Origin of the sequence: Paenibacillus fonticola DSM 21315, from assembly GCF_000381905.1 — a bacterium.
Lineage (GTDB): Bacteria > Bacillota > Bacilli > Paenibacillales > Paenibacillaceae > Fontibacillus > Fontibacillus fonticola.
In genome coordinates, this window is the sequence record NZ_KB907264.1 from 1 (window position 1) to 57671 (window position 57671).

General features: G+C 44.9%; 54 protein-coding genes and 1 other RNA gene (1 of these 55 running past the window's edge). 46 read left to right on the top strand and 9 right to left on the bottom strand.

All coding sequences use genetic code 11. The annotated features are described in order from the left end of the window. Window positions 1–294, top strand: a transfer-messenger RNA (tmRNA) gene (ssrA, locus tag G358_RS32490); the annotation flags it as partial. A 226-nt stretch (window positions 295–520) separates the two neighbouring features. Beyond that, window positions 521–1129, top strand: a complete 609-nt coding sequence (locus G358_RS0118980) for a DUF4352 domain-containing protein (RefSeq protein ID WP_019638834.1) — start codon at window positions 521–523, stop codon at window positions 1127–1129. 542 nt (window positions 1130–1671) lie between these two features. On the opposite strand, the gene G358_RS0118990 is transcribed toward G358_RS0118980, so the two are convergent. After that, entirely contained in the window at window positions 1672–2415 is a 744-nt protein-coding gene (locus G358_RS0118990; protein WP_019638836.1) for a TrmH family RNA methyltransferase, read from the bottom strand. Between the two features lie 598 nt (window positions 2416–3013). On the opposite strand from G358_RS0118990, the gene G358_RS0118995 reads away from it, so the two are divergent. From G358_RS0118995 to G358_RS0119005, 3 genes are all read left to right on the top strand, one after another. Beyond that, window positions 3014–3355 (top strand): hypothetical protein, encoded by a 342-nt coding sequence (locus G358_RS0118995; protein WP_019638837.1) that lies wholly within the window; start codon window positions 3014–3016, stop codon window positions 3353–3355. Between the two features lie 28 nt (window positions 3356–3383). After that, window positions 3384–4034 carry a DUF3885 domain-containing protein gene (locus G358_RS0119000; protein WP_019638838.1) on the top strand — a complete coding sequence of 217 codons (651 nt, stop codon included), beginning with the start codon at window positions 3384–3386 and terminating at the stop codon, window positions 4032–4034. Between the two features lie 304 nt (window positions 4035–4338). Then, complete coding sequence (locus G358_RS0119005; RefSeq protein WP_019638839.1) at window positions 4339–5592, top strand: mechanosensitive ion channel family protein; 1254 nt, start codon at window positions 4339–4341, stop codon at window positions 5590–5592. Between the two features lie 32 nt (window positions 5593–5624). On the opposite strand, the gene G358_RS33175 is transcribed toward G358_RS0119005, so the two are convergent. Then, window positions 5625–5867: a hypothetical protein gene (locus tag G358_RS33175; protein WP_157274425.1), complete on the bottom strand. Its 243-nt coding sequence runs from the start codon at window positions 5865–5867 to the stop codon at window positions 5625–5627. A 243-nt stretch (window positions 5868–6110) separates the two neighbouring features. Between G358_RS33175 and G358_RS0119010 the strand changes: the two genes are divergently transcribed. The 24 genes from G358_RS0119010 (at window position 6111) to G358_RS30490 (ending at window position 36518) form a co-directional block, all read left to right on the top strand. Further along, a complete protein-coding gene (locus tag G358_RS0119010) occupies window positions 6111–7037 on the top strand; it encodes a serine hydrolase domain-containing protein (RefSeq protein ID WP_019638840.1) in 927 nt (308 codons plus the stop codon). Window positions 7038–7172: 135 nt separating this feature from the next. Beyond that, window positions 7173–7574 carry an HNH endonuclease gene (locus G358_RS32495; protein ID WP_240480070.1) on the top strand — a complete coding sequence of 134 codons (402 nt, stop codon included), beginning with the start codon at window positions 7173–7175 and terminating at the stop codon, window positions 7572–7574. A gap of 348 nt (window positions 7575–7922) precedes the next feature. Beyond that, window positions 7923–9236, top strand: a complete 1314-nt coding sequence (locus G358_RS0119020; protein ID WP_019638841.1) for a BaiN/RdsA family NAD(P)/FAD-dependent oxidoreductase — start codon at window positions 7923–7925, stop codon at window positions 9234–9236. A 32-nt stretch (window positions 9237–9268) separates the two neighbouring features. Beyond that, window positions 9269–10600, top strand: coding sequence for a BaiN/RdsA family NAD(P)/FAD-dependent oxidoreductase (locus tag G358_RS0119025; RefSeq protein WP_019638842.1), 1332 nt, complete (start codon window positions 9269–9271; stop codon window positions 10598–10600). A 75-nt stretch (window positions 10601–10675) separates the two neighbouring features. Then, window positions 10676–10984 carry a hypothetical protein gene (locus tag G358_RS0119030; protein WP_019638843.1) on the top strand — a complete coding sequence of 103 codons (309 nt, stop codon included), beginning with the start codon at window positions 10676–10678 and terminating at the stop codon, window positions 10982–10984. 188 nt (window positions 10985–11172) lie between these two features. Beyond that, complete coding sequence (locus G358_RS0119035) at window positions 11173–12021, top strand: ATP-binding cassette domain-containing protein (protein ID WP_019638844.1); 849 nt, start codon at window positions 11173–11175, stop codon at window positions 12019–12021. A 41-nt stretch (window positions 12022–12062) separates the two neighbouring features. After that, entirely contained in the window at window positions 12063–12866 is an 804-nt protein-coding gene (locus tag G358_RS0119040; RefSeq protein WP_169447446.1) for an ATP-binding cassette domain-containing protein, read from the top strand. Next, window positions 12859–13608: an energy-coupling factor transporter transmembrane component T family protein gene (locus G358_RS0119045; RefSeq protein WP_019638846.1), complete on the top strand. Its 750-nt coding sequence runs from the start codon at window positions 12859–12861 to the stop codon at window positions 13606–13608. Before G358_RS0119040 ends, G358_RS0119045 begins: the two co-directional genes overlap by 8 nt. Window positions 13609–13632: 24 nt before the next feature. Then, window positions 13633–14214, top strand: coding sequence for a hypothetical protein (locus G358_RS0119050; RefSeq protein WP_019638847.1), 582 nt, complete (start codon window positions 13633–13635; stop codon window positions 14212–14214). Window positions 14215–14242: 28 nt separating this feature from the next. Beyond that, window positions 14243–15673, top strand: a complete 1431-nt coding sequence (locus G358_RS0119055; RefSeq protein ID WP_019638848.1) for a PQQ-dependent sugar dehydrogenase — start codon at window positions 14243–14245, stop codon at window positions 15671–15673. A 123-nt stretch (window positions 15674–15796) separates the two neighbouring features. Further along, window positions 15797–16957, top strand: a complete 1161-nt coding sequence (locus G358_RS0119060) for a cobalamin-independent methionine synthase II family protein (RefSeq protein ID WP_019638849.1) — start codon at window positions 15797–15799, stop codon at window positions 16955–16957. 213 nt (window positions 16958–17170) lie between these two features. Then, a complete protein-coding gene (locus tag G358_RS0119065; protein WP_019638850.1) occupies window positions 17171–18763 on the top strand; it encodes a restriction endonuclease subunit S in 1593 nt (530 codons plus the stop codon). 27 nt (window positions 18764–18790) lie between these two features. Beyond that, the gene (locus G358_RS0119070; RefSeq protein WP_019638851.1) at window positions 18791–20314 is read left to right on the top strand and encodes a class I SAM-dependent DNA methyltransferase; all 1524 of its coding nucleotides are present in this window, start codon (window positions 18791–18793) and stop codon (window positions 20312–20314) included. Further along, window positions 20304–21584, top strand: coding sequence for a restriction endonuclease subunit S (locus G358_RS0119075; protein WP_019638852.1), 1281 nt, complete (start codon window positions 20304–20306; stop codon window positions 21582–21584). Before G358_RS0119070 ends, G358_RS0119075 begins: the two co-directional genes overlap by 11 nt. Window positions 21585–21632: 48 nt before the next feature. Beyond that, window positions 21633–24761, top strand: coding sequence for a type I restriction endonuclease subunit R (locus G358_RS0119080; RefSeq protein WP_205621553.1), 3129 nt, complete (start codon window positions 21633–21635; stop codon window positions 24759–24761). An 11-nt stretch (window positions 24762–24772) separates the two neighbouring features. Beyond that, a complete protein-coding gene (locus G358_RS0119085) occupies window positions 24773–29068 on the top strand; it encodes a sigma factor-like helix-turn-helix DNA-binding protein (RefSeq protein WP_019638854.1) in 4296 nt (1431 codons plus the stop codon). 288 nt (window positions 29069–29356) lie between these two features. Next, window positions 29357–30019: a hypothetical protein gene (locus G358_RS0119090; protein WP_019638855.1), complete on the top strand. Its 663-nt coding sequence runs from the start codon at window positions 29357–29359 to the stop codon at window positions 30017–30019. Between the two features lie 94 nt (window positions 30020–30113). Then, window positions 30114–30311 (top strand): hypothetical protein, encoded by a 198-nt coding sequence (locus G358_RS0119095; RefSeq protein ID WP_019638856.1) that lies wholly within the window; start codon window positions 30114–30116, stop codon window positions 30309–30311. Continuing rightward, window positions 30304–30879: an ATPase gene (locus tag G358_RS0119100; protein WP_019638857.1), complete on the top strand. Its 576-nt coding sequence runs from the start codon at window positions 30304–30306 to the stop codon at window positions 30877–30879. Before G358_RS0119095 ends, G358_RS0119100 begins: the two co-directional genes overlap by 8 nt. 358 nt (window positions 30880–31237) lie before the next feature. Further along, window positions 31238–33109 (top strand): beta-glucoside-specific PTS transporter subunit IIABC, encoded by a 1872-nt coding sequence (locus tag G358_RS0119105; RefSeq protein ID WP_026342364.1) that lies wholly within the window; start codon window positions 31238–31240, stop codon window positions 33107–33109. A gap of 19 nt (window positions 33110–33128) precedes the next feature. After that, window positions 33129–34589 (top strand): glycoside hydrolase family 1 protein, encoded by a 1461-nt coding sequence (locus G358_RS0119110; protein ID WP_019638859.1) that lies wholly within the window; start codon window positions 33129–33131, stop codon window positions 34587–34589. A gap of 35 nt (window positions 34590–34624) precedes the next feature. Then, the gene (locus G358_RS0119115; RefSeq protein WP_019638860.1) at window positions 34625–35473 is read left to right on the top strand and encodes a PRD domain-containing protein; all 849 of its coding nucleotides are present in this window, start codon (window positions 34625–34627) and stop codon (window positions 35471–35473) included. A gap of 28 nt (window positions 35474–35501) precedes the next feature. Continuing rightward, window positions 35502–36095 (top strand): YitT family protein, encoded by a 594-nt coding sequence (locus G358_RS0119120; RefSeq protein ID WP_240480071.1) that lies wholly within the window; start codon window positions 35502–35504, stop codon window positions 36093–36095. A 36-nt stretch (window positions 36096–36131) separates the two neighbouring features. Next, window positions 36132–36518, top strand: a complete 387-nt coding sequence (locus G358_RS30490; protein WP_169447448.1) for a serine hydrolase — start codon at window positions 36132–36134, stop codon at window positions 36516–36518. A 208-nt stretch (window positions 36519–36726) separates the two neighbouring features. Here G358_RS30490 and G358_RS0119130 read toward each other — a convergent pair whose 3' ends face one another. Together G358_RS0119130 and G358_RS0119135 are read right to left on the bottom strand one after the other, a co-directional pair. After that, window positions 36727–37044, bottom strand: a complete 318-nt coding sequence (locus G358_RS0119130; RefSeq protein ID WP_019638863.1) for a hypothetical protein — start codon at window positions 37042–37044, stop codon at window positions 36727–36729. Between the two features lie 63 nt (window positions 37045–37107). Next, window positions 37108–38298, bottom strand: coding sequence for a hypothetical protein (locus tag G358_RS0119135; RefSeq protein ID WP_019638864.1), 1191 nt, complete (start codon window positions 38296–38298; stop codon window positions 37108–37110). Window positions 38299–38446: 148 nt separating this feature from the next. Between G358_RS0119135 and G358_RS0119140 the strand changes: the two genes are divergently transcribed. Continuing rightward, on the top strand, window positions 38447–39370 hold the full coding sequence (locus G358_RS0119140; protein WP_019638865.1) for a VOC family protein: 924 nt from the start codon (window positions 38447–38449) through the stop codon (window positions 39368–39370). A gap of 435 nt (window positions 39371–39805) precedes the next feature. Next, the gene (locus G358_RS32500) at window positions 39806–39943 is read left to right on the top strand and encodes an SDR family oxidoreductase (RefSeq protein WP_019638866.1); all 138 of its coding nucleotides are present in this window, start codon (window positions 39806–39808) and stop codon (window positions 39941–39943) included. A 165-nt stretch (window positions 39944–40108) separates the two neighbouring features. On the opposite strand, the gene G358_RS0119150 is transcribed toward G358_RS32500, so the two are convergent. The 3 genes from G358_RS0119150 to G358_RS0119160 form a co-directional block, all read right to left on the bottom strand. After that, complete coding sequence (locus G358_RS0119150; RefSeq protein ID WP_019638867.1) at window positions 40109–40804, bottom strand: CPBP family intramembrane glutamic endopeptidase; 696 nt, start codon at window positions 40802–40804, stop codon at window positions 40109–40111. After that, a complete protein-coding gene (locus tag G358_RS0119155; RefSeq protein ID WP_019638868.1) occupies window positions 40791–41246 on the bottom strand; it encodes a MarR family winged helix-turn-helix transcriptional regulator in 456 nt (151 codons plus the stop codon). The genes G358_RS0119150 and G358_RS0119155 overlap by 14 nt, the downstream gene beginning before the upstream one ends. Window positions 41247–41376: 130 nt before the next feature. Then, entirely contained in the window at window positions 41377–41718 is a 342-nt protein-coding gene (locus G358_RS0119160; protein WP_019638869.1) for a hypothetical protein, read from the bottom strand. A 189-nt stretch (window positions 41719–41907) separates the two neighbouring features. On the opposite strand from G358_RS0119160, the gene G358_RS0119165 reads away from it, so the two are divergent. Further along, on the top strand, window positions 41908–42582 hold the full coding sequence (locus G358_RS0119165) for a uracil-DNA glycosylase (RefSeq protein WP_019638870.1): 675 nt from the start codon (window positions 41908–41910) through the stop codon (window positions 42580–42582). Between the two features lie 88 nt (window positions 42583–42670). Here G358_RS0119165 and G358_RS0119170 read toward each other — a convergent pair whose 3' ends face one another. After that, window positions 42671–43345, bottom strand: a complete 675-nt coding sequence (locus G358_RS0119170; RefSeq protein WP_019638871.1) for a stalk domain-containing protein — start codon at window positions 43343–43345, stop codon at window positions 42671–42673. Between the two features lie 680 nt (window positions 43346–44025). Here G358_RS0119170 and G358_RS33180 point away from each other — a divergent pair. Continuing rightward, entirely contained in the window at window positions 44026–44277 is a 252-nt protein-coding gene (locus G358_RS33180) for an Ntn hydrolase family protein (RefSeq protein WP_157274427.1), read from the top strand. On the opposite strand, the gene G358_RS0119175 is transcribed toward G358_RS33180, so the two are convergent. Beyond that, window positions 44274–44618, bottom strand: a complete 345-nt coding sequence (locus tag G358_RS0119175) for a winged helix-turn-helix transcriptional regulator (RefSeq protein ID WP_019638872.1) — start codon at window positions 44616–44618, stop codon at window positions 44274–44276. The genes G358_RS33180 and G358_RS0119175 overlap by 4 nt on opposite strands. 162 nt (window positions 44619–44780) lie before the next feature. Here G358_RS0119175 and G358_RS0119180 point away from each other — a divergent pair, with 162 nt between their 5' ends. From G358_RS0119180 to G358_RS0119245, 13 genes are all read left to right on the top strand, one after another. Then, window positions 44781–45719, top strand: coding sequence for an aldo/keto reductase family protein (locus G358_RS0119180; RefSeq protein ID WP_019638873.1), 939 nt, complete (start codon window positions 44781–44783; stop codon window positions 45717–45719). A 366-nt stretch (window positions 45720–46085) separates the two neighbouring features. Continuing rightward, window positions 46086–46307 (top strand): hypothetical protein, encoded by a 222-nt coding sequence (locus G358_RS0119190; protein ID WP_019638875.1) that lies wholly within the window; start codon window positions 46086–46088, stop codon window positions 46305–46307. After that, window positions 46300–46893 (top strand): Fic/DOC family protein, encoded by a 594-nt coding sequence (locus G358_RS0119195; protein WP_019638876.1) that lies wholly within the window; start codon window positions 46300–46302, stop codon window positions 46891–46893. Before G358_RS0119190 ends, G358_RS0119195 begins: the two co-directional genes overlap by 8 nt. 261 nt (window positions 46894–47154) lie before the next feature. Further along, on the top strand, window positions 47155–47670 hold the full coding sequence (locus G358_RS0119200) for a helix-turn-helix domain-containing protein (RefSeq protein WP_019638877.1): 516 nt from the start codon (window positions 47155–47157) through the stop codon (window positions 47668–47670). Beyond that, a complete protein-coding gene (locus G358_RS0119205) occupies window positions 47667–48686 on the top strand; it encodes a linear amide C-N hydrolase (protein ID WP_019638878.1) in 1020 nt (339 codons plus the stop codon). The genes G358_RS0119200 and G358_RS0119205 overlap by 4 nt, the downstream gene beginning before the upstream one ends. Before the next feature lie 324 nt (window positions 48687–49010). Further along, window positions 49011–49430 (top strand): DUF1259 domain-containing protein, encoded by a 420-nt coding sequence (locus tag G358_RS0119210; RefSeq protein ID WP_019638879.1) that lies wholly within the window; start codon window positions 49011–49013, stop codon window positions 49428–49430. A gap of 52 nt (window positions 49431–49482) precedes the next feature. Beyond that, window positions 49483–49905: a DUF1259 domain-containing protein gene (locus tag G358_RS0119215; protein ID WP_026342365.1), complete on the top strand. Its 423-nt coding sequence runs from the start codon at window positions 49483–49485 to the stop codon at window positions 49903–49905. Window positions 49906–50189: 284 nt separating this feature from the next. Beyond that, on the top strand, window positions 50190–50828 hold the full coding sequence (locus tag G358_RS0119220; RefSeq protein WP_019638881.1) for a TetR/AcrR family transcriptional regulator: 639 nt from the start codon (window positions 50190–50192) through the stop codon (window positions 50826–50828). Between the two features lie 79 nt (window positions 50829–50907). Then, window positions 50908–53226, top strand: a complete 2319-nt coding sequence (locus G358_RS0119225; protein WP_019638882.1) for an ABC transporter permease — start codon at window positions 50908–50910, stop codon at window positions 53224–53226. 4 nt (window positions 53227–53230) lie between these two features. After that, window positions 53231–53989: an ABC transporter ATP-binding protein gene (locus tag G358_RS0119230; protein ID WP_019638883.1), complete on the top strand. Its 759-nt coding sequence runs from the start codon at window positions 53231–53233 to the stop codon at window positions 53987–53989. Window positions 53990–54432: 443 nt separating this feature from the next. Continuing rightward, the gene (locus G358_RS0119235; protein ID WP_019638884.1) at window positions 54433–55353 is read left to right on the top strand and encodes a sugar phosphate isomerase/epimerase family protein; all 921 of its coding nucleotides are present in this window, start codon (window positions 54433–54435) and stop codon (window positions 55351–55353) included. Between the two features lie 179 nt (window positions 55354–55532). Further along, window positions 55533–56633: a sugar ABC transporter substrate-binding protein gene (locus tag G358_RS0119240; RefSeq protein WP_019638885.1), complete on the top strand. Its 1101-nt coding sequence runs from the start codon at window positions 55533–55535 to the stop codon at window positions 56631–56633. Window positions 56634–56715: 82 nt separating this feature from the next. Continuing rightward, window positions 56716–57671, top strand: the 5' portion of a protein-coding gene (locus G358_RS0119245) for a sugar ABC transporter ATP-binding protein (protein ID WP_019638886.1). It continues 544 nt past the right edge of the window; 956 of the gene's 1500 nt are visible here — the first part of the coding sequence; the start codon lies at window positions 56716–56718; its stop codon lies off the right edge, out of view.

The following is a 57671-nucleotide window of genomic DNA, read 5'->3' on the forward strand; positions in this document are numbered from 1 at the left end:
GTTATTTTTACTTTGAAGTATTTGGTTCGGGAATATTCTACCTGGAATCCATGGATCATTAAATTGAGTGCATTAATCGACCGATATAAACACGTCTGTCAACTTAATAGAATGGGTTTTATTGAGGATTGGGAGAGGCATTTGAGATCCGTTCCGACAGATATTATTTGGAGATAAACGGTGTCCGACAATTATACGGGAGTCTCTAGGGTGACATCAAAACTGTCACTACACCCGTAGAAGCTTATGTGGCGTTGCCTTCGGACAGGGGTTCGACTCCCCTCGCCTCCATAATTAGCATGAGAAAAAGCGACCATGATTGGTCGCTTTTTTGCATCTAAAGGATACTTATGGTCCCTTGGACGAGATGTGACATACTCTCCCCAATGGTTGGCAAAATTACATTAAGGCAGTGACTAACGATTCGGGACGAAAGGAAGAGAAAATGTTGAAAAAAGTGAAACTTTGGAACCGAAAAACTCGAAATATGTGGTAAAATGTAGAAAAGGGGGAGAGAGTTTTGAGAAAAACTAGTTTGGGAATTTTACTTTTGGCACTGTTATTAATGGTTGCCGCATGTGGAGGTACTGCGACATCAACAGGAACGCAGAATGCTAATACTTCTGTAAAGGATCAAGGCTCTGCAGAGAACGCAAATAATGAGCAGAAAGATGACGCTGTTACAGCAGAACCGGCTGAGGAGCCTGAAGAATCGAAAGAGGTTGTTTACAAAGTAGGGGATAAGTTCAACTTGGGTGATTGGGAAGTTGTGCTGGACTCCTTTGAATTCAATCAAAAAGTCAGTGACGAATACTTTTCTTCTAGTGCAGACGAAGGTAATAAGTTTTTAGTTTTGAATTATACGGTTACCAATGAGGGAACGGAAGCAGACAACTTTACGTCAATGCTTGGCGGAGTTGAAATGAAGGCAATATTTAACGACAAATATGAATATGATTATACGGTTACGATGATAGATAAAGACCTTAGCAATGAAAGTATTAAGCCGTTATCTTCAAAAACCGGATTTGTTGTAATGGAAGTTCCTGACACAGTAGCTGAATCAGAAGATGGTTTGATCCTAAAGCTGGCAAAAGATAAGGACAATGCGACTATTAATTTAAGATAGCCGAAGTTTCCACTAGTACGAAAGAAACCGCAAGCGTAAGGGAGTTCTCCCCAAGGCTTGCGGTTTTTTTTGAGAGTTCCATCGCTTTAAAGAAACCTGCACCCCTCTGCATCAAATGAAGGAATAAACCTTATACAATGGCACACCATCTTCCAACCTTAAAACATTAATACATATTTAATGCCATCCAATTTAATAAATATGGACGATCATTATTCGCTGGCACCTTATACCACTCGAAAGTATTCTTCACCATTTATTATACTAAGCTGCCACTTGTTTGAGGCTTTCCAGTTCGTTTGCACAATTTGACATTCTTTAATGTGCCGAAGCCATGATAGTAACAAAGATTCTCCAACTTCTATTTTCATTGCTATCCTCCAAGAAAAACTATATGCAATTCCAATTTACAGATTAAGCACATGCTCTGATGTAACGGGATTGGGATCGGCCCGGTTTGATGAAGGGAGATTTGGAAAGTAAAGAAGAGGGCTTCCGCCCTCCGATGAAGCTTCAGAACCGTATATACGAGAGAATGTTAGTCAGATGAGCTTGTTTTTTGACGCGAACAAATAGGCGCCGATACCCGCGGCAATGGATAGATTCAGGGAATCCACGTCTGGGGTTTGCGCTATTTTCAAGCCGGTACCCACATGGCTAAATATTTCTTCGTCAAGACCTGAAGCTTCATTTCCGAAAACAAGGGTAAACAGCTCCGTTACGGGACAGGTCTCGGGTGTCAGTGTGGTTGCAGCACGAAGCATGAAAGAAAACAGGTCGTGCCGACCGAACTGGCTGCGATATGACTCGAAGCTGGGAAAGGAACAACATTGAATCCGGAATAATGCTCCCATAGAGGCGCGGATGGTTTTGGGGTGAAAATGATCTGCTCCGGGAGTAACGATCCCGAGATTGCCAAATCCCAAACCTGCGGTTATCCGGATAATGGTGCCGAGATTGCCCATATCTCCAGGATGGACGAGGAGAATATGAGGTTTATCGGAAGCAAGTCTATCTGAATATTTGGAAAACACCCCGAACACGAAGCAATTTTCTTTCCGGTCGATCTTGGCAAAAGCCTTATCCTGCTGGACAACTGGAATATGCTGCGTCTGGCAGAGGGTTTCAAGTAGACTGCGATCCCGATAAGCAGAATGGATATAAACGACTTTTACGTTCTCCGGTCGTGCCTGAATCATTTCAATAGTGGCGTATGCGCCAAGGGTATAGCTATAGTCTTGCTCTTTACGATATTGCTTTAATGCGAAGTTTGTCATGCTTGTCATCGAAACCCGCTCTCCTTTATGAGTTAATTTCATATAGGATGCAAAGTCTCTGGACCAACAGACCTAACTCAGGATGCCAATCTATTAGCTCCACACAAGGTTCAGGGTCTGTTTGCCCTTAAGACTTTGCGTGGAGCAGATCGAGTGTTACACCAAAATGGATAGCCAAAGGATTCACCCTCTTTCTTAATTTTCCTGATATGATTATATCACTATCGCAACTTAAGCACCTAATTAAAGGCAGGAGGCTCAGATAAAGTAAAGGGTTATCGAAAATTAGCTTCGTCCGAATAGGTAGCTGAAGTTCTCCGGCAGCCGCTTGTTGCGCTAACGGGTAGATAGTTCAATATTTCTAAACTGCAGAGCCACTCTAAATAATGGGTGGCTCTCACTCACCGGACCGACGGCTCAGTATGCTCCGGAGTATTCAAGTCCAGACAGACGTTGGATTGAAATCTGTCTGAAACCGTCTATCCATATGACTTTTAAGCAATATGGGTTTTAGCATACCGTAAAGTTGAGCTATCGGGCAGTAGTCTTAAGTGCTTTTGTGTTAAAATGTATGGGAATTTTCATCTACGTAAGGAGTGAGGAATAGATGGACGACCTAGCGGATGTAGAGGCTAAAATAACCTTCTTGAAAGAAGAAGAAGGCGGCAGAACGAGATCAGTATTATCTGGATATCGTCCTAATCATCGCGTTAGAGATGACTATCTAACAACGGGTACCCATCATTATTACGATAAAGAAATCGTTCAAATGGGCGACACTGTTTTGGGTACGATTACTTTTATTTCTCCAGAATCTTATCCTAGATGCTTGTGGGTAGGGAAAACGATATCTATTCAAGAAGGTTCAAGAGTAGTGGGTTATGCCGAAATAACCAACGTTTTTAATCATATCTTGTTAAAAGATGATTCAACTAACGGGAAACGATAGTGAAACAATTAGTGATAAAGGTGATGAAATGAGCGCAGATTTTCAGGATTATTTGCGATCAAATTTACATGGAATATCATTAGAACCGCCACTATTTTATAACTCAGTTATAGGAATTCGCTTTGAGTTGGGTGTCCCATATAGGGGAGTAGAGCACCCCTCGTATTTTGAAACAGTTAAAAAACGCTCTGAGACTTTATTTGAGTCAGTTTTTTCGGAAAGTGACGAATTGTACATTGTTAGAGGGACATATGAACCACAGCCACCCTATGAAACCATTAATTCTGACGGGGTTAATGTATTTGCAAAATATGTTGATACGGAGATCGCCAAACATGTTACTTGTTTCGAAGAAAAAGCAGACTACGATGAAGATACTCACCAGTTAACGGGATATTCCAAAAGTTATAGTCTGTTATGTTGTGTAAAGAAAGTAGATTACAAAGGCATATTGAAAGCCATTGGCCATGTTGATTTTCCGAGTATGGGAAAATATATTTCGGACCGGATTTACTTTATACACCCTAAGAAGAAAATCGTGTTTCATATGTATGATGACCGTGGATTGGACATAGTTGCTGCCCGCACGGAGGATTTAATGAAATTGTATAACGAATTTAATGATTGGATTTTAGATTATGATAGGGAAAAGATCGATCGAATATTTGGAATTAGATGAAAAACAGCGAACTGATCGCTGAACTAATGTAAAAAGCATAAAGGTTTTTCTTCAGGTAGAAAATGTAGGTGACCAAAATTCGTCTGATGCTGTGATCGGTTTTAGTTCCTTTAAGGCGTATAATAGTACACCATCCGCATAAGGATGGTGTTTTTGCACTCTATTGCATTACAATTCATTGAACTTAGCTCCTAAGACTGAGGAAATTATTTTCGTCCCCGTAATGTCTTTATCTTGGACTTTGCTTAGCGCTAAAATCTAACTTATAATTATAGGTTAATCTGAACTGCCTTAGGAGGAGACAATGGAATTTATCAAGAACCAACTAGACGGATATGGCATGAGCGAACAGATGATTGGATATCTTTCGAATATGATCATGGTCGTTTTTATAGCAGTGGTCTCTATACTAGCCAATTTCATAGCCAAAAAAATCGTGTTGAAGACGATTATTCATATTGTCCATAACAATCGGTATACGTGGGATAATGTCATTTTGGAGAAAAAAGTGTTCCATAAGCTGTCGCATCTCGTGCCAGCCATCATCATCTATTATTCTGCGTCCACCTTTCCGCCCTATCAGGCTTTGATTGAAAAGGCTGCATTAACGTACATGATTATTGTAACCATCGCGGTGCTTAATGCGCTGCTCAATGCTTTTGATGCGATATATCGTTCGTTTGAAGTCTCCAAGATCAGACCGATTAAGGGATACATTCAGGTGGCGAAAATCGTCCTATTCATCATTGGCGGCATTGTGGTGATCTCGAATCTAATTGGTCAAAATCCTTTGATCATTCTCAGTGGGCTTGGTGCTTTATCGGCTGTTCTAATGCTAATTTTCAAGGATTCGATATTGGGCCTGGTGGCAGGCGTTCAATTATCGTCGAATGATATGGTGCGTGTCGGTGATTGGATTGAAATGCCTAAATATAATGCGGACGGCGACGTGATCGACATTACGTTAAACACGGTAAAGGTTAGGAATTTTGATAAGACGATCACGATGATTCCGAGCTACGCCCTTATTTCGGACTCGTTCAAGAATTGGAGAGGCATGCAGGTATCCGGTGGCCGAAGGATTAAGCGAAGCTTTCATATCGATACGAGCAGCATAAGCTTTTGTACCCAGGAAATGATAGAGGAATTCCAGAAGATTCACCTTCTTTCCGATTATGTCACGACAAGATTAGATGAAATCAAAGCATATAATTTAGAACACCAGATTAATACGGAAAGCAAAGTGAACGGTAGACAGCTTACGAATGTGGGGGTGTTCAGAGAATACATCCATCAATATCTGCGGAACCATCCGAAAATTCACCAGGAAATGACGCTGATTGTCAGACAGCTAGCACCGGGAGATAACGGACTGCCATTGGAAATCTACGCTTTCAGCAATGATACCAACTGGGGAGTGTATGAATCGATTCAGGCGGATATCTTTGACCACATTTTTGCGGTTGCCCCGACATTTGGGCTTCGCGCCTTCCAAAATCCAACAGGCCACGATATCGCCCGTCTCAAGGAAAGCACGCAATTTTCGCGAGGGTATTGAGATAGGATCGGGGGGGGAGGAGTTGAAGCGATTTACAAGGTGAAGGTATGACTGAAGTAAGTCTGATTCAGGCGACTAGTTGGGCATGAGTTCGGTACTTTACCGGATTCATGTCTTTTAGTTTGGCCTTCACCAATACCATTAAAAACGAACACCATATATTTTTGTAAGGATTTCCGGTTGCCGTTTTGTACTGAATGAAATGCAAAGTTTATGACATAGGGATGGCAAAGCTGCCATCTCTTTTGTTGTTCAGTAAAAATAAAATCGACCAATCATCCCCCCCCATTGTGGTAAAATAAGGATTGAATTGACGAGCAATAAATTATAGTTCTAGTATAATGTAATTTGAAAAACTGCGAGGAAATTTATCTATCTGTCATACATAATAATACATATGCCATTTATTTACATAAGAAATAAGGATGTAAACCATCAGGGGGAAGTTGAAAAAGCTTTTCATGAGGAACCAATTTATAAAATTGGGATTAAGTAGTGTTGAAAGTGGGAGATCTTAATTGAATATTTTGTGGAAAGACAAGAAACAAAACTTAACAGATGTATTCAGAAAAGAGAAAATACATAGTTGCTTAATCAGTAGAAACAATAACTTTATATTTGAATACTTTAAAAATAAAAAGCAACAAAGCAATATGCATAAAATTAATTCATGCACAAAAAGCATAGCCTCATCGTTAATTGGCATTGCTTATGATAAGGGACTTATTTCAAGTCTCTCAACGCCGATTGTTGAATACTTTCCGATACTAGTTAAAGATTCTGATCATAGAAAGAGTACTATTACAATTGATCATCTCCTTACAATGAGTGCAGGCTTTAATTGGCCAGAGATGGGAGAATGGGGCGGCTGGCCGCAGATGATTCACAGCTCAAATTGGGTGAATTATGTTTTGGAAAGACCATTAGCGCATGCTCCAGGCGAGCATATGAATTATAACTCGGGATGCAGCCATTTATTAATGGCGATACTCCAAAAAACGACAGGAACAAATGCTCAGGAATTTGCGAATGACAACTTATTTTCCAAACTCAAATTTAGTGATTATATTTGGCATAAGGACCCGCAAGGTATTAATATAGGTGGCTTTGGGATTCATCTTACCATTCAAGACATGCATAAAATGGGTCAATTGTTTCTGAACAATGGCAGGTGGGACGGGAAGCAGTTAATTAATGGCGACTGGGTTGAACTAACAACGCAGCCTGTTTTTCTAACCTATAAACATTTTGGTCACTATTGCCGACATTGGTGGTCTTCAGCTACTTCTGAGGATGAAAGGTTTTACTTTGCCATGGGTATGGGAGGACAATATATTTGTGTGATACCGTCGAGAGAGATGGTCATAACCATTACGTGTGATACAAAAGGAGATACGCTTATACCACTTCATATTATCGAATGTATTTTAAAAAGTGATGAGTAGCGATGCTCCACACCATGAACACCATCCGCATGAGGACGGTGTTTTTGTTTATAATAAGTCAAAGCATTTCGTACAGTTGGAGTGAAATAGATGAATCATAGTCATAATGAGGGAACAATGATAACGGTACTCAATATGGATGGTCAAGAACTAACACCATGTTTGCCTCATCGAGCTTGGCGGGAAGTCGAGCGTTCTCGTGCCGTCTGGATTGATGAGGAGACGATCCAATTACTTTATAACCCGTTCTCGTTTCGTGACTATCGAAAAGTTGCGCTAAAACGGGATCATCACACTTGTTTGTGGTGCGGACGTCCCGCCACGACAGTGGACCATATTATCCCCTCAAGCAAAGGCGGCTCGGATCTTCCATACAATCTGCTTGCTTCATGTAGCGATTGTAATACGAAGCGAGGAAACCGTACTGCGTTCTCTTATCTTGCCGAAAATGCACATTCGGCTCCTAATCTTATCAAGCTTTGTTGGCGCATTTTTAGAGCTAAATACAGACACCAATATGTAAAAAACGATACTTGAGCAAAGGTAGAGAATTGTCGTTTCTACCACTAAAGTCGCTACAGGAATCGTAGCAGGCGTTTGTTTTACCGACATTAAAACTGTGACTACACCCATGCGAAGCTCGCCTGTGTGGCGTTGCCTTCGGACAGGGTTTCGACTTCCCTCGCCTCCACCATCATGAACACCATCCGCAATGAGGATGGTGTTTTTGCTATATTTAGGGTATTACTGTAATGGGACGTTATACCGGGATTATGCGGTGCATACTCCTATGTTATAATTAGAAAAAGCACAGTTTTTTTCGGAAAATCACATTTCACATTTCCTATATATAAATCCATTGGACAAGGGGTGCATTGACCAACCATGCACGATGATCAGGCTTTCTTGCACCACAAATTGATTATTATCGGCGCAGGCGCATCAGGACTCATGGCCGCCGTTACTGCGCGGGATTTAGGTATTGATACTGCCATTCTGGAGGGCAACGACCGAATTGGGAAAAAAATTACAATGACAGGCGACGGTCGATGCAATATTACGAACGATTCTACTACGACGGATACGGCCGACGAAACGGTGGCCTTATCACGAATGTATCACGGCAGTCAGGCTAAATTTACGTTGCCTGTGCTGCAGCAATTCGGCATTCGTCAAACGATTGACTTCTTTCAGGTGCTCGGGCTGCCGCTTACAAAATTGAAAGAGGGCTTCATGTACCCGATGTCGCTGCAGGCTGCATCTGTGGTGGATATTTTCGAACTTGCTCTAGAGGAGCGGAACATTCCGGTATACCTTAACAACAAAGTGGTGGATGTTACCGTATCGGCAGATCATCCACGATTTATGATTACATGCCGAACGGAAACAGGGGAGCAGGTTGTTTATACTAGCGAATATCTGTTTCTGTGTACGGGCGGTCTTACCGGCCAGAATGCGGGGACGGACGGGTCCGGGTATACACTGGCCCAGCGAATGGGACACTCCTTGGTCAAGCCTGTTCCGGCCCTCGTGCAATTGAAGGTGAAATATCCATATCAGAAGGCGCTATCCGGCATCAAACTCCAAGGACGAGCCGATATTCTCGTGAACGGCAAGGTCGCCCGCAGCGAAACCGGCGAAATTCATTTCACCGATTACGGCTTCTCTGGCCCAGCGATTCTGCAGCTCGGGCGGAAGGCAGCCGTTCATCTCGCGAGAGGAGATTCTGTGACGGTATCCATCGATTTGATGCCGAACCGCACGGAGGAAGAGGTTATCGAGTTTCTGGAGATGAACTGGGGAACGTTCGCGCACCGAACGGTCGCGGAATCCTTCGTTGGTTTCTTACACAAGAAGCTGGTCTCCGTCCTGCTGAAGGAAGCGAAAATCGATCAAGAGCCGAACCTGCTTTGCCAGGATCTCTCGTGGAAAACGAAAAAGATCTTTTATAAGCTATTGAAGAGTTGGGACTTTAAGGTGACTGAAACCCAAAGCTTCGAGCACGCGCAAGCGACAGCCGGCGGCATCGCTACGAAAGAACTCGTCGCGGATACGCTGGAATCGAAGCTCGTGCCGGGGCTTTATTTAACCGGCGAGGTGATGGACGTCGACGGCGACTTGGGGGGGTACAACCTGCAATGGGCCTGGAGCTCCGGTTATGTGGCCGCGATGGCGTTAGGGAAACACATTTTTAGTTAAAGCCATTAGAAAAAGGAATGAATTCAACACATATGTATAAATCGAAATCTACAATGCACCACAAGCTGTTCATTATCGGTGCAGGCGCTTCAGGTCTTATGGCCGCCGTTACTGCGCGTGACCGGGGGATTGATACTGCGATTATTGAAAGCAACGACCGGGTCGGCAAGAAGGTACTAACGACCGGCAATGGGCGCTGTAACATTACGAACCAATCCACGGCGACGGGTACAGACGAAGCGGCCAATTTATTCACCAAATATCACAGCAATCAAGCGGAATTTCCGCTGCCTGTGCTGCAGCAATTCGGCGTTCGGCAAACTGTCGACTTCTTTAACACACTCGGCCTCCCGCTGACCGCGATAGAGAATGGCCGAATGTATCCGATGTCGCTGCAGGCTGCATCGGTGTTAGAAGTTTTCCGGATTGCGCTGGAGGATCGGAATGTTCCGATATACTTCAAAACCAAAGTATTGGACGTTACCGTGTCGGAGGGACATCCGCGATTTACGATTCAGTGCGAGACGGAGGCAGAGGGAAAGATCACATATACCAGCGATTATCTCTTCCTCTGTACGGGCGGTCTAACCGCTCCAAAGACAGGAACGGATGGCTCTGGTTACACACTTGCTCAACGACTGGGACATACCCTGATCGATCCTGTACCCGGGATTGTTCAATTGAAGCTGGATAGCCCCTATCTGAAGGAGCTTTCCGGAGTTAAATTCGAGGGATGGGGGCATATTCTTGTAAATGGTGAAGTTATCCGCAGTGAATATGGAGAGGTGCTGTTTACGAATTATGGCGCTTCCGGCCCGCCGATTCTCCAGTTAAGCCGAAAGGCTGCATATCAACTTGCAAGGGGAGAAATGGTAACCTTATCGCTGGACTTGATGCCAGACCGGACAGAGGAAGAGGTTGTTGATTTTTTCGATACGCATTGGGGAATGTTCGGACACCGGACGGTGGCTGCTTCCCTGATCGGCATTTTGAACAAGAAGCTGATCCCCGTTCTCTTGAAGGAGGCGGGAATCGACGATCAGGACCAGAATATGCTGTGTCAGGATCTATCGTGGAAAACCAGAAAAGCCTTGTGCCGCCTTATGAAGCATTGGGATTTCATCGTGACCGATACCAATGGTTTCCCGAACGCCCAAACGACAGCCGGGGGAATCGACACGATAGACTTAAAAGAAGGAACGCTAGAATCGAAGCTCGTGCCTGGGCTCTACTTCGCCGGCGAGGTGATGGATGTGGATGGGGATTGCGGTGGCTACAACCTGCAATGGGCCTGGAGCTCCGGCTATTCCGCCGCGATGGCTCTTGCGGATCAACTCGCATGCATTACGGAACAAGATGGATAGCTGCTTGCTCCTCGCACGCGGGGAAAACACATCGGTGAAATAAAGATAACGTAATAAAGATGGTGGGGGTACGGGATGAATACGAGGTATCGAATTACGAGAAATGCGGACGGCAATCACCCGGATCAAGTCATGTCTCTTGATGAATGTAAAAGCTACTTTGCAACTCAAACAGATTTTGTATATGCACAGGAGTATTCCTTTCGGTCAGCTGATGCGACAATGAAGATTCCGGGAGATTTCTTTCTTTGGCGGCTAGGAGAGGCGACAATTCCATTCCGATATTATGAGGGAGACCTGTATGTAGCCGTATCGCATGAGATTATTTTTCAGAAAATGTTAGAAGTGGTTGAGCATTTAAATGCGCAATATATAGAAGGTTAAGGTAGAGGGCACCTATAGGGTGCTCTTTTTGATCTTGAATTCCACTATTGGTTGACTATGTAACATAACAAACAGGCCTTTGATCATATAAATGGTGAATGTATATATGTTCTCTTTTTTAGTGTAGGAAATGGCCGAAATGGCTGATCAAATATTGTATATTGAAGCTTTGGAAATGGGGTAACGATATGACCGATTCCTCCAAATCACCAGCTGTTCTCTTCGAGAACGTTTCATTTCGATATACAGAGCAAAGTGAATGGATCATCAAGGATATTAAATTTAGCATTGCGCTGGGTGAATGGGTATCCATCGTGGGAGGAAACGGTTCGGGGAAATCGACTTTAATTAAATTAATGAACGGATTGTTGAAACCAAGTTTAGGAAAAGTGAATGTCCTTGGTGAAAATATCGAAATGGCGAATCTTCTTAAGATTCGCAAGTGTGTTGGGGTTATTTTTCAAAACCCTGATGAACAGATTGTGGGAGTAACTGTTGAAGAAGATATTGCATTCGGTTTGCAAAATCTGATGCTCCAGAGGGATGAGATCATTTCGAGAGTAGATCGTATGATGAAACTACTGCAACTGGAGGAGTTTCGAAACCGCCCTGTTCGAACCTTATCCGGAGGGCAGAAGCAGTTGGTTGCGATTGCGGGCATACTTGCCATGCACCCCAAAATCATCGTTTTCGATGAAGCCACCTCCATGTTGGATCCACAAAGTACCATCCATCTGCACAGCCTAATGTCTGATCTTCATCACAAGGGATTCACCGTGATCCATGTGACTCATCATCCAGAAGACATATTAAAGGCAGATCGGATACTGGTGTTGAATCAAGGTAGACTTACTTTTGAGGGAGATGTCCCCACCCTAATGAAGCAGCCTGAGATTCTCCAAGATGCTCATACGCTGCCGCCTTTTGTTGTACGCTTCAAGGAATCGCTTTATAGGAGAGGAATAGAGCTGTCAGGCGGCTGCAAATCGGAAAAGGAATTGGCTAAATCCATATGGGAATATATTTCTGCGATGTAAGCTATACGCATGCCAAAGGGACGCCTATGGAGCATAGAGCGGTGAAGTGTATAACTATGTCCATCCCTGACGGACAATTTATGGCGATCATGGGTTCATCCGGGTCTGGAAAATCCACGTTAGGACAGCTTAGTGCGGGTTTGTTGAAGCCGGATAAGGGTACAGTGTACGTGGATAATATCCCGATCAACAACCGCAAAAGCCGTTCTCAATTATGGAACAAAATCGCTTATGTATCCCAATTCCCGGAGCACCAGTTGTTTGAAGAAACGGTATTTCTGGATATCGGCTTTGGCCTTCGCAGGATGAAGTATAGCGATCATGAAATCATGGCCAAAGTGAAGGAAACCATGGAACTAGTAGGGCTGGACTTTGAACGGTATAAGGATCGATCCCCTTTTCAGCTTAGCGGCGGAGAACAAAGACTTGCTGCATTGGCAGGGGCACTAATCAAAGAGCCAAATATTCTTATATTGGACGAACCGACAGTTGGACTTGATCCGTCAGCCCGTATGAAGTTTCATGCTGTACTGACCTTTCTTAAACGAACACGCCGAATATCCATAGTCTACATTACTCATGATCTTCAGGATGCATTGGAGCATGCAGATCGTTTGATCCTTTTACATCACGGAGAATTAGTCCATGACTTGAAAACAACTGCAATTCATAGCGTGCTTGATCATCCTGGCATTCCTTTATTTCCAACCCCGCTACTGCGTCTACGTAAAGAACTTGAAGTCATTTTCCCAGAATTAATTGATTCAGAGATCGTACAGGAAAACAAGCTCCTCAACTACGTATCTGAACGAATTCTACGTATCTCGGAGATGGACAATGAGTAACCTTGGCGCATTTTCCTCCTTGCAGTATGTAGCAGGCGATTCCTTACTTCACCGGCTGGACCCCCGTTCAAAATATGGTTTTGCTATCAGTTATTTGGTAACCCTTGTTTCATCCAACTCCTTAATAACGAGTTGGATAGGTATGGTTATCGTCATATCCTCCTATCTGCTTTCCGGGTTTCATCTTCTTATGGTATGGAGGAATCTTCGAGGTATTATTGTCGTCCTATTCATATTGGGTAGTATTCAAGCCAGTCTAAATGGGATAGAAGCCGCAGCTCTAGTGACGTTAAAAGTGCTTTCTTTTTTCCTGATGATCACATTGATGTTATCCACAACGCCGCCTGAAAAACAAATAGAGGGACTTCGTAAATTATTATCCCCTGTACGCCGCTTAGGGATCAATACGGAAACGTTTGTGTTTATGTTCACTGTAGCCGTTATTTATATGCCGCTGCTTTTGGAGGATACCATGCGAATCATGCAGGCACAGAGAGTCCGTGGATTGCGTAACGGCAGATGGAATATAGCGAGGAGAGGGAAAGATATGTTTTTACTTTTAATACCTGTACTCCTCATGATTTTAAGGCGGGCAGAACGATTGTCAGAGGCCATGGAGTCCAGATGTTATCAGCCGGGATGCGAGCGAACGGGTTATGTTCAACTGAAAATAGCTAAACACGACATCATCGTTTTGATTCTGGCAATCTTGCTTCCATTTATTCTTCTGTACCCAATATAAAGGCAGGAGGGAGGCTTCATAACAATGCGTAAACTTCTCCTAAATTATTGGACAAAACCGTTACCACAAATGGAGAACGAAAAAATATTACCCCGGGTTGGTGCAACCCAAACTAAGACACTCATTATCATTGCGTTTTTCAGCGCCCTTACTGCATTACTCCAATCGGCGGGAGGCTATTTGCCAGGACCGGGATACTTGATCAGCCCATTTTCTACTGCCCCAATTGTATTATCGGCGCTCATTTCGTTACGCTCGGGCCTTACTGCCTATGCACTTAGCTGCTTGTTATTGCTTCTTATCCAACCAAGCGAATTAATCGTCTTTCCATTTACTACAGGATTACTTGGATTAGCATTGGGCATCGGCATGACACATTTCAAAAATCGGATTCAGGTTATATTATTTTCCGCAGTCGCGTTATGGATGGGTATTGCGCTAGTGGTATATGCCTTTCGCTTTCCAATACTCGGACCGACGGTTTCAATAAACTTTCAGATGGACATCAGCGTGTATGTCTTTCTTTTTAGCTTGCTTTATAGCGGGATATGGACGGAAATTAGTCTGCGGCTATTAGCGAGATTAAAAAAAGCCGTGCAAAAATAATAATTAAGGGGAAGGAGCGTGATGTTAGTTGATAAAAGTGAAGGTGAGTTTACGGCCCATTGTAAGTAAGATCAATTTACCCACTGTTATGAAAACAGCTATACTTCCGGGTGATTCAGTTGAACGATTGTTTATTGCAACCCAGGTAGGAGAGATCTTTTACATAGGCAATGGAGATATAAGGACCTTTTTGGATATTCGCCCCCTAGTCATCAAGCTAGGTACTTCTGAACCGGGCGTTTCTCGTGGTGGATATGATGAACGGGGATTGGTCGGGCTGGCGTTTCATCCCGAGTTTTATTATAACGGTCTGTTTTATCTTCATTATTCAGTAGCGGGAACGCAGGGTCCAGGTGCTCTTTCTGAACATTTTAAGCCTAATCCGTGTGATCCCAGAACTTTAAACTTAAGGTGGGTAAATAGAGAAACTCAATATGATCATATTGATACCGTTGAAGAATGGATTTTACAATCGAATGGCCAACCTCGCAAACGGCGGACACTACTTCACTTAAGAAGACCATTTTTTAATCATAACGGTGTTAATAGCTTAAACTTTTCACCCGAAACAGGAAAGCTTATTCTAACAACCGGAGATGGAGGATCAGGGTATGATCCCTTTAATTTAAGCCAGGACGATATGGAGATAGCCGGTAAAATCATAGAAATTGATGTAGCTAAGCATACATTTATCCATGATCCACCTGTAGTCACACGTTTTAATGAACTTCCCGCACCTATTCAGGAAACCCTTACGGTCATTGCCAAAGGGGTTCGCAATATCCCAGGCATTTCATTTCAAAGGTATTATAATTCGTATATCAAATATGTGGGAAATGTTGGTCAGGATTTGGTAGAATCGATTTTTTCATTCGTTCATTATAAACCCATACCGGTTACTCAGCTTATTCAAGCTTCTATGATGAATTCTGAACTTGATCAAGAAGGATTTATTAACTTTGGCTGGCGAGGGTGGGAAGGAGCTTTTCCTACTTCGTTTATAAGGGGCTGCTCTGCAAATCCGACTTTGGATGAGAAGACAATTGCTTATTACGATGAAGCCATAAAAACTTCTGTGAGGCGAATTCAGCCTTTAACAAGTTATTATCATAAAGATCCCAGACCTGATAAATTTGGAGGAACTGCACTTACAGGTGTCCAGTCATATATAGGGAATCAAATCCCCCATTTAACGGGAAGCGTTTTGTTTACCGACCTTGCCCGGAATGAAGGAGATGGGTCTCGGGTTAAAGGAGTTTTAGCTTATGCTAGGGTAAGAGCGGATTGTAAACTAAATGATTTTAGTGTTATTGAAACCGATTATAATTTTGGATCTCAATCCGCTTATTTTGTTAGTTTGGGGTCGAATTTAGATCAAACCAGACTATATTTAGGGGTTTACAGCTCTATGAAAGTAACTGATTTCAACCAAGGTACTGTGTTTGAAATTGTTCCATAATTCGTAGCTAATTCCCGTTATAGCTTTTAGCTATAACTAGTTATGACTTTTGGGTGTTACGTTATAATAACTCTTCCATGCTACAATCAGAGCATTACGAGCCAGACCGAGGAGGTTTTTTAAATGAGCAGTAGATTTCAACTAGTAGGCAGTTTGTTGCGGCCGTCCGAGCTATTGAGATATAAAACACAAATAGAACATCGGGATGACATCAGCTATCCATTTTATCAGGATTTTGAGGGCTATAAACAGTGTGAAGCAGAGGCAATTGAGGCTGTGATTGAAAAACAAAAGGAGCATGATCTGTCCATTATTACGGATGGCGAATATTCCAAATCCATGTGGCATCTAGATTTTGTTTGGGGATTTCAAGGAATTGACCGCTATATTGCGGATCATGGATACTTCTTCCGCGATCTGGATGGAAGTTCGAAATATGAGACGCGAAAAGATATTGGCTTGCGCATTACAGGTGAATTGAGCGGAAAAAACCATCATTTTATTGGAATTTTCAAAAAACTCCAGGCTCATGCTGGTGATCGTGAAACGAAGCTATGCGTGCCTTCTCCATCCCACATTTTTGGTGAGTTATCATGGTCGGATAACATTGGCGGCAAGGATGCGGTTTATAAAGATCGACATGAGCTTAAAAATGGCCTCGTCCAGGCATATAAGGAATTTGTTGAGGAGTTTGCGGCGGCTGGAGGGAAAATTCTGCAATTTGACGATTGCTTATGGGAACTGTTTGCGGATGACAATCCGAATTCTCCGTATACCGGTGAGAATATCAATCAAGAGGAAGTACAAGCCCTTGCTGCTGAATTTATTGACATTAACAATACTGTCATTGATTTTGCTCATGGTTTAGGTTTGAAAATGTGGACGCACAATTGCCGCGGCAACTATGATTCCCGGAATATGGGGGGCGGCTCCTACGTGAAAATCGCTAATCTGTTCCTGAAGCAGCTTAAATATGACCGTTTCTTCCTGGAATGGGATGATGAACGTGCAGGTTCACTTGAGGCGCTTGCAGTGTTCAAGGATAAGCCAGAAACAGAAATTGTACTTGGCTTGTTGTCATCTAAGACGAATATGTTGGATGATGAAGAGCGTGTTCTCAGAATGCTTGATGAAGCATCGAGTATTATTGACAAGGATCGTTTGCTGCTATCCCATCAATGCGGATTTGCCTCTTGTGATGGGGGTAATGAATTGACTGAGGCTGAGCAGTGGGCAAAAATTAATCAAGGACAAAGAATTGCCCGGGAATACTGGAGTAAATAGGAAAAGACATCTATCAATATATATATGAGACCCGCTCCTGGAGCGGGTCTTTTCTTTTTCTATGATGAAATGGCAGTTCGAATGTAGCCCAAAACTGCTCAAGCGATTCAGAAAAGAGTCGAACTTAACGATGTTTATTTTTTAGTATTGTAATACCAAATAATTGTGTGGTATAGTTTACCTAGATAAGCTAGGAATAAAGTAGGTGATTCGTTGATAGAAGACTTTTGGAATCTATGTCTTAACCATGATATTAAATCGCGAGACCAATTGCTTCGCGAAGCTGTACGCGTGGTGAAGATGAAGCAATACATAGAGCTGGTTCCGGCTGAGGAGCGGGCCGAACTTGAGCGTCATCCGGACAAGCTGTTTGAACGAATGCTGGCTCAAATCGGAACGATCGAGCTGGGGCATTTTCCGGGGGATCGAGAGTTGTTTTACAGACTCTATCACACAGGTAAAGATCTCAATCTGGCGGAATACGGCCATCAAACGATCCGGCAGGATCGGGTTATAGCTACGCTGCAAGTGCACTCGAGTATATTTCAAGCCTTTACAGACGCACCCGAAGGGCAACAAGAGAAACGTTGGCTTCTTGCCGAAGCCGAGAAGTTTATGGAGGGCTTGGCGCGGTTCATACCTCGGCCTAACGTGAATTTTACACTTTTAACCGAAAACTATATCCTTGGGCGTTTATTAAAAACACATTTCGCGGGTCAGGATCATATACAGGTCGTTCAGGGTTCCATCTATCAGCCTTTGCCGCTGCCGGATCGGTATGATGCGATATTGACCGTTCCTAATTTCGGTCTGAAGCTGGATGACGAGTCAGCCGCAGTTCGGGAAGCGGAAGGCGCAGCCATTGAGCATTTGGCTCCGCTTTTATCATCCGGAGGTAAACTTGTAGCTGTTCTGCCGGCGCGGATGATGTTTCAGTCCGGGGCGATCGGCGACTGGCGGAAGCGGATGAACGAGCTGCACCCAGTAAGGTCGGTTCATTCCCTGCCAGAGGGTTTATTCAGACCCTACACTTCGGTGAAAACTTACGTCGTAGCTTTTGGCTGCGGACAACTTCCAGAGGAAGTTCCTATCAGCCGATACAGGTTGCGGGATTCGGATGTGTTAGAGGAAGAACAAACGGTAATGCTGAAGGCAGCCTCCTTTCAGCAGCTGGAGGACTGGCGAATCGAACTTCTCCTGGAGCAGGACAGCGATACTCTAATAGCATTTCAACAGGCGGCGGTGCCCAAAGTCAAGCTGAAGCAGATGGCGGATATTTTTCGGGGGAAATCGATTTTAAAGCAGGATCTTCGTCCGGGCTCCATTTCGGTACTGAATATCTCGAATCTGGAGGATGGAGAAGTGAAGCTTGAGCAGATGGAGACCATCGAGGAAGAGCCGCGCAAAGTAAGACGTTATGAGGTGCTTCCGGGAGACCTAGTGATGACTTGCCGAGGCACGCAAACGAAGCTGGCCGTTGTTCCGGAACATTCGCAGATGGTCATAGCATCGGCCAATATTATTGTTATTCGTTTTCGGGAACAGATGGACAGCATGTATGCGAAAGTTTTTTTAGAAAGTCCGGTAGGTATCGCCCTAATTCAAAGCTTCCAGCGCGGCACGACCGTCATGAACCTGAATCCGGCGGATGTCGGAGAAATCGAGGTTCCGCTGCTCCCGCTAGAGAAGCAGCGGGCGATTAGCGAAGCCTATATCATAGAGAAAAAGCGTTATTCGGACGTAGTTCAAGCGGCCTCCCGGCGTTGGGAAGAGCAGCGGGAACAAATTTATTCAGCACTATATTAAGCAAGCATACGAGGAGGTTGCTAAAGCATGGCAACAGCAAACATTGGATTTGAAGAAAAACTGTGGGCGATGGCGGACAAGCTGCGCGGAAGCATGGATGCTGCAGAATATAAGCATGTCGCGCTTGGACTACTTTTTCTGAAATATGTATCGGATGCGTTTGAAGAGAAATACGCGGAGTTGGAACTTGAACCCTATGCCGATGCGGAAGATCGCGACGAATATGCCGCTGCGAATATTTTCTGGGTACCGAAGGAAGCTCGCTGGAGTAACATTCAGGCCAACGCCAAGAAACCAGAGATCGGCCAAATCATCGATAACGCCATGATCTTGATCGAGAAAGAAAATTCGTCCTTAAAAGGGGTGCTGCCGAAAGATTTTGCCCGTCCGGCATTGGACAAGACCCGCCTGGGGGAAGTCATCGACGTATTTTCCTTCAAAGTCGGCGACAAGGACAGTCGTTCCAAAGACGTGCTCGGCCGGGTGTATGAGTATTTCCTGAGCAAGTTCGCTAGTGCTGAAGGTAAGAACGGCGGCGAGTTCTACACGCCTTCCAGTGTCGTACGTCTTCTGGTTGAGATGATCGAGCCTTATAAGGGGAGAGTCTATGACCCTTGCTGCGGTTCCGGCGGGATGTTCGTGCAAAGTGAGAAGTTTGTCGAGGAGCATCAAGGGAAAATGGGCGACATCGCCGTCTATGGGCAGGAATCCAACCCGACGACATGGCGCCTCTGCAAAATGAACCTGGCGATCCGCGGGATTGATGGTAATCTGGGAGAGTTCAATGCGGATACGTTCCATAACGATCTTCATAAGAATATCAAGGCCGACTTCATTCTAGCCAACCCGCCGTTTAACATCAGCGACTGGGGCGGCCAGCGTCTGACGGAAGACACCCGTTGGCAGTACGGGATTCCACCGGCAGGGAACGCTAACTATGCCTGGATTCAACATATCTACTCAAAGCTTGCTCCAAACGGGGTGGCGGGTTTCGTATTGGCAAATGGCTCCATGTCCACAAGCACGACCAGCGAGTTGGAAATCCGCAGAAAGCTCGTAGATGATGATAGGGTTGATTGCATTGTTACGCTGCCGGGCCAGTTGTTCTATTCGACACAAATTCCGGTTTGCTTGTGGTTTATGGCCAGAAACAAGGCACCAAAGGGCCTACGCGATCGCCGCGGCGAAATTCTGTTCATCGACGCTCGCAAAATGGGTCATATGGTCGACCGCACCCATAAAGAATTAAGCACGGAAGATATCCGGAAAATTGCCGATACGTACCATACTTGGCGTGGTCAGGCGGAGGCCGGGCAATACGAAGATGTGAGGGGCTTCTGCAAAGCCGCGAAGCTGGCTGATGTTCAGGAGCATGAATATATCCTGACCCCGGGGCGTTATGTGGGGATCGAAGAGGCCGAAGAAGACAGCGAACCGTTCGAAGACAAAATGGTGCGCCTGACGAGTGAACTGGCCGAGCAATTCGCAAAATCCCGTCAGTTGGAGGACGAGATTCGGAAGCAGTTGGGGGGGATTGGGTTTGAGTTTTGAGGTTACCGAAGAAGTTACCATTGGTGAATTACTTAAACAGAATAAACTTGATATCCAGACTGGCCCTTTTGGGACTATGCTGCAAGCAAGCTCATATGTTGATAGAGGAGTTCCTGTAATAGCTGTTAAGGATATAGGAGTTAATAAGGTTATACATGGACAATCTCCATGTATAAATGAAACAGATGCTAATAGGCTGAGTAAATATAAGCTTAAGTCTGGTGATATCATCTTCGGTAGAAAGGGGGCTGTTGAGAGAAGAGCTCTTATTACTGCAAATGAAGAGGGCTGGATTCAAGGGAGTGATTGCATGCGAATTCGCTTCAAAAGCAACGACATTAATCCTACTTATATTTCTTATTTCTTTGGGTCTGAATATTATAAAAGTTGGATCCTTCAAAATGCTCAAGGGACTACAATGCTTTCACTCAATCAAGAGATATTAAAGCGTGTTCCTTTACCAATTAAGCCATTAGAAATTCAGAACAGGATTGCAACTATTCTAAAAACATTAGATGACAAAATTGGACTCAACAACGCCATCAACAAAAACCTCGAAGAAATGGCTCAAGCTCTTTTTAAGCGCTGGTTTATTGACTTTGAATTTCCAAATGAGAATGGTGAACCTTACAAGTCCAGCGGGGGAGAGTTTGAGGAAAGTGAGTTGGGGTTGATTCCGAAGGGGTGGAGGGTATCTGTCCTTTCAGATGTCGCAGATATTTTAATGGGGCAGTCACCAAAATCGGAATTTTATAATGAAAAAGGTGAGGGACTTCCTTTCCATCAAGGAGTCACAAATTATGGTTTTAGATACCCAAGTTTACACCTGTACAGTTCTCAACTACTAAGAGTTGCTTCGCAAGGAAGTATTCTATTAAGTGTACGAGCTCCAGTGGGAAGAATTAATATTGCAAATACTGATATTGTTATCGGCCGTGGTTTAGGAGCGTTAAACTCGAAATTGGATTGTAACTCTTATCTCTTCTATTTATTGAAAAATCTCTTTATGAAAGAGGATCAATACGGTTCCGGGACAATCTTTAACTCAATAACCAAAAAAGAGTTGGAAAATATAAAATTAATTCGTCCTTCTGATTCAATTGTTCAGGAGTACGAAAAAATCTGCTCAAAAATCGATGAAAAAGTTCTGTCTTTATCTAAAGAAACGGACGCTCTTATTCAAACCCGCGATACCCTTCTCCCCAAACTCATGTCCGGAGAGATTCGCGTACCGCTGGACGAGGAAGAACTCGTCAACAGCAACAAATAACATACTTATTGCCCCACCATCAACCAGCTTAGGAGGTGTGCCGTGTACATTACATCTTATGCAGAGAGCGACCTAGAGCAGGCGGCGATTGAATGGTTTGAAGAATTGAATTATAGCAAGGCCTACGGGCCGGAGATTTCCCCGGAAGGGGAATATCCGGAGCGGATGTTCTATACCGACGTCATCCTGGTGGACCGGTTGCGGGATGCCCTCATCCGAATTAATCCCAGTGTGTCGCGCGATGCGATCGAGGAAGCAATCCGGATTGTGGAGGTGCCGCAAAGTCCTAGCTTGCTGGTGAACAACCGTACCTTCCAGCGGATGATCACCGACGGAATCGACGCGGAATACCGCACGCTGGAAGGGGAGAACCGTACGGCCAAGGTGTGGCTGTTCGCTACCGATCCTGAACGGGTGGAAGAGAACGATTTTCTCGTAGTGAACCAGTTTACGGTAATCGAGAACGGCGAGAAACGACCGGATATTGTCGTTTTCGTGAACGGCATCCCGCTTGTCGTGATGGAGCTCAAAAGCGCCTCCAACGAGGAAGTCGGCATCAGTGAGGCATACAACCAGGTGCAGACTTACAAGAGTAGCATTCCTTCGCTGTTTACTTATAACTCGTTTATGGTCATTAGCGATGGGGTTAACGCACGGGCAGGGACACTAACCGCAGACGCTGAACGCTTTATGATGTGGCGGACGATCGACGGCAGTGATGTAGCGTCTTCTACCGTGCCCCAACTCGAAGTCCTGATCAAAGGTATGTTCGAGAAAAAGCGGCTTATGGATATCATCAAGCATTTCGTTTTGTTTCAGACCGACGGGGAGAAAGTCACCAAAATTTTAGCCGGATACCATCAGTTCCATGCGACCAACAAGGCTATTGCCAGCACGGAACGGGCGGCCGATGTCGAGGGTGACCGGAAAATCGGCGTCGTTTGGCATACCCAGGGCTCTGGTAAAAGCTTGTCTATGGTGTTCTATGCCGGCAAGCTGGTCCTAACGATGGACAATCCGACAATTGTTGTCGTGACCGACCGCAACGATCTGGATGAACAGTTGTTCACGACTTTTAGTAAATCGCAGGATTTACTGCGTCAGACGCCGAAGCAGGCGGAGGACCGCAAGCATTTGCGGGAACTGCTGGCGGTCGAGTCCGGGGGCATTATTTTTACGACGGTGCATAAGTTCAGTACGGAAGGCGATGAAGATACATATCCGGAACTGACGGCGCGCAAGAACGTGATTGTCATGGCGGATGAGGCGCACCGCAGCCAATATGGCTTCCAGGCAGAGATGGTGGCGAACGAGAAGACTGGCGAGGCAGACGTGAAGTACGGCTATGCCAAATATATGCGCGATGCGCTGCCGAATGCGTCCTATATCGGGTTTACGGGGACGCCAGTGGAACTGAGCGACAAGAATACCCCGGCGGTGTTCGGGGATTACATCGATATTTATGATATGACCCGGGCGGTGGAAGACGGCACCACGGTCAAAATTTACTATGAAAGCCGTGTAGCCCGCCTGAATTTGTCCGAGGCCGAACGTCCGATCATTGACAATGCCTATGAGGAAATTACCGAGTATCAGGAAATGACCCAGAAGGAACGCCTGAAATCTAAATGGGCTCGGCTGGAGGCGCTGGCTGGCTCGGAGAAGCGGATCAAGGCGATCGCAAAAGATATGGTAGCCCACTATGAGCAGCGTCAGCAAGGCATGTTCGGCAAGGCGATGATCGTGGTCATGTCCCGTCGGATTGCTATCGACCTGTATAAGGCGATCATTGAATTGCGCCCGGATTGGCACAGCGACGACGACAGCGAAGGCAAGATCAAGATCGTCATGACCGGGGCCTCAAGTGACCCTGAAGATTGGCAGAAATATATCGGCACGAAGCGGCGGCGCGAGTATTTTGCAAAACGAATGAAGGATTTGAACGATCCGCTGCAGATCGTCATCGTTCGGGATATGTGGCTTACCGGCTTCGATGTGCCATCCATGAGCACGATGTACATCGACAAGCCGATGAAAGGCCACAACCTGATGCAGGCGATTGCCCGGGTCAACCGCGTCTTCCGGGACAAGCCGGGAGGACTGATTGTCGATTATATCGGTATCGCGGATATGTTGAAGTCCGCCCTGCAGCAGTATACGGAGAATGACCGCAAAACAGCCGGGATCGACACCGACCAGGCGATTGACTATATGCTGGAACGGCTGGATTTGATTCACGATCTACTGCATGGTCACGATTACAGTAAATATAACTCACCTAAGGCGTCGGAGCGGATGCAGGCGATTGTAGAAACGGTCGACGCCGTGCTTGGCCTAGGTGAAGAAGGCAAACGGAACTTCACAAACTGGGTGACGGAGCTCTCGAGAGCTTACGCACTGTGTGCCACAACACCGGTCGCAGAAGAGGTTAATGTGGAGATCGGTTTCCTGAAGGCAGTGAAATCCGGGATGATCAAGCTGATTACGCCTGAAAACCGGAAGAAGACGACCGCCGAACTGGACGCCGAATTGAATCAACTAATTTCGAAGTCCATCATTTCTGAGGAAGTGGTTGATATTCTGGAAGCGGCCGGCTTGCAGAAGCCGAACATCGCTATTTTGTCCGATGAGTTCCTCGAGAGCGTCCGGGGTTTGAAGCAGAAGAATCTGGCGGTGGAGCTGCTGCGCCGTTTGTTGCAAGGGAAAGTCAAGTCATTTGAAAAGGTGAGTGTGGTCCAATCCCGCAAGTTCTCTGAGATGTTGGATGAATCCATCCGTAAGTACAACAACCGGACGATTGAGACTGCGCAAATTATTGAAGAGCTCATTCAAATGGCTAAGGAAGTCAATCAGGCGGTCAAACGCGGTGAAGACATGGGGATGATCGCAGAAGAGCTGGCCTTCTATGACGCACTCGCATCCAACGAATCGGCGAAGGAACTGATGGGAGATCTGATGCTAAAGCAGATTGCCCATGAACTGACGCAGTCGATCAAGAACAATATTACTGTAGACTGGACGCTGCGGCAGAATGTTCGGGCCCAGATGAAGGTGACGGTCAAACGGCTTCTGAAAAAATACGGATACCCGCCAGATCTGGAACAGATGGCGATTGACATGGTACTTAAGCAAGCGGAAGTGATGAGCTTGTCCGCTTCTCAAGAGTTTCGATATTAAGGGGAATGGCAATGGAAACATCCAATTTTGCATTTTTGCAGGCTTTGCATCCGGAGTTGGCCGCCCTTGCCGAGCAGGCGGAGGGAAGCCTATGGTTGAACCCGCGCGGCACACTTGTGCAGGGGAGGTTATTCGGAGAGATTTTGGCCACGACGATTTCCACACAGGAGAAAGTGGAACCGGTCTACGCGATTAAACAGATCGATCGTCTACATAAGCTGGCGCGCGAAGGGCTGTTATCCGAAGAGATTCGCAATAAATTCGAATGGCTGCGGATGAACGGAAACGCGGCAGCCCACAGCAGCGATGAGATACATCCTGACTTGGCTCTGACGGCTCACAGGCATATGTATGAGTTGTCCGTTTGGTATGTGGAGTTATACGGCTCCGTAGATATGGAGGTGCCTCCCTATCAAATGCCGGTGCTGAAGCAACAGGTGGGTCCTCAGGCGGAACTGCCCCCAGTCCTGGATCCTGGCCTTGTGGAGAAAGTCATATCCGATCAATTGGAAGCCAAATTGCTGCCCAACCTGGATGAGAAATTTCGGTCGATTGAAGAGGCGCTTCTACGTATTGCGAACACACAGGCAGCCGCAACCGCGGAGGTTACGGCGACTGAAAGTTCGGTGAAGCATCCGGTGCTGGAGAAGGCTGAGGCAGATGATCGTGCTTCCTCTCCCGAAAATTCGAAGGAAATTGCCGCAGAACTGAACTGCCGAAATTTGGCCGTGATCGATAAACGGCCTTTCGGCGGGGCATTATGGGTGGTTGGCGGTTGGGAGTTAAAAGAAACACTGGGCACGTGGAACGACCAAGGGATCTATTTCCGCTTTGCCAAAAACGGAAGTCAATCCACCAAGAGAAAGCCCGCCTGGTTTATGTTGGGGAAGGATCCTTCCGCAGAAAGATGGGTTGCGGCTCCACCGCCTATTGAAGAATCATCAATGATTCATCAGCCAGCAAAAGATGTTGATCCACCCAAGCCAGAGACTGCTGCCAAGCAGGAAAACGGCGATCAACTGAACACCACAGATGTCCCTTCGATGGGGGAACAGAGCGCGTCTAGTACCGTGGTGTTAGAGATTCAGAAAGAAGTGGAAACTGAAGCATCCGCTCCGCCAAATGATGACGTACTCGTTCCTGAGAAGCTGCTGAATCAACCAATACGAGGTTATGGTTCGGACAGGCTTGCGGAAACATCGGCTTCTCTAAGTGTCGTTACTTTCGGTGAATGGAACGAAGAGCGGTTAATGCAGTTATACGAACAACAGCCTAAACTGCTGCACGATGTCATGGTTCAGCTTTGGTTTTTCGGGTTCCAGTTCGAAGGCAAGCTGGGACGTTTTTTGAAGCTGCAGCGTGAGAATAACGATGGTTATATAGGTAATATCGAGATTGATAAAAGACTGGATGAAGTCCTAACTCCGGATGTATGCAGATTGCTTGGACGCTTCGGCATCACCAGCACGCATCAGCTCAGTGGAATCCCTGTTTCCTCTCTGGCCTGGCTGCTGCGGGGTCGTCATGGGGAAACGGTGGAACGCATTCGCGTGTACGAGGAGTCAATTGAGGAGAAGGCCCCCGAAAGTAAACAAACAGAGGATCATAAAATCATCAGGCTAAACGGGGAACAACTTTTGATCCCAGAGGAGTTATGTACTACACAAATTGCGGATTTGAACATCCAAGGCTGCAATGCCCTTCTGAGAGGGATTCAAAATAATTGGAACATCCACGTTCTTGGTGAACTGCCGGAAGTGCTATCAATCCTGCCAACAAGAATAAAAGGTGTCGGGGCAACAGCATTAACAAAGTTTTTTGAACAGTTAAAAGGTTTGCTTGGACCTGAAGCTGTTTCTTCAAGGGACTATCTGGAACGATTTGATGCTTCCAGGCGATCTCTTTCCGTATTTGAAGCAGGAGAAATCGTGTGGAACGATACGGTATGTCCAGTTAGTCATGATGAAGCTGCAATACAATTGGATGACAGCAGTTTCTTAGGGATTCAGAAGTTGATATCAGAAATTCATGGGGCCGGGATTCGAACTCTTGGCGAGCTTCCGAGCGAATTGGAACGACTCCAAGTTTTTCAAGGCGTAGGAGCTACTGCGATTGACAAGTTTTATAGCCAGCTTGTTCATATGTTGTCTAGGTACAGAGTGGAACGGGAGGAAGCAGCGCAGTTAAATGCGATGACCCCGGAAGAAAGAATCACTTATGCTATTGAACAGATCGAACAAAATTGGCAAGATTGGCTGCAGGGTCAAGATACATCCAGGGGCAGCAAACGAAACTTGGAATTGCTGCGATTTCGCTGGAACTTCGCTAGAGATGGGAGAAAGGTTACGTTGGAGGAAACCGGACAACAATTTAGTTTGACCCGGGAACGGGTTCGGCAAATTCTGGTCCGGCAAAATGAAAAGTTGGCCAACGATACGCAGCAGTTAGCGAGTTTGATCAGGTCAGCTTGCCAGCCCTTAAATGGATTTTTCTATTATCCGTTTCATGCGACGGAGTCATTCTTTCAATACCTGATTGCTGATACTCTTGATGCCCAAGGTCTTGTCTACTTGGAGGAGTATGGTTGGTGGTCTGAGAGATCTTCCTCCGAGATCGAGTCTGTGACCCAATCGCTGCAGAAAACACTTAAACAGACTTTCAAAGGGACAGTGATCATAGAGCCAATGCTGCAGGGAACCATGACTAATTTAGCAGAGAGTTTTAAGTTTCCTCTAGAGCTGCTGTATTTATTCACAAAATCTGCATTGCTCCCTTGCAACCAAGGGTTTATTTTGAGCAATAGCAAGAAGGCTGATCTTGTTGAAATGGTGCTAAAGAACTACCCATCCGGGGTGGAAGTTTATAAGAAAGCCGATGAACTTATCGAAGAAGCGAATAGGATTTGGCCGGATTCCTTTAGTAAAGACCGCGAATTTACATCGATCATAAGCAGAGATGAATTTGCAGATACGGCCTATTTATGGGGACGAGGAGTATATATTCATCATTCCTTCGTTAAACCGGATTTATCGTTAATTGAGAAGACTTCCCTTGCCTGCGAACAATTGCTTGAGGTTCGGAGTCCTATTTCGATCGGGAGAATATACGGGCAGTTCGAAGGATCCCTTCAGGATGCGGGGGTGCCTAATGAATACGCTTTGTATACCTTATTAAGAAAATATGGTTCCTCATCGCTTCAACTCCGGAAATTCCCGCATATTTGGCATGAAAGCAATGGGTTCCAGCTCAATAATTCCGAGATGATTAAAAGTTACATTCGAGAAATGAACTGTCCTGTACAGAGAGAAGATCTGATCAGGGAGTTTGTGGAGAGCAGAGGCTGGAAGAGCTTTACTGTGGAGTACAACCTATCCACAGATCCTGATTTTGTAAGGGTAGATTATGGAGTAGTTGGCCTAAGGGAATTTTATTATTTAGACCAAACAAATGTAAGAGAGCTGCTTGACAAGCTTACCACACTATTAGAAGGCCGCCCTATTCTTCACATCAATTTGCTATTTGATGAAATGAAAGAGTATTGTAAGTCTCTTGATGTTCATGCTCCTTCTCTACTCTATGATTTGTTACAGGAATTTGCGGATAATGACATCAAGTTCATCCGTTTTCCTTTTGTGATCCCTGCCGGTCAAGATATTGAAAGAGTGAGTATGCAGGCGCTGATTGAACAATATATCGCTGATCAAAGCTTGGAGATGCCTGTTTCCCGCGAACAGGTTATGCAATGGCTTACAGAAGAATTAGGCGCTAGAGAAGAATCCTTCGATCTGATCCTGTCAAGTTCTAAAGACATCATTTACTATGCCCGTGGTCAATATGGAGAGTACATTCACCAGGATAATCTGGGCTGGGATGATGTCAAAGAACAGCAGCTACTAGACTTGGTAAGTATGAGGCTGGAAGAAGCCTCCCGGGATGGACGTCCATATTTATTAGCAGGGCAACTTTTGGATGCTGAATATTTGCCTAAGCTTAACATGCCTCTTGAATGGTCCGAAGATCTCCTTATCGACTTATTAAAGAAAAGTGATAAAGTGCAGCTCCTCGGTTCCTATGATGCCATTATTGTTTCTTTGTCTGACTCCGCAATCCGCAGGGAAAGCGACTTCGTAGCTTACGTTATCGAGCGTTATTTTAGCGGGAAGGCAAGGGATAGGGAGTTATATCGGAAATTGGCTGAGCTGAGATACTCGAAGGATGGCCAATTACTCTACGAGACTCTTAAAGATATCGAGAACGGAATCGGAAGTATCCAAAAGAACGAGGAACACTTTTTATTGAAGTCTTAAAATGGAGGGTTGAGGGAGAATGGCACTGTGGTTATTTCGCGCCGGACGTTCCGGTGAGTACGAGTTGGCACGAAACGAATTTAAAAACAATCATTGATAGTAATATAGATCCATAACTTATTTGATTTAAAAGAGGTGGATAAATCCCGTATATCTTACCCTTCAATACCCCAGACTCCCTCGCCTCCATTGCTATCAAAAAAGATACCAGTACGGTGTCTTTTTTGTATATCAATCTATTATTATGGTGAAACTAATTACTATAATATTAGATTTGGAGTGAAAATAATGACCTTAATGGCTACTAGGAAAGAATGGAAGCTTCAAATTACAGATTACAAGAATTTAATTGAAAAACTGATCAAGAGGGGAGCGTTATTTTCTTTATTCAAACTTCAAACTGAAATGATTAGAGAGTTAACTGCTGCTGATGAGCCAGACTTCACACAAAAAATAATTGCTGACTTTTTAAGCATATTAAAAGAGGTAACTGATGATTGCTTAACATGCTCGAAATGCCAACAACCATATACTTTTAAGATTTGCACGGGGCTAAGCTATGAAAAGGATAATGGAATCGAGCTGACTTGTAACAGGTGTGGTGATTGTTTTACTCATTCTGAGAAGAGAAGTCATGTAACTTATTTTAACTTCGAAGCTTGGAGAGAAGTAGACAATTTAAGGAGAAGGTGTAGGGGATTCACGATAATTTATCGATTGATCCATTCCCCTATGAAGGCATTTCTTTATATATACGACAAAAAAGAGATACGTCCTGAATTATGGATTAATGGCTATAGAATTTTTAAAGCGGAAGAAGTGAAGTGTTATTGGGATTATTCAAAAGGTTTAATAAAACAATGGAAGAAGGATGAGGAGCTACAGTCGTCTTTTATTCAAGTTGAGAATGGAAAGATCTACACGCTGGAGGAAGCTTCAAAGAGAGGGTAAATTAGGTTGGAGTTGCCATTAACCCTTGTTCTGGTTTGTGGCAATTCATTTTATGATATAATAAGCATAACTTTAAAACCGGAGGGGATTGAGAATGTTTGTTAATCGAGAACAACTCCAAAAAGTTTTAAAAAAAGCGAATCAACATGCGCGGAAGCAAGCAAAAGAGTCAGGTGCATCTATTTATTATATAAAGAATAACAGACGTGTACGTGAAGACGCAGAGGGCAATAAGTTCGAGATCATTTTTGATGCAAGCGGAAAGCGGCAAGAATTTGAATATCATGAGTGATACTAAACCCATCATGACGGTTTTTGCTGGTACCAATGGAGCCGGCAAAAGTACGATTAGCTTACAAATGAGAGAATGGATTGGCGAACTGATTGACCCGGATCAGATTGCACGAGAATTAAGGCCAAATGATCCGCGGAGTGCTGATCTGTCTGCTGGAAGGGAAGCTGTGAAAAGAATCCGTTCTCTCATCAAAAGCGGCCTACACTTTGCCATTGAAACTACATTATCAGGCACCTTTGTTTTAAAACATATGCAAATTGCTAAAGATATCGGTTATAGCATTGTCGTTTACTTTATCGGCCTGCAAGACGTCCAAATGCATATAGACCGTGTAGCTTCTCGTGTTGAGCAGGGTGGACATTGGATAGCAGAAGAGGATATTCGCTTTCGATATGGTCAATCATTGCAAAATCTAAAACCTGCTTTAGCTATCGCAGATCAGGTAATCATTATTGATAATACATATGAGCCTTCCATTGTGGCTGAAGTCCTGAATGGTAAGATGATTTACTGTGCTGAGTCGACACCTGCTTGGTCTGAGACTGTTCTTTTGGAGTACAGATGATCGGGTGATACCAAAACCGTGACTACACCCATAGTCCGTAGATACCTATGTGACGTGCCTTTGGACAGGTTTACCCAATTATCCATTTCATATGAATCCACAGCTCTTGTCAAAGTCAATGTCTCCTGTCCCATAGTGACATTATCACAGAACAATAGCAGCTGGAGAACAAACATGTTGACGCTTTCAGAATCATGATATATAATCCAAGTTAATCGAATACACCTAATTAGACATGTGACTGGTAAAGCGGGCAGGATCTAAGATGACAAATATTTTCTTTGTCATTTTAGGTCCTTTTTTATTTGCAAAAAAGCCTGTCCCCTTTCACAAATTTACAAAAGGAAGGAGCATTGACATGGATTACAAACAAACCGCTGCGGAAATTTTGAAGCACGTGGGCGGTAAGGAGAACATTGCCCATTTTGAACATTGCTCGACAAGACTGCGCTTTTCCTTGATCGACAACACCAAAGCTGATGTCAAGCGGCTCGAAGGCATTCCCGGCGTGATCGCCGTAAAAATGATCGGCCAGTGCCAGGTCGTCATCGGCAATGAAGTCGTTGAAGTTTATGATGCGGTCAATCATTTGCTTGGATCGCCGAACCCGAACTCGGAATCCGCTGAAGCATCCGTCATTAAACCGAAAGAGAAGAAAAAACTCGGCAGCGTTATTTTGGATTTTATCGTAGGTGTATTCCAACCGCTGATTCCGGCGATTGCCGGTGCGGGGATGTTAAAGTCGCTGCTGCTGCTGCTTGGTTTAATGAATGTTTTGGACCCGGGCAGCCACACTTATAAAATCTTGTTTCAAATTGGAGACGCCGCTCTTTATTTTCTTCCATTATTAGTGGCCGTTACCACCGCCAACAAACTGAAAGTCAGTACATTGGTGGCTCTGGCTGCAGTTGGCGCTTTGCTTCTACCGAACATGGGGGCCATGCTTGGAGAAGGCGTTCAATTCTTCGGTTTTCAGGTCAAAAATATCGCCTATGCCTACCAGGTCTTCCCGGCGATTCTGACCGTGCTGCTCTACGCTCAAATGGAGAAATGGTTTACGCGAATATCGCCGAGGGTGATCCGGATCTTTTTTGTCCCGATGATGTCGCTGATGATTACCGTTCCGGTTTCGTTGTTAATTTTGGGCCCGCTCGGTTATACACTCGGCGAAGGTTTCTCATCCATTATCTTAACTCTGTTCGATAAGGTAGGGTGGATTGCCGTAGCGCTCTTGGCCGCCGTATTGCCGTTGATGGTATCCGTCGGCATGCACAAAGCGCTCATTCCTTACTCTCTTTCCGCAATGGGAAGCACCGGCAAGGAATTGCTTTATTTACCCGCATCGCTTGCTCACAACATCGCCGAAAGCGGCGCCTGCTTCGCTGTTGCGGTGCGGACCCGGGATAGAGCGTTAAGAGCCACGGCGATTTCCGCCGGAATATCCGCCTTGTTCGGCATTACGGAACCCGCCTTGTATGGGGTCACACTGCAAAATAAAAAAGTGCTCGGCAGCGTCATGGTCGGCTCTTTTATCGGAGGGGCGTTCATCGGTATCATCGGCCTGCAGGCTTATGTGCTGGTCGGACCCGGGATAGCCAGTTTATCCATGTTTATCTCGGAAGATTTGCCGCGAAATATCATCAATGCCATCATCGCGCTCGTCATTTCTTTTGCGGTTGCCTTTGTTTCGGCCTTTATGCTTGGCAAAGACAATAAAGCCAATAAAGCCAAAGAGGAAGAGCAGCAACTAGTTAACCAGCTTACCACGGTTAAAGAATTCAAAAGCCCGGTGATCGGTGACATGATTCCTTTGTCCGAAGTGAAGGACGAGGTCTTTTCCACCAAAGCGATGGGCGAGGGGATTGCGGTTATTCCCGCTAAAGGCGAACTATATGCGCCGGTGGATGGAAAAATTGAACTCATTTACAGTAAAAATCATGCGATTGCCATGAGCACGCAGAACGGTATTCAGTTGTTGTTCCATGTAGGGATCGATACCGTTAGATTGCGGGGCAAATATTTCGAACCCCAGGTGAAGGCCGGGGATGAAGTGAAAGCCGGCGATTTATTGCTGAAGTTCGATCTTGAAAAGATTATTGAGGAAGGTTATGATCCGGTAACCATCGCCATCGTGACTAATAAGGACAACAAATACGCGGTAGAGGTTGCGGATTTAAAGCAGGTGAACCGCCAGGATACTTTAATGCTTGTAACCGCTTTACAAAACTAAACCAAAGGAGAGAATAGAAATGAGCAAAGGGTTTCCGGAGAACTTTTTATGGGGCGGCGCCATTGCCGCCAATCAGGCGGAAGGCGCTTGGAACGTAGATGGGAAAGGTCCATCCGTAGCCGACGTGGCCATGTACAGACCCCATTTAGATGTCGAGGATTATGAAGCCCATCAGGTCGTTACCTCGGAAATGATCGAACGGAGTATGAAAGATCCGGACGTTAAAAAGTATCCCAAACGCAGAGGGATCGATTTTTATCACCGGTATAAGGAGGATTTGGCCCTGTTTGCCGAAATGGGCTTTAAAGCGCTGCGCGTCTCGATTGCCTGGAGCCGGATTTTTCCGACCGGTGAAGAAAACGAGCCTAATGAGTTGGGGCTGAAGTTTTATGAAAGTTTGTTTACGGAAATGAGACGACTTGGCATCGAACCGATCGTCACGCTTTCCCACTATGAAATGCCTCTTGCCTTAAGTATTAAATACAACGGCTGGGCGGAAAGAAAGGTCATTGATTATTTCGTAAAATTCAGCAATGTCTGTTTCTCGCGTTACAAGGACCTGGTGAAATATTGGCTGACCTTTAACGAAATTGACAGCATCATCCGTCATCCTTTCACGACCGCGGGTATTGTCACGGATCGTTGTCCAGAGGGCAAGGTGGAAGAAGTCATTTATCAGGCGCTTCATCACCAGTTTGTCGCCTCGGCGCTGGTGACGGCCGATTGCCACCGCATCATACCGGGCAGCAAGGTAGGCTGCATGCTTACGATGCTGACAACCTATCCGAATACTTGCCACCCTAAAGATGTGGAGATTACGCTGATGAGGAATTTGCACACTTATTTTTACGCGGATGTACAGGTGTTTGGAGAATACCCGCCCCTGATCGAAGCTATGCTCAAGCAGAAAAATATTCATCTTCAAATGGAACCGGGTGATAAGGAGATTTTGCGGAAGCACACCGTCGATTTTGTTTCTTTCAGCTACTATATGTCATTAACCGAATCCGCAAAAGAAGGGCTGGAGCGGACGTCCGGCAATACGATCTCAGGGGTAAAAAACCCTTATTTGTCCTCGACGGAATGGGGGTGGCAGATCGATCCGGTCGGCCTGAAAATTTCCTTGATCGAGTTATATGACCGTTATAGAAAACCGCTGCTCATTGTGGAAAACGGCATGGGTGCCGTGGACACGGTGGAAAGCGACGGCTCCATCCATGATGATTACCGGATCAACTATTTTAGAGAACACTTTAAACAAATGAAAGAAGCGGTGGAAGCTGGCGTAGACCTGTTTGGTTACACAAGCTGGGGGGCGATTGATATCATCAGCGCTTCCACGTCCCAGATGTCCAAAAGATACGGATTTATTTATGTCGATCAGGATGACGAAGGAAACGGCACTTTGCAGCGCAGCCGCAAGGATTCTTTTTACTGGTATAAAAAAGTGATTGAAAGCAATGGCGCAGATTTGGATTAGTTCCCCATCTTTTTTCGATTAGGGAGGTGACCCATTTGATCAGAATCAAAAAAGTGTTGAATTCCAGCGTAGTTTTGGTTGAGGATGATCAGAACAAGGAGTATATTCTGTTTGGCAAAGGCATCGGTTACGGCCAAAAAGCGGGCGATACCGTCGAGGAACACCAAGTCGATCAAATATTTGTACCCGTCGAAAATGTCAAAGTCAAAGAGTATCTTGGCGTATTGGATGCCATTCCTCCGGTATACGTGGAACTGACCGGGCAGATTGTGGCTTACGCGGAAAAGCAACTGCAAACCAAGCTCAACACGGGGATCTATTTTACCCTAATGGACCATTTGCATTTTGCGGTGGAACGGTATCACAAAAAAATCGCGATTGCCAACAAAGTGTTTTGGGAGATAAAAAATTACTACGCCGAGGAATTTGCGATCGGCCTGTTCTCCTTAGAGCTGATCAAAGAGAAGCTGGACATCGAAATGCCCAAGGAGGAAGCGGCTAATATTGCTTTTCATTTAATTAATGCCCAAACCGGGGGGCAGGAATCCAAAGACGGCATGAAGATGGCCAAAATGATTAGCAGCATCGTCAACCTGGTGAGGTACTCGATGAATATTGACATGGATACGGAAAACGTCCATTATACCCGCTTTGTAACCCATGTTAAATTTTTTGTGGAGCGGTTTTATACGGATAAAATGCTGGAGGATACAGACAACATCCTGTTTGAGCAAATCGCGAGTTTGTATCCTCAGGCGATGGATGGGGCTTTTAAGATCAAAGAGTATATGAACCAGGTGTATAGGAAGACTATTCCAAACGAGGAGCTGACCTATCTAGCCGTGCATATTCACAGGCTGATCTCCCATAACCAGTTGGCCTAAACTGGACGGAGGTTCTTTAATATTGAAAGTGAATAACATTATGATTTCGTTCATTGGATGTTTCATTATGGGCTTAGGCGTAAACGCAGGTTATGTCCCCGTTCACTTATTCAGTACAGGATTTCCGGGCATCGGGATTCTTACACTCTATACTTTGAATTGGAGTCCAGGCATCGTCGTGTTTGCTCTTAATATTCCTTTGCTATTCCTGGCTTGGAAACGGATTGGCCGCTCTTTCGTCATCCAGACCGTGATTGTTGCGGGGGCTTTGTCCGTCTTCCTTGACCTGCTGCATCCCATCCGGAATTGGGTGCATCCTCCCTTATGGTTAGGCATATTCATTGGCGGGGCGCTCTTAGGATTCGGATCGGGAATCGTTTTTAGCCGAGGGCTGACCAGCGGGGGCGTTGGCCTGGTAGGCCGGTTAATTCAACTTCATTTTCCTAAACTAAAGATGGGTACGATTCATATTGCATTTGATTTTTTTGTACTTATACTCGGAGCCTTGGTCATGGATATCACGACAGCATTCTACACTTTCTTAGCATCGATCATTATGGGGCGTACGATGGACTTCACAAAATCGGTGCCCCATCTTATTGCAAGATTCCGCCGCACATGACCGATATTTATTGGCAAAACTCCTGCCCTGGTTCCGGTGGCAAATCCGGAATGGAATGCGCCCTGGTTCCATGCTGCGGCCGTCCCCGCTGTGAATATCGTCGCCACGGCTCAGGCGTTAGCGTGTATGTATGCTTCACTGATTGGAGCGGGCGTACAGGGTAGACGGTTGCTCGATCCGGCTTCTGTAGCGGAGGCGACATCATTGCATTTTGAAGGTAACGACGAAGTGGGACTCGCCCCCATTCGATTGGGGCTTGGTTATAGCCTTAGCCAAGAGGGTGATGTTATGGGCGGCAATCCCATGGCTTTCGGCTATTCCGGTTTAGGCGGCATGACAGGATATGCCGACCCATCGGAGGGTCTTGCTGTGGCGGTGCTGTGTAATCGTATGAAGGTTAACCGGGGGGGAACGATCCCCTGATCGACTTGAAACGGATTTGATCCGTGAGAAGCTGAGTATGGCTGAATCCTGATTTACTAGCTTAAACGCTGCTTCTCCAGCACCCATGACGGGCACCTCGCGGTGTCCGTTTTTGCGTTGTAGAACTTGAAATGACGGAACAAAGATGGCTTATAATAAAGTGGGCCAGGGGATATGGAAAACTTGCATAGCCGACCTGAAGCTTAGTCTAACTGTGGGTTTTCTGAAGAAGAGAGTGACATATCCATAACGCGAGCACCCATAATAGCGGCAGATTTGCCACGACATAAGCCCATTTAAAGGAGAGACGTTTGTAAAACAGCCAGCAAAAGTACGACAGAAGCGGACCTAGCGGATAACTCATTATAATTAGCACAAAGGCATTTGCGTACCTTTTCAGGGAGGGGTCAATGGGACCACCAGACGAAAAGGCAGCGCCGATGAGCATCATAGGATATAGCAGCAGGGTCAGGCTATAAAGAATGTTCAAAATAAGCAAAATCGTAAATGCATTTGAATTTTTCAACAAGATTCCTCCCGCTAGATATAAAATGTTATCAATGCTTTTAAAAGGATGCTGCTGCGGATGTCATCGACTCGTCACGACAAGCGCTTCCTTTTCCTCATCGATATGTACCGTGCTGTTGCTCACCATTTCAAAGTCGGATTGGGAGAGCCCTCCGCATTTATGAGCATGATATTGCAACAGGTTCTTTTTTTTCCCGTTCTTCTTAAGGGTCCAGCCCCCATATTTACTGACGAGGTAAGTATCCGAGCCTACTTTCCACTTATAATTACCTTGGTCCTGAGAAGACACCTCAATTCCAAGCAGAGCCAGTACGTCTTCAAAATCATCAATATGATATTGCTGGGTTGTCGTACAATATTTGACCTGGTGGACAAAAACGTATTTATTTTCCTCTTTATAATGTTTTCTAACCTCATATTCCTTGCCGTTGACGATTACGCTTCCGAGTTCTTTCAAATGGCCTTCTATGTATCTTAGCGACTCGTGGTATTCCTCCATGGTGATCCAGGTGAACGAGTCCCTTTCCTTATCATAAGTCCCGTAATATCCATGTCCATATTCCCCTACTTCAACTTCGACGGGAAGCAGATCGTAGTTGTCCACATATTTTGCATAATCTCGTAACGTTTGCTCGATTTTAGCTAACAACTCTCTTATTTGCTCTTCGTCGTCGATTAAAGTGAAGAATTTAAACTTATAGGAAGTTCCCCAGTCATTGACGAGTTGTTTCGGGTGAATGGATTTCAACTGGAGTCCTTTTTTGGGATCAACGAAGCTGGCAAAATAGTCATTTCCCTTCGACGGGTATTCACTGAACACAGCTACCGATGTTTGGGCTGCATTCGTTTCGTATTCGTGCAATCCGATTTCTTCCGGTTTAAAATATTTGGACAGCACATCCAAGTTAATTTGTTCTTCCCCTAATCCTAGGGCATAATCCATGACCGCGTATCCAAAGTTCGGCTTATCCCCTCCTTGGGTGTATCCATAATTGCGAAATTCAAATTCTCTTTGGATTCCGCGATTATCGGAAAATGCGACAACCCACCGGTAACCCGATCCTTTCACAGGTAAGGGATTCGCTCGCCAATGGAATTGTTCTTCCTCCAGTACTTCATACGGGCCCAGAGAATAGTTGAGATAAGCACCGAATTTCTTGATGTAATTCGTTTTATAATGCTCCGTACATCCTGACAGCAAAAGGACAAGCATGAGGCATCCCAACAACAAAGGTACGAATCGTTTTCTCATGACAATGACAACACCTCTTTATGAATATTCAACAATACACCATCTATTGAATGGACTATTTCTATATTGTAGTGTAAGTAGTGTGAGGAAAAAAGGAAGTATATAACAGTATAGAGTTGTCAAAAATTCTCCTTAAAGGGGCTGTTCAATGATGTCAATCCGTATAACTGATCAAAAAATCGTTCCGCATTTATGGTACGACAAGGAGGCTAAAGAAGCAGCGGAGTTTTACGTTTCCTTGTTCCCGGACTCCCAGATGACGAACGTAAACACGCTACGTAACACACCATCTGGCGATAGCGATCTAGTTTCTTTTGAACTATGGGGTCAAAAGTTCATGGCGATCAGCGCAGGACCCTATTTTAAAATCAATCCGTCGGTGTCTATTATGGTTAATTTTGACCCATCTCGAGACAAGGATGCGGAAGAGAAATTGAATGAGGTTTGGAACAAATTATCGGATGGCGGTACAGCGCTAATGCCGCTCGATAAGTATCCATTCAGTGAGAGATACGGCTGGATTCAGGACAAGTATGGTTTGACGTGGCAGTTAATCCTTACCAACCCGGAAGGCGAAGAACGCCCGGCGATCATCCCTTCGATGTTGTTTGTCGGTGATATATGCGGAAAAGCGGAAGAGGCAATTCATTTTTACTTGTCCATATTTAAGAACTCAAAGCAGGGACATACTGCTCGCTACCCCAAAGGTATGGAGCCCGACAAAGAAGGGACGATCATGTTCGCTGAATTCATGCTTGAAAATCAGTGGTTTACCGCAATGGACAGCGCGCATGAACATGGGTTCAGTTTCAACGAAGCAGTTTCATTCATGGTGTATTGCGATACACAAGATGAAATTGACTACTACTGGGACAAGCTCTCTACAGTTCCTGAAGCCGAGGAATGCGGTTGGCTGAAAGATAAGTATGGTCTGTCCTGGCAGATCGTGCCGAGAGTAATGGATGAGATGATGAGCAAGGGTACACCGGAGCAGATTGCTTCCATAACAAAAGCATTTCTTAAAATGAAGAAATTAGATCTTGCGGAATTACAGGAAGCATTCAAAAGATAAAGGGCTTCGGCCCCCCCAAAAAAAATTCCAAGCAATAGTTCCTCTGTGCAATAATTTAGCTGCGGCGAAGTGTGGATTTACACATCGACGGTTCGCCTTCATAGAGAAAGCCCGCTCACGGAGCGGGTTTTCTCGATTTCAAATTATAGACAAATTATAGCTTCAACTTGACTTTGACAATTATTTCGGAAATTTTGAATATGAAGTCTAAATTACTTCACCATTATGTAAGAAAACTATTACATGCTGGTTTCTTTGTACAGCCGATTCTATAAATTGCAGCAAAACTATCACCTTCTTCTTAAATAAATGAAGAGCAGCAATGTTACTCAATGGAACTATTTCGATTATTACTTTAGCGGCAGCGAATAATCTCGAGCCGGCAACGGAATATTAAATCGAGAGGCTAATAAGGAATATTAAGGAGGCCATGTGATGTGCCTAAAAGATTTTGAAGGTCGTGCCGCTAAACCGGAAGAAATTGCTGAAATGGTCGTATTCCTATCGTCCGATGCTGCGAGCTTCTGTAACGGATATGTTTATGCCGTTGATGGCGGACAAGTTGCTCACTAATCTTCTTTAATTTCCGCTAAACAGAGTATTCATACATCAAAGGCCGCTCCACTTAGAGTGGCTTTTGGATTAAGTCTTCGATCATCTGATAGTAGAATAACTCCTCCGTAATGCGGGTTGGCCATTTTACAAGCTGCTCCCCACGATCCGCGCATTATGAATAGGCTATGAACCACCATTTTTTTTCGATAACGCCTGAATCGGATACCAAGTTATATGGAAAAGCATATGAACAATAATAGCTGCAAGTAATCCAGATTTAGTAAAGGAAATGGATGCACACACGCCTACCCACATATTCCCTGCAGCTGCATAGATATACATTTCCCTTTTTGGTTCTGTTGCGACGAGTTTTATTGAAGGGAGGTGGGCAATAGCAAAAAGTAGACTAGAAATGAACACGCTTGTATATAAAGAAAAGCTATAATTTAAACCCATTATTTGCAATACCCACACAAATAGAGATAGTAAGCCCCAACGGAAGATGACTTCCTCTATAACACCACCATAGAATACTCGGCTTAAAATTCCCATTTGGCGATAGTGACCTTCAATTTCATTAAAATCTTTAGGCGTGATTTTTGGTTTTAAGTAACCATAGTACATGATGAAATGAATAATAGAACAAATCATACCAATGATAGAGCCTGTGAGTACAGCTTCATTGGAATAAAGGTTAAAGCCTGCTCGTTGTGCAGCAAATGCACCTGCCCCAGAAAATAAAATGACCGTTACTAAATGCGCTATTAACCTTTGCCGATCTGACATATCATCTTTTACGTGTACATCTTCTGTCTTGTACATAAAATAAACGCCTGGAAAACAAATGAGGGCAACAACAAGCCAATTACTCCAATCCATTATTTTCACGCCCTTCCTCTGACATGACAATGGTGTGGAGCTCGTTTACTGCACGTTCGAGCTGATCCATGACATCTGGATGAAGCTTTGAATAATACTCATCCGCTATTTTTTGGTCGATCCTGTTGTATGTATTATATAAGTCAACGCCTTTCTCTCCCATTGTGACAATAATTTCACGACGGGATTTTAAATTAATCGTACGGACAATATATTTGTTTTGTTCTAGTTTTGCTAAAAGCTGACTAATCGCCCCCGGTGTAACATTCATCTTACTCGCCAAGTCGTTGACTGATAATGCAGTATGTCTATATACATGCTCTAGCACCAATGCCTGTCTCGGTGTTAATTGATGACCAATGATTTCTTCATAATGATGAAGTAAGGCATAGTTAATTTCATCCAGCTTGGCAAAAATCGATTTCATTCTATCCATTTCCATGTAACATAATCCCTCCTTAATAAACCTAAAATATTTAGACATCTAAAATATATAGATTTATTATATCAGTCCTCACTTACAAACGCAATTCCGCTATCTGGACTGCAAGGAGTAGGAGTACACAGTGTCTCTACGAATTTGTTTTTTTCAGCAATTCTTTTATTTCCTGAAGCTGTTCTTCCGTCATTTGTTGAGATTGATGAATTGTATTTAGCTTTTCCTCTACTTTCTTTAATCGAAGTTGGGTTTCTTTTTGAACTTTCTCGGTATTCTTTTGCGTTTTGGAATTATCCATGATGACTAGGATCGTGAGGCCTGCACCAAAGATGGTTAGTCCTCTAGCGATTTGATTTAAATCCAGTTGATCCATGGCGAATAGGCAATCGGCAAGTCCTGCCCCGATGAGTATACCGCCGATCGTTACAATCCCATTTCGTTTCCATTTATCAGGGATATTTAATGTTTGTTTCATTTATAGATCTCCTTCAGCTAGGTAACAAGTTAATCATTCCTACTATAATATGCTTACTAGTATTCTACTATATAACCCTAGATCACGAACTATATCTACAAAGAGAGAGACAGCAAGTGCGGACGGAAAAAAATGCCATATGGTATAATCTAGCTATAATTATTTACTTGCGGGAGGATAAAACTTGACATGGCGATATTGAATAACGACTGGGCGGTTGATTTAGAGCAGGAGTTTACGAAGCCATACTACTTAAATCTACGGCAATTTCTTATTGATGAGTATCGGACAAGAACGATTTATCCGGATAAATATGATATTTTTAATGCACTGCACTACACATCGCTGGCTGACACGAAGGTGGTTATTTTGGGTCAGGATCCTTATCATGGACCGGGGCAGGCTCACGGCTTAAGCTTTTCCGTCAAAGAGGGCATAAGCGCACCTCCATCCTTACAAAATATGTTCAAGGAACTGCAGGATGATTTGGGCTGCTTCATTCCCAACAACGGTCATTTACTTAAGTGGGCGCAGCAGGGGGTATTACTTCTTAACACTGTGCTTACGGTAAGAGCGCATGAAGCGAATTCTCATAGGAACAGGGGATGGGAGAGTTTCACGGATAGAGTCATAGAGACGATCAATCTGAAAAATGAGCCAGTCGTATTCCTCCTGTGGGGAAGCCACGCCCAGAAGAAGGCGGAGCTGATTACGAACCAACGGCATATGATTATCCGTTCGCCGCATCCGAGTCCGTTGTCTACCCATAGAGGATTTTTTGGCAGCAAGCCGTTTTCTCGTGCTAACGAATTTCTGCGTAAGATGGGGCTGCAAGAAATAGATTGGCAAATTCCTAACTTGTAAGAGATGAAATAGGAAAAGCTCTTACCGTAAAGGGCAAGAGCTTTTGAATCTAATTAGGTCTATGTTTTCAGTAGTACTCCGTAGCGGCTTACTTGTACTGAGATGTTGTTAACGGAACAAATACAGCGCCGTCTTTCTTTGCGGAGGCATAGACATACAATGTATTAACGCCGGCAATATTGACTTCGACCGTAGTCAAACCATCTTCAACTTTAATGACGGGAACTTCTTTTAAAACGATATTTTTATCCGCATCTTGAATAACCAGCTCTTCGAGATCTTGACCAATAGCGGCGATTTGCAATTGCAAGGTTTGATGCTGCTTTTTAGGATAAAGCATGAAGCTGGCAGAACGATTACCAGTGCCATTATTATAATATACTTCCTTGTAATCTTTTCCCTTATAGACGGTCAAATCCGGGTCTTTGGTATGATACATGTCTTTAAATCCAACAGATATTGCTGTTCCCTCAGTTTTGTTCCCGAAAATAACAGTCCTGCTTGCCGCATCATAGTCAACAGCCACTCCTAGGGCATCTGCGATAGCTTTTGCAGGTATGTAGTTGGCATCGTTATATGTAATTGGTACTACGACGTTTCCTTTAGCATCTCTTAGTTGCACCGGGGTACCATCCACCGTAACTTTAATATCCGGATTTAAGTAAGCTTTTATTTCTTGAAGTTTAGTGGCAGCGTATGCACCTGTTCCCATGCTAGCGAGTATTGTCACGCCAAGAATTGCTGCCATTGTTTTCCTCTTCAAATAGATTCCTCCTTAGTAAATACTTAACTAAGCAAATTATATAAAAATTTAAATGTTGAGCCAAGAGACTTATTGACTAAGTTACTACGATACAAACCTTTTCTTTTGTTTCAATAATTTGTGATGAGCAAATGTACCTGTAATCCCCTGAAAAAAGGCATAAGTAATGTAAAGCGTCATAATCATAGCTCCGGCATTTATTTGAGTCGGGTACTCCATGAATTGGAGTGCCTTTGAAAAGACATAGAAACTAAATAAACACAGCACATACTCTGCTTATTTTTTAACAACACCAATGGCTAAAATGGCGAGAATTAACGGATCCACAAAACATCAGCCGTGAAACCAGATGTCATAGAAATCTGGTATTTTGAAGCTAACGGGAAGTTGGCTTGAAAATCTGGGGAGATTTTTTTAATTGGAGGGATTTTAAGATGTGCACTACATTTACGCTTCGGAATCATAAATCCATTTTACTGGGCAGAACTACGATTTTTATTACGGGTATGGCTTAATTGTAGCAAGTAAAAGAGGCCTGCGGAAGGAAGCGTTTAAGAAAAAAGGCCGGATTGGAGCAGCGTGGACATTCAAATACGGAAATGTGACCTTCGCACAGTTTGGACGCGAGCTGCCTATGAGTGGAACGAATGAAAAAGGCTTGGCCATTGCGATGATGTATCATGAAGACGGGCAATACAGTGATCATTGAATATGTGGATGGAAGCCCACAAGTGATCAAGGAAGAAAAGTACTTTGCGGTAACGAATACCAGCTTCGAAAAATCGCTGCAATATGCCAATTCATTCAAAGAAACTCCTATACCTAAATTGTCGAGGTGGGTAAATTCTCTTGACCGTTTTACACTTGCGTATCGTCTCGTGGAAAGTAACCCGGCTCCTCCATTCCGGCTATTCTTTCTTTCGTCTACCTAAGTCCAACGAGCCGCCCACAGCTTCATTTCATGGCAAATGACGTGCAGGTCTTGTCCCTTTGGCGTCAGTGAATATTCGACCGTCACGGGTACGGTTGGAAATACATTGCGCTCCAGAACCCCCTGATCTTCCAGATGCCGGAGCGTACTGGTCAGTGCGCGGGGACTTATACTTGGAATTTTACGCTGCAGTTCCCCGAACCGGAGCGTGCCGCTGAACAGTTCCCGGATGACGAGAAACGCCCATTTGCCCCCCAGAACGTCTAACGTTTTTTCGATGTTGCATTCAATATGCTCAGGCGTTTTTGGAATATAGCTGCTAGCCTTTTTTGCTGTTGCCATTAGATTATCTCCTCCGATAAACAATACTATACTTTGTATAGTACCTATACCTCATATAATTAAGTGAAAAACATTTCACTGCTTCCAATTGTATATGAGATTATATAGAATGAAAAGGGAGACATGAAAAGGGTTGCAACTTTTAATAAGGAGGCCTATAAGATGAAATATAGAAGATTAGGCGGAAGTGGACTTAAAGTCAGCGAAATCAGCTTGGGCAGTTGGCTTACATATGGAGGTTACGTAGAACGCGAGAACGCGGTAAATTCCATTAAAACTGCCTATGATCTGGGAATTAACTTTTTCGACACTGCCAATGTTTATGAGAAGGGCGCTGCGGAAGAACTGGTAGGGAAAGCGCTGAAGGCTTATCCGCGCGAATCCTATGTGCTGGCTACGAAAGCGTTCTGGCCCATGGGTGAAGGTCCGAACGACCGCGGATTGTCGCGCAAGCATATTGTCGAACAGGCGAACGCCAGCTTGAAGCGCCTTGGCCACGACTACGTTGATATTTTCTACTGTCATCGCCATGATCCGGAAACACCACTGCATGAAACGCTGCGCGCCATCGACGATCTGATTCGCCAAGGCAAAGTGTTGTATGCCGGTGTTAGTGAGTGGCAAGCTTCCCAAATTGCAGAAGCGCTTGGCGTTGCCGACCGTTATCTGCTGGATCGTATCGTCGTCAATCAGCCCGTTTATAATATGTTCGACCGCTATATCGAGAAGGAAGTCATTCCGCTCTGCGAACGTTCCGGCATCGGCCAAGTCGTCTTCTCTCCGCTTGCACAAGGCTTGCTGACCGGCAAATACACGTCCGCTACCGACGTCCCGCAGGATAGCCGTGCGGCTAAGCTTGATTGGATGCGCAAAGGCATTACAGAAGAGAAGATTGCTAAGGTTAAGCAGCTTGAAGCGATTGCAGCGGAGCTGGGAATTACCGTGGGCAACCTTGCGCTGGCTTGGATTCTGAGCCATGAGAACGTTGCGAGTGCGCTCGTTGGCGCCAGCCGTCCAGAACAAGTAACGGAGAACGCCAAAGCATCGGGCATCGATCTTAGCGAAGATGTTCTGAACCGGATTGAAGAAATTTTGAAATAGGAGAGTTATGACCCGTCGAAGAAAGTAGTCGTTATAGACGAAGCGGCATGCTTGAACTTTCGGACATTGGGGCGTAACGGTTCCTTTCCTGATCATAAAGACAATGGCCGCACTCAAAAGCAATTAGCTTTGAGGCGGCTGTTTATTTTAAATGCTGACCTTTATCTTTTGCTGTACTGTGGGTCTCCATATATACAAGCATCATACAATATTCTCACTCCTAGTTAGAGTTAGATCATTAGGAGTATCACTTACGATGCTAGCATTGCTTCGCAATGACCCCGAGAGTTCAACAGGCGTTGAGAAGTGTGAATGTGGTATAATAGATTATATGAGCATATTCATGGGGAAAGGTGGACATACTTAATGCATATTAATGTAATAAGTCAGAACCACAAAGGAATGATTCGATTGAGAAGATTTTCAAAACGCAAAAAGGCGGCCCTATTGTATGCTCGTTCGTCTCTTGCGATCGAAGGCATTTATCTTACAGTAGAAGAAAATCAATTATTGTTAGAGAGAAGTAACGGACGAATGAAGAATTCTGAATTTTTAGCCCGTGCTTTGGAAATTGCAAAGAATGTATGATTATGATGAGTCCCCATACTTCTATCCTGGTACTGAAGTTTTAATTAATATACCTGGGCTTCGAGTACAAAAACAGCTTGATGCCTATGAACGCTTGGTAACAGCAGATCGTTTAAGAATACTTGCTTTAAAACCATTGAAGGGTAGTTTTAACTTAAAACTCTTATGCGATATTCATAGATTCATATTTAAAGATGTTTATCCTTTTGCAGGGAAGCTACGTGAGGAAGACATTTCAAAAGGAAGTTTTCGGTTTGCTCATGTGAAATTTCTTCTTGAGCAGACCAATCAGCTTCTAAGCAAGCTTAGGCAAGAAAAGATTTTAAAGGGCTTATCGAAAGCTGTCTTTATAGATAGGTTGACATATTATCTAACAGAACTAAATGTTCTTCACCCTTTTCGAGAAGGGAATGGTAGGGTTCAACGTGAGTTTTTTCGCTGTTTAGCCTTAGAGTCCGGCTATTCTATAAATTGGGCAAATGCTGATGCCGATAAAATATTGGATGCAATGATTAAGTCACCTTTTAATAGTACTCGATTAAGAAATGTATTAACTTTACTAATAGAAGAAATGGAGCAACCGTAGACATTATGATGGCATTGCCTTCGGACAGGGCTTAGACTCCCCTCGCCTCCATTAATGCAATATGCACAATCAAATCCACAACCGTATGAGGTTCGTGGATTTTTGCTTTTCTTAGATTAAAAAAATGCTGTAACCCTGGGAACTAGTCGAGCCAATATACATACCAGGCCGCTTACAGACATAAAATATTCAAACCACCCTTGACATAATTTATGTCGAAGTATATGCTGATGACATAAATTATGTCAGGGGTGTTTTCGAATGAATAAACAAGAGTTGAAGCATTCCAGAACTGTATTGGAATATTTGGTCATGATTAATGAGTTGTCTTATTCCGGAATCGGACGGGAGCTCAACATTACACCGCAGCAGTTCTCGGATTGGATTAAAAAACGCAGGCCGATTCCCCAAGAACGTCTGCAGGCACTTGCGCAGTATTTTGGAGTTGAGGAAACCGTGTTGGTTGATAACCATCAATATACGAAGCCGCTAACTACCCTGGCCAAAATCGAGCTTCATATCCTGTTAATAGAACAAAAGGTCGCGCAGCTGGAAGCAGAGGGAGCGGATGAGGAAGATATCGAGCCCTATAGGCAGAGTAAAGTAAAACTTCAGCGGGAGAGAACGGATGAGCTTCGCCTTGCGCGGGTTGCCGCAGTTTTACAGCAGGGGGATGAGCGGACGGATGCCATTATCGATTTCGTACTAAATGAGCTGGAAACCGGACGGTTGGAGGATTTAAGCAGAAAGCTGCAGAAAGGAGAGGGACCGAAGTGAGCACAGCGGTATATATTTGTCGGGAAGGCATTAACCTTTTTGGCAAAAACCAAGACGTTCCCTATCATGGAGCATACATATTTACAAATAGCCGTAATGTTGTAAAAAGAGCGATGGTCCTGCCACCGGATCATCCGGCAGAATGGATTTCACGTTATGGCAGCTTGACCGTCTCACAGGTTGGCAAGGAACTGCCGAATGGCGGAATGAATGAAGCCGGTCTCGTAGTGGAACAGACAACGTTATGGCAGTCTGCTTATCCCGAAGACAGTTCCCTTCCAGCGATTGGCGAGCTTCCCTGGATTCAGCTTTTGCTTGATACTTGTGCATCCGTACAGGAAGCGATAGAAGCCGCATCGAGGATCCGCATTGTACAACCCCTGTCCAGACTTCACTATATGATTTGTGATCGCTCCGGAGACTGCGCAGTCATTGAGTTCTTAAACGGGCAAATGAATGTGTATCGAGACAACACGCTGCCGATCCCGGTTTTGGCAAATACACCTTATGTTGAGGCAGTTAGGGACATAGAAAATACGAGGGAACAGCGGCATAATGTATATGATGATTATTCATGGAATTCTATGGTACGCTTCAAGAAAGCAGCAGCTTTCATTGCCTCTCCGATCCCGTCCGGCAAGGGAGAACAAATTGAAATTCTATTTGAAGCGCTTCGATCGGCTCAGCGAGAGGATACCGTTTATAGCCTAGTTTACGAATTGACAAAATTGGAGCTTCATTTCTTGTCGAATCGCTATCCAGAGAGGAAAGTAATTCGACTTAAAGAGTTGGATTTTTCTTTGCAATCCAATGCAAAGGTGCTCGATTTACATCAACGAGACGGTGGAGTTCTTAATGATTGTTTTGAACAGTATAACTCGAAAATGAACCGGATCGTTGTGGATTCGTTTTTTCGAAATCCGGTACTAACAGAAGCATTTGGATGGACGATTACGGAGGAAATGATTAATTTTACGGCTTCTTTCCCCGATCAGTATCGGTCTGTAGAAAAATAACTCTTTTGAGCCCGGCCTCAATGTGGAAGAGTCTCTCCTCTGCTTGCCGATAGGCTGCAGGGCGGAAAAGCGACGCTGGATCAAGATTTCTACATTGAGAAAGAGAATGAGCTTATTCTTCAATTTGGATTTTTCCTTGAAGGGCATTGAACGATTCACCACGGAAGACACTGACCTGTAAGGGTTAGTGTTTTTTTCTCTTTGGGTTCCAGGAGGGGGGGATTAGCTGCCTTATTTTTTATTGGTTCAGAATGAGTAAATCGCCTAATTCACTTTTCTTCTCTGGTCATAAGATGGTTAGAAAATGATCAAAGGAGGATTTACATGGCGAGGCAAGTAAAGGTAAGCCCGCAGTTCAAAAGACTGTGCGATCAATTTGCAAGAATTCTGGGGGGCGAATCTGAAATTGAGGAGGGGCCGGTTTGTTTTGTCACGCGGATGACGAATTTAAGTGAGACGATCCTGGGAAGAAGAACCCGTTCCCCTTTGGTTCAAATGCAGATGTTTTCTTTTGAATCTCTGGATAAATCGGGTCGTGCGCTTTGTTTAGGGGAGACTGCCGTACATCAAAATCAAGTTAATCGATTGATTTCAAATCTTCGTAAACGAGGAATAAAAGTGACTGCCCTTCATAATCACTGGCTAAAAGAAAACCCACGTTTAATGTATATGCATTGGGAAGCTATTTCGAATCCTGTTGTGTTTGCCAGAAACACAAAAGAATCCATTGCATTCTTGGGTTGACGTAGTTGGGCTATGAGGTTTTTTTAATTACGAATTGAAAGGATGAACTCATTTGGCGGAACAGGTGAAAGCAAGTCCTCGCTTTAGAAGATTATGTGATCGATTTTCAAGCATTTTAGGTGGAACGGAGCACGAGATAACCAAGGGCCCGGTTTGTTTTGTATCTAGAAATAGGAGAATAAACGCTACGATTTTGGGAAGAAAGACCACATCACCTTTAATCCGTTATCAGCTGTTCTCTTTCGAATCGCTGGACAGTTCAGGCCGCGCGCTGTGTCTAGGGGAAACGGCTCTCTTCCAAAGCCAAGTCAATCAATTGCTCAGCAATCTTCGCAAGAACGGGATTACAGTAACAGCGGTTCATAATCACTGGCTGTTTGAGAAGCCGCGTCTAATGTATATCCACTGGGAATCAATCGATGATCCCATCGCATTCGCAAGGAAGGTCAAGCGTTCTATAGCTTTCTTAGGTTAAGATTGTTGGAGGAGTATCCGTATCATTTAAGGTGAATGTTAAGTCCGGCCGCGTGGAGGCCGGGCTTTTTATGTCCAAAGCGGTGCTTGGCGTCCTATGACGGTGGTCAACCATATTTGACGGACAAAGGCGGAGCAGCGCTTAAGCATTAACACTGCGGATGCAGTTAACAGCAAGGAGTAACATACGGGCCACCTCTTGACATCTCCAAATGACATGTTACGATATAATAGACAGACAGTCGGTCGGTAGGTAATGCGGGGGAAGGTGAGGGAGGCATGCCAATGAGAATTGTAAAAAGTGCAGAGGAGCGTAAAAACGAAATACTGGATGCGGCGGACGAGCTCTTCGCTCTTAAGGGCTTTGACGGCACAAGCACAAACGACATTCTCGAGAAGGTCGGAATTGCGCGGGGAACATTGTATCATCACTTCAAGTCGAAAGAGGATATTATGGACGCGCTGATTGAGCGGTATAGCGCCCGTCTTTTAGGCGCAGCTCAGAATATGGCCGCAGACAAGAGCATCCCCGTTGTCGAGCGGATGATCCGTGTTGTTATGGCGCTTAACATAAGCGGCGGAAGCAGCAAGGAGATTATGGAGCATATCCACAAGCCGCAGAACGCGCTGATGCATCAGAAGATCCAAAGGGTCATTATCCATGGCGTGCCGCCGATATTAACGGAAATCATCCGCGAGGGGATAGAGCAGGGAATGTTCAGCACACCGTATCCTTATGAATGCATGGAGATGGTTGTGATTTATGCGAATAGCGTCTTTGATGGTGACATGGTTGCATTGACGGAGGAGGAGCGCCTATCACGAATGCAAGCCTTGATCTGCAATGTGGAGAGACTGCTTGGTGCAGAAAGCGGAAGTCTGAGGGGCGTTTTGAAAATGTTCGGGATGAACCATGAGGAGTAACGGTTATGCGTGACTGCGTGACTTTTTTAGTTCCATATAACTTGAAGTCGGTTAGACAGCTTGAGCATAGGGGTGACTTATGTATTTTAGATTAATCCGCAATGATATATCAAACAGCAAGCTGATCACGCTGACGACCACGATATTTGTAGCAGCGGCAGCTATGCTGGTCTCGCTTGCGGCGATACTCGTTGTCCATCTGTCGGGGGCGATAGATACGCTGATGACCCGGGCGAAGACGCCTCATTTTATGCAGATGCATGCTGGTGAACTTGATCCTGCCCGGCTGACGGAATTTGCGAATCGGCACAGCAATGTCGATGAATTTCAGGTGCTGGAGTTTCTCAATATGGACGGCGCCCGGATTGTACTAGGGGATCGTTCGCTTGCGGATAGTGTCCAGGATAACGGATTCAGCGTCCAGAGCGATAAGTTTGACTATCTGCTTGATCTGAACGGGAATATCATAGACGTATCTGACGGCGAGCTGTATGTACCCGTCAACTATATGAGGGATAACACGGCCAAGCTTGGCGACAGGGCAGTCATCAGCGGCAAGGAATTTACCGTAGCGGGATTTCTGCGCGATTCACAGATGAATTCGATGCTTTCCTCCTCCAAGCGATTTCTGGTTAGTCCCCAGGACCACGCAGAATTACAAAGCCTGGGCAATACGGAATATCTGATCGAATTCAGATTGAAGGATTTATCGGCACTAGGGGCTTTCGAGACGGATTATGCTGCTGCAGGACTGGAAGCGAACGGGCCAACGATTACATATCCGCTATTTAAAATGATCAATGCACTTTCCGATGGAATGATGATTGGGGTCATCCTGCTAGTGAGCGTGCTCGTCGTGGCCATCGCCTTGATGTGCATCCGTTTTACGCTCCTTGCGAAAATCGAAGACGATTACCGAGAAATCGGAGTGATGAAGACATTAGGGCTGCGTATTTCCGACATTAAGAAGATTTATCTTGCCAAATACGCGGCCATTGCGGTGACGGGGGGCTTGACGGGCTTTGGATTGTCCTTGGTCTTCAAAGATCTGCTTCTTGAAAATATCCGGCTGTATATGGGGGAGAGCAGCCGCGCATCCCTGGCGCCGTTTCTTGGAATCATCGGCATTCTGCTTGTTTTTCTCGCCATTATGATTTATGTGAGTGGAGTGCTGAGACGCTTTCGGAGAATTTCTGCGGCGGAAGCCATTCGTTTCGGCAATTCTCAGGAAAAGACGACAGTAACAAAGCACATGCGCCTAAGCACGAACCGGCTGTTCAACACGAATATTTTTCTAGGGGTCAAGGATGTTCTGGCCCGAAAAAAACTGTACGCCACCATGCTGATCGTGCTGATCATGTCCGTATTTATCATGATTGTGCCGCAGAATCTATACAACACGATTTCCTCCAAGAGCTTCATTCAATATATGGGAGTCGGGAGCTATGATTTGCGCGTTGATCTCCAGCAGACCGACCGCATTTCCGCCAAAGCCGCTGAAATTTTAAAGGCAATGAAAGAGGATAAGGCCATTTCCGAGTATGCCGTGTTTGCCACGAAAACGTTCAAAGTAACAACAGAAGCCGGCGCGGAAAAAAATTTAAAAATCGAACTCGGCGACCATTCGATATTCCCTATCGCCTACTCCCAGGGCAGAGCACCTGCCGCAGCAGACGAGATTGCGCTGTCCACTTTGAACGCGGAGGAGCTGAGCAAGAAGACCGGCGATGTCATCACCCTGGTGATCGGGGGGAAGGAAAGGAAGCTGACGGTCAGCGGCATCTATTCCGACATCACCAACGGAGGCAAAACAGCGAAGGCTGTTTTCAACGATCATACGGCAGACGCAATGTGGTACATCATTTCTGCAGAGCTTGCAGACCCATCCCTCATCCACAGCAAGGTCGCGGACTATGCGGGCAGGTTTGCTTACGCTAAGGTTTCTGACATGGATGCCTATATTGCACAGACGTTTGGTTCCACCATAAGCTCCATCGAAAAGGCCTCTTATGCGGCCGTTGCAGTAGCTCTCATGATCATGGTACTGGTTACGCTGCTGTTCATGAAACTGCTTGTTGCCAAAGATAGATACTCCATCGCCGTCATGAAAGCCTTCGGCTTCACAGGCTCCGATATTCAGGCGCAGTATGTATCGCGTGCGGTGTTCGTGCTGATGATCGGCATTGTCCTTGGCACGCTTCTGGCCAACACGCTCGGAGAGGTGCTTGCCGGGGCGGTGGTCTCCTCCTTTGGAGCGGCAGCGTTTCGTTTTACGGTCGAGCCGCTTGCGGCCTATTTGCTAAATCCGCTGATGATGACTGGCACGGTGCTGATCGCCACCATCCTCGGCACCTTGGGCGCGGGTCGAATCACCATTTCCGAACATATAAAGGAGTAGGCCTATGAAGAAAATCATTATTGGAGATCACCTCGTAAAAACCTTCGGCGAAGGCGATGAAAGGCGCAACGTATTGGGCGGCGTGACCGTGGAAATAGAGAAAGGCGAGTTCGTGGCCGTTATGGGGCCTTCGGGCTCGGGAAAATCAACGCTGATGTTTGCGCTGAGCGGTACGGATCGTATAAATGACGGAAAGGTCTTGTTTGATAGCAAGGATCTATCCAAGCTTGGGGAGAATGAGCTTGCGGATATGCGCAGAACCCAGATGGGTTTTGTATTTCAACAGCCGACCATGCTGAAGCACTTGAACATTCTTGACAACATCATTCTTCCGTCCATGCGGGGGAGCAGAAAGAACGCCGCAGAAATTACGGCAAAGGCAAGAGCGCTTATGCAAAGGGTAGGCATTGCCGAGCTTGAGAAGCGCGACATGACCCAGGTGTCCGGAGGCCAGCTGCAGCGGGCGGGAATATGCCGCGCACTGATGAACAGCCCGAAAATTATATTCGGCGACGAGCCTACGGGCGCGCTCAACTCTAAATCGGCCGAGGAGATTATGGACCTGTTTTCAGAAATCAATGCAGAGGGGACCGCGATTCTGCTTGTCACTCACGACGCCACGGTTGCGGCACGGACAGAACGTATTATGTTCATGCGCGATGGAACGATCGTCAGCGAATTGAAGCTTCCGAAGTATAACGGGACGGACACCGATGGAAGGGTCGGGCAGGTAACAGCGAAGATGAGAGAAATAGGAGTATAGCTGCAAAAGTAAGGCATTTCGATTATTTACATTGCTGTTATTGTTCCATCGAATATTGCAGTAGTCGAACATTGTAGGAATTGACACAATATGATAAGAGCGTTCACTTCAACCTAGTCCGCAGGAGGCTGGGTTTTTCTTGTTATCAAAGTTTTTTACAAAATGGGATATCACCCAATTATCAAAATAGATTCATAAATAGTCATTTAATTTCTTTTTTTATCATTATATAATGAATTTTAATGAAACTAATTGACATAATAGAGTCAATATATTACTATAAAAGCAACAAACGGTCATTATTTTTTATAAATTATCAAAAAGAGACAAAAATCGTCGAATGAGAAGAGGGGGGATCGCTTTTTCTGAACAGACCAACCATAGCCTGCTAGTACAGAGAGAAGATAAATAAGAGGGAACCTAACTGAAAAGGAGAGTTATCCATGAAATTCGCAACTAGGCTTAATTCTTTTCCTAATCGCTCCGTCGTTGAGACCATAGACCAAATCGCTGCGGTATCCGGTGTGACTCATGTGGACTTGAATTATCCCGAGCATTTTCAAACGAACAAAGTAGAAGACATCAAAGAAGCGCTCACACGGAATAACATCAAGTTGAATGCGATTAACCCGAGATTCCGGAGTGACTTTATTAACGGTGAGCTGGGAAACTCTGATCCGCAGGTGGCACGTAAGGCCATTGATCTTTGCAAGCAATCGATTGATGTGTGTAGAGAACTAGGCGGCGAACATGTAATTATTTGGCTGGGTTATGAGGGATTCGACTACTCCTTCCAAATCAACTATGCACAGGTGTGGAAGCAGGTCGCTAGTGCGATCGAAGAAATTTGCAGCTACGGCTCCGATTTAAAAATCAGTATTGAATATAAACCATTCCAGCCGCGCGCTTACTCGTTTATTTCCAGCTATGCGGACACACTGCTGATGGTTGGAGATGTAGGAGCCAGCAATTTGGGCGTAACCCTTGATTTCTGCCATATGCTGATGAAGGACGAGAATCCTTCTTATGGGTTAAGCTTGGTCGCGGAGCGTAACAAGCTCCATGGCATCCACTTAAACGATGGGAATAAGCTCAATGATGACGGCTTGATGGTAGGGTCGGTCAACTTTATTCAAACGCTTGAGTTTATCTTTTATATGAAGAAGTATAATTATCAGGGCGTTATTTACTTTGATACATTCCCGGTCCGTGAAAAGCCATTAGAGGAGCTTCAGGCGAACATAGCGATGTTTACAAAATTGGATCAACTAGTAGATCAAATCGGAATCGGTCATATCCAGTCGATCATTGATCGCAACGATGCCGTCGCGGCTCAAGAAATTATGCTTGCTTGCCTTAAGTAATACGGGTTCATCTTCATGTTTGTGGATGTACGGCCATTGATGTATGGATGTACGGTTAAGGATGGAGGCAGTTTCTGGGGGCGTATGCAAACTCTCTCAACAGTTGCAGTTATGAAACCTTAACCGTGTTTCCCACGGTTTATAGTTTGCGAGTTATACTTAATTTTGGGGGGACGAGAATGAAAAGAACAGCTATTTTGAAAACGCTTATATTAATGTTGTGCATCACCGTGTTTGCTGCCGCTTGTGGCACGAAGGAAGGATCAGGCGGGGAGACGGTTTCCTCTCCGGAACCGGCGCCAGCGGTGGAGTTTAATCCGGATGAGGCGGATGGCGTAGAGTTTAAGCAATTGAGAGAACAGTATGGAGCGGTACCGAAACCAGAGAAACCGATTATACTGGGCGGGGTTTCCAAAGCTTTTGAAAATGAATATTGGAGAACGCTAAAAGAAGGAATGGAGCTGGGTGCAGAGACGATGAGAGGTGCTGGCATCGATGTTAGCATCGATGTGAAGGCAGCGCAAGGTGAAGGAGACGAACAAGGTCAGCTGTCTATCGTTAAAGATATGATTAATAAGAGATATTCCGCATTATTGCTCTCACCAATTTCTGACGGCAACCTGACGCCGGGTGTAGAAGACGCGAAAAAACACGATATTCCGGTGATTAATGTAAACGACGGTTTGATTGCGACCGCTCCTTATTTCGTAGGCCCTAAAGCGATTCAAAATGGAGAATTAGCTGCGGAATGGATCGCTGAACAACTAAATTATGAAGGCGATATCGCGATCGTCATCGGAATGCCGAAAGCGTTCGCTGCCCGCCAGCGAACAGCAGGCTTCGAGAACTGGATTACGGAGAATGCACCCGACGTTAAAATCGTCGAGAAGCAAAATGCCGACTGGGATCGTTCCAAAGCAAGAGATTTGGCCGAAACCTGGATCAAAAAACATCCTGATCTGAAAGCGATTTTTGCCAATAACGATACGATGGCGCTCGGTATTGTGGAAGCGGTTAAAGCCTCCGGGAAGGATATCCTTGTCGTTGGCGTTGACGGGATCGGCGAAGCATACGAGTCTATTAAAAAAGGCGAACTATCTGCGACCATCGACTCTTTTCCTAAATACAAAGGACAAATTTCCGTAGAAGTCGCCCTTCGCATCCTTGGAGGACAGGAAATGCCAAGAGTCATTTGGACGCCTCAGGCCTTGATCGACAGCACGAACGTGAATACGCCGGCGGAGGAGATCATTGGCTGGGAGAACGCGGTGTTTGAATAATGAATTAATCTGACCGAAATAAACAGCCGGACAGACGCTGCCTGGTATCTTCCGGCTGTTTACATAAAGAAGGTGGAGAACGATGTCAAAACCAATCATTAGTTTCAAGACAATATCGAAGACATTTCCCGGAGTAAAAGCACTCGACAGCGTTAGCTTTGATGTGCTCGAGGGTGAAATACATGCGTTAATTGGGGAGAATGGGGCGGGCAAGTCCACCTTGCTTAACATTCTGCATGGCATCTACAACGAATACGAAGGTGAAGTTTGGATTGAAGGAAACAAGGCTGCGTTTAAGAACGCAAATGATGCAATCAAGTCCGGCATTTCCAAGGTTCATCAAGAGGTGAGCTTGATTTCAGATTTGACGGTGGGTCAAAATGTGGCTCTTGGGCATGAACCGCGGAAAGGAATGTTTATCGATTTTAAAACGATGAATGCCAAAGTGGACAGCATTCTTCAACGGTTGCGCTGTAAGTTCAAAAGTTCAGACTTGGTCAGTACTTTGAGCACGGGCGAAATGCAGATGCTTTCGATCGCCAAGGCTCTTTTTCATGAAGCGCGCATCATCTCCTTTGATGAACCAACCGCTGCCCTGACTGAAAACGAGACTCGTGCACTTTTTGAAATTATTCGGGAACTGAAGGCCAATGGCATTACGGTCATTTTTATATCGCATCGGCTTGACGAGCTGTTTGAGATTTGTGACCGCATTACGGTACTGCGGGACGGGAAATTTGTCGGAACATATCTTACGGGAGAAATGACGCGCCAAAAGCTTATTCAAAGCATGGTGGGCCGGGATGTGGCGGCATTCGCCGAACGCAAGAAGCCGGGGTTAAAAACTGATGAAATTGTACTGGAAGTGAAGAGTCTTTCCAGGAGCGGCGTATTTGAAAATATAAGCTTTCATTTGAATAAGGGTGAAATTTTAGGTTTTTCAGGCCTGGTTGGTTCTAAACGCACGGACGTGGTGCGCGCTCTTTTCGGGGCAGACCGGAAGACGTCGGGAGAAATATTTATAAAGGGCAAGAAGGG

Excerpts from the sequence above, each read along its gene's own strand:
- G358_RS0119050 (WP_019638847.1), top strand. The coding sequence starts at position 13,633 with ATGCGTAAACTTCTCCTAAATTATTGGACAAAACCGTTACCACAAATG.
- G358_RS0119230 (WP_019638883.1), top strand. The coding sequence starts at position 53,231 with ATGAAGAAAATCATTATTGGAGATCACCTCGTAAAAACCTTCGGCGAA.
- G358_RS0119175 (WP_019638872.1), bottom strand. The coding sequence starts at position 44,618 with ATGGCAACAGCAAAAAAGGCTAGCAGCTATATTCCAAAAACGCCTGAG.
- G358_RS0119085 (WP_019638854.1), top strand. The coding sequence starts at position 24,773 with ATGGAAACATCCAATTTTGCATTTTTGCAGGCTTTGCATCCGGAGTTG.
- G358_RS0119235 (WP_019638884.1), top strand. The coding sequence starts at position 54,433 with ATGAAATTCGCAACTAGGCTTAATTCTTTTCCTAATCGCTCCGTCGTT.
- G358_RS0119030 (WP_019638843.1), top strand. The coding sequence starts at position 10,676 with ATGAATACGAGGTATCGAATTACGAGAAATGCGGACGGCAATCACCCG.
- G358_RS0119045 (WP_019638846.1), top strand. The coding sequence starts at position 12,859 with ATGAGTAACCTTGGCGCATTTTCCTCCTTGCAGTATGTAGCAGGCGAT.
- G358_RS0119195 (WP_019638876.1), top strand. The coding sequence starts at position 46,300 with ATGTATGATTATGATGAGTCCCCATACTTCTATCCTGGTACTGAAGTT.
- G358_RS0119090 (WP_019638855.1), top strand. The coding sequence starts at position 29,357 with ATGACCTTAATGGCTACTAGGAAAGAATGGAAGCTTCAAATTACAGAT.
- G358_RS0119225 (WP_019638882.1), top strand. The coding sequence starts at position 50,908 with ATGTATTTTAGATTAATCCGCAATGATATATCAAACAGCAAGCTGATC.
- G358_RS0119240 (WP_019638885.1), top strand. The coding sequence starts at position 55,533 with ATGAAAAGAACAGCTATTTTGAAAACGCTTATATTAATGTTGTGCATC.
- G358_RS0119140 (WP_019638865.1), top strand. The coding sequence starts at position 38,447 with ATGATGTCAATCCGTATAACTGATCAAAAAATCGTTCCGCATTTATGG.
- G358_RS0119070 (WP_019638851.1), top strand. The coding sequence starts at position 18,791 with ATGGCAACAGCAAACATTGGATTTGAAGAAAAACTGTGGGCGATGGCG.
- G358_RS33180 (WP_157274427.1), top strand. The coding sequence starts at position 44,026 with ATGAAGACGGGCAATACAGTGATCATTGAATATGTGGATGGAAGCCCA.
- G358_RS0119095 (WP_019638856.1), top strand. The coding sequence starts at position 30,114 with ATGTTTGTTAATCGAGAACAACTCCAAAAAGTTTTAAAAAAAGCGAAT.
- G358_RS0119020 (WP_019638841.1), top strand. The coding sequence starts at position 7,923 with ATGCACGATGATCAGGCTTTCTTGCACCACAAATTGATTATTATCGGC.
- G358_RS0119060 (WP_019638849.1), top strand. The coding sequence starts at position 15,797 with ATGAGCAGTAGATTTCAACTAGTAGGCAGTTTGTTGCGGCCGTCCGAG.
- G358_RS0119150 (WP_019638867.1), bottom strand. The coding sequence starts at position 40,804 with ATGGATTGGAGTAATTGGCTTGTTGTTGCCCTCATTTGTTTTCCAGGC.
- G358_RS0119155 (WP_019638868.1), bottom strand. The coding sequence starts at position 41,246 with ATGGAAATGGATAGAATGAAATCGATTTTTGCCAAGCTGGATGAAATT.
- G358_RS0119190 (WP_019638875.1), top strand. The coding sequence starts at position 46,086 with ATGCATATTAATGTAATAAGTCAGAACCACAAAGGAATGATTCGATTG.
- G358_RS32495 (WP_240480070.1), top strand. The coding sequence starts at position 7,173 with ATGGATGGTCAAGAACTAACACCATGTTTGCCTCATCGAGCTTGGCGG.
- G358_RS0119210 (WP_019638879.1), top strand. The coding sequence starts at position 49,011 with ATGGCGAGGCAAGTAAAGGTAAGCCCGCAGTTCAAAAGACTGTGCGAT.
- G358_RS0119165 (WP_019638870.1), top strand. The coding sequence starts at position 41,908 with ATGGCGATATTGAATAACGACTGGGCGGTTGATTTAGAGCAGGAGTTT.
- G358_RS0119000 (WP_019638838.1), top strand. The coding sequence starts at position 3,384 with ATGAGCGCAGATTTTCAGGATTATTTGCGATCAAATTTACATGGAATA.
- G358_RS0119105 (WP_026342364.1), top strand. The coding sequence starts at position 31,238 with ATGGATTACAAACAAACCGCTGCGGAAATTTTGAAGCACGTGGGCGGT.
- G358_RS0119160 (WP_019638869.1), bottom strand. The coding sequence starts at position 41,718 with ATGAAACAAACATTAAATATCCCTGATAAATGGAAACGAAATGGGATT.
- G358_RS0119025 (WP_019638842.1), top strand. The coding sequence starts at position 9,269 with ATGTATAAATCGAAATCTACAATGCACCACAAGCTGTTCATTATCGGT.
- G358_RS0119035 (WP_019638844.1), top strand. The coding sequence starts at position 11,173 with ATGACCGATTCCTCCAAATCACCAGCTGTTCTCTTCGAGAACGTTTCA.
- G358_RS0119220 (WP_019638881.1), top strand. The coding sequence starts at position 50,190 with ATGAGAATTGTAAAAAGTGCAGAGGAGCGTAAAAACGAAATACTGGAT.
- G358_RS0119135 (WP_019638864.1), bottom strand. The coding sequence starts at position 38,298 with ATGAGAAAACGATTCGTACCTTTGTTGTTGGGATGCCTCATGCTTGTC.
- G358_RS0118990 (WP_019638836.1), bottom strand. The coding sequence starts at position 2,415 with ATGACAAGCATGACAAACTTCGCATTAAAGCAATATCGTAAAGAGCAA.
- G358_RS0119100 (WP_019638857.1), top strand. The coding sequence starts at position 30,304 with ATGAGTGATACTAAACCCATCATGACGGTTTTTGCTGGTACCAATGGA.
- G358_RS0119005 (WP_019638839.1), top strand. The coding sequence starts at position 4,339 with ATGGAATTTATCAAGAACCAACTAGACGGATATGGCATGAGCGAACAG.
- G358_RS0119110 (WP_019638859.1), top strand. The coding sequence starts at position 33,129 with ATGAGCAAAGGGTTTCCGGAGAACTTTTTATGGGGCGGCGCCATTGCC.
- G358_RS0118995 (WP_019638837.1), top strand. The coding sequence starts at position 3,014 with ATGGACGACCTAGCGGATGTAGAGGCTAAAATAACCTTCTTGAAAGAA.
- G358_RS0119180 (WP_019638873.1), top strand. The coding sequence starts at position 44,781 with ATGAAATATAGAAGATTAGGCGGAAGTGGACTTAAAGTCAGCGAAATC.
- G358_RS32500 (WP_019638866.1), top strand. The coding sequence starts at position 39,806 with ATGTGCCTAAAAGATTTTGAAGGTCGTGCCGCTAAACCGGAAGAAATT.
- G358_RS0119200 (WP_019638877.1), top strand. The coding sequence starts at position 47,155 with ATGAATAAACAAGAGTTGAAGCATTCCAGAACTGTATTGGAATATTTG.